At 58.7% G+C, this 55,169-nt stretch carries 55 protein-coding genes, 1 tRNA gene, 2 pseudogenes and 1 riboswitch (2 of these 59 only partly in view); of the genes and pseudogenes, 30 read left to right on the forward strand and 28 right to left on the reverse strand.

Features of this window, described 5'->3' with window-relative positions:
- Together emhB and emhA are read right to left on the reverse strand one after the other, a co-directional pair.
- Nucleotides 1–182 carry the start of an efflux RND transporter permease subunit EmhB gene (gene emhB, locus RHM68_RS06170; RefSeq protein WP_322221026.1) on the reverse strand. The gene continues 2,968 nt to the left of window position 1, outside the view, so only the first 182 of its 3,150 coding nucleotides appear in the window; the start codon lies at nt 180–182; the stop codon falls past the left edge of the window.
- Nucleotides 183–185: 3 nt separating this feature from the next.
- Nucleotides 186–1,343: an efflux RND transporter periplasmic adaptor subunit EmhA gene (gene emhA / locus RHM68_RS06175; RefSeq protein WP_322221027.1), complete on the reverse strand. Its 1,158-nt coding sequence runs from the start codon at nt 1,341–1,343 to the stop codon at nt 186–188.
- Nucleotides 1,344–1,609: 266 nt separating this feature from the next.
- On the opposite strand from emhA, the gene emhR reads away from it, so the two are divergent.
- Nucleotides 1,610–2,242 (forward strand): efflux system transcriptional repressor EmhR, encoded by a 633-nt coding sequence (gene emhR, locus RHM68_RS06180; RefSeq protein WP_322221028.1) that lies wholly within the window; start codon nt 1,610–1,612, stop codon nt 2,240–2,242.
- 258 nt (nt 2,243–2,500) lie between these two features.
- Here the strand turns inward: emhR and RHM68_RS06185 are convergent, their stop codons facing one another.
- The 4 genes from RHM68_RS06185 to RHM68_RS06200 all read right to left on the reverse strand — a co-directional run bounded on the left by RHM68_RS06185 (nt 2,501) and on the right by RHM68_RS06200 (nt 5,765).
- Nucleotides 2,501–2,989 (reverse strand): hypothetical protein, encoded by a 489-nt coding sequence (locus RHM68_RS06185; protein WP_322221029.1) that lies wholly within the window; start codon nt 2,987–2,989, stop codon nt 2,501–2,503.
- A 206-nt stretch (nt 2,990–3,195) separates the two neighbouring features.
- The gene (locus RHM68_RS06190) at nt 3,196–4,245 is read right to left on the reverse strand and encodes an alkene reductase (protein ID WP_322221030.1); all 1,050 of its coding nucleotides are present in this window, start codon (nt 4,243–4,245) and stop codon (nt 3,196–3,198) included.
- Between the two features lie 30 nt (nt 4,246–4,275).
- The gene (locus RHM68_RS06195) at nt 4,276–5,442 is read right to left on the reverse strand and encodes an MFS transporter (RefSeq protein WP_322221031.1); all 1,167 of its coding nucleotides are present in this window, start codon (nt 5,440–5,442) and stop codon (nt 4,276–4,278) included.
- Nucleotides 5,443–5,444: 2 nt separating this feature from the next.
- On the reverse strand, nt 5,445–5,765 hold the full coding sequence (locus RHM68_RS06200) for a helix-turn-helix transcriptional regulator (protein ID WP_322221032.1): 321 nt from the start codon (nt 5,763–5,765) through the stop codon (nt 5,445–5,447).
- A 155-nt stretch (nt 5,766–5,920) separates the two neighbouring features.
- Between RHM68_RS06200 and RHM68_RS06205 the strand changes: the two genes are divergently transcribed.
- Entirely contained in the window at nt 5,921–6,514 is a 594-nt protein-coding gene (locus tag RHM68_RS06205; RefSeq protein WP_322221033.1) for an ACP phosphodiesterase, read from the forward strand.
- 86 nt (nt 6,515–6,600) lie between these two features.
- Here RHM68_RS06205 and RHM68_RS06210 read toward each other — a convergent pair whose 3' ends face one another.
- Entirely contained in the window at nt 6,601–7,392 is a 792-nt protein-coding gene (locus tag RHM68_RS06210; RefSeq protein ID WP_322221034.1) for a lysophospholipid acyltransferase family protein, read from the reverse strand.
- Complete coding sequence (gene olsB / locus RHM68_RS06215; RefSeq protein ID WP_322221035.1) at nt 7,392–8,147, reverse strand: L-ornithine N(alpha)-acyltransferase; 756 nt, start codon at nt 8,145–8,147, stop codon at nt 7,392–7,394. The genes RHM68_RS06210 and olsB overlap by 1 nt, the downstream gene beginning before the upstream one ends.
- A 154-nt stretch (nt 8,148–8,301) precedes the next feature.
- Between olsB and RHM68_RS06220 the strand changes: the two genes are divergently transcribed.
- The 5 genes and pseudogenes from RHM68_RS06220 to RHM68_RS06240 all read left to right on the forward strand — a co-directional run bounded on the left by RHM68_RS06220 (nt 8,302) and on the right by RHM68_RS06240 (nt 12,593).
- The gene (locus RHM68_RS06220) at nt 8,302–9,189 is read left to right on the forward strand and encodes an acyl-CoA dehydrogenase family protein (protein WP_322221036.1); all 888 of its coding nucleotides are present in this window, start codon (nt 8,302–8,304) and stop codon (nt 9,187–9,189) included.
- A gap of 150 nt (nt 9,190–9,339) precedes the next feature.
- Complete coding sequence (locus RHM68_RS06225; RefSeq protein WP_322221037.1) at nt 9,340–10,434, forward strand: serine hydrolase; 1,095 nt, start codon at nt 9,340–9,342, stop codon at nt 10,432–10,434.
- On the forward strand, nt 10,431–10,760 hold the full coding sequence (locus tag RHM68_RS06230) for an amidase (protein WP_322221038.1): 330 nt from the start codon (nt 10,431–10,433) through the stop codon (nt 10,758–10,760). The genes RHM68_RS06225 and RHM68_RS06230 overlap by 4 nt, the downstream gene beginning before the upstream one ends.
- A gap of 82 nt (nt 10,761–10,842) precedes the next feature.
- A pseudogene (locus tag RHM68_RS06235) lies at nt 10,843–11,434 on the forward strand (YceI family protein).
- Between the two features lies 1 nt (nt 11,435).
- Nucleotides 11,436–12,593: a phosphatidylserine/phosphatidylglycerophosphate/cardiolipin synthase family protein gene (locus RHM68_RS06240; protein ID WP_322221039.1), complete on the forward strand. Its 1,158-nt coding sequence runs from the start codon at nt 11,436–11,438 to the stop codon at nt 12,591–12,593.
- 93 nt (nt 12,594–12,686) lie between these two features.
- Here the strand turns inward: RHM68_RS06240 and bglX are convergent, their stop codons facing one another.
- Complete coding sequence (gene bglX, locus RHM68_RS06245) at nt 12,687–14,978, reverse strand: beta-glucosidase BglX (protein WP_322221040.1); 2,292 nt, start codon at nt 14,976–14,978, stop codon at nt 12,687–12,689.
- 249 nt (nt 14,979–15,227) lie between these two features.
- Here bglX and RHM68_RS06250 point away from each other — a divergent pair, with 249 nt between their 5' ends.
- Genes RHM68_RS06250 through RHM68_RS06265 form a run of 4 tightly spaced genes read left to right on the forward strand, consistent with a single transcriptional unit; the run spans nt 15,228 to nt 18,572 of the window.
- Nucleotides 15,228–15,836: a LemA family protein gene (locus tag RHM68_RS06250; protein WP_322221041.1), complete on the forward strand. Its 609-nt coding sequence runs from the start codon at nt 15,228–15,230 to the stop codon at nt 15,834–15,836.
- Nucleotides 15,837–15,886: 50 nt separating this feature from the next.
- Nucleotides 15,887–16,636 (forward strand): TPM domain-containing protein, encoded by a 750-nt coding sequence (locus RHM68_RS06255; protein ID WP_322221042.1) that lies wholly within the window; start codon nt 15,887–15,889, stop codon nt 16,634–16,636.
- Between the two features lie 57 nt (nt 16,637–16,693).
- Complete coding sequence (locus RHM68_RS06260) at nt 16,694–17,311, forward strand: TPM domain-containing protein (RefSeq protein WP_322221043.1); 618 nt, start codon at nt 16,694–16,696, stop codon at nt 17,309–17,311.
- Nucleotides 17,312–17,357: 46 nt separating this feature from the next.
- The gene (locus RHM68_RS06265; protein WP_322221044.1) at nt 17,358–18,572 is read left to right on the forward strand and encodes an SAM-dependent methyltransferase; all 1,215 of its coding nucleotides are present in this window, start codon (nt 17,358–17,360) and stop codon (nt 18,570–18,572) included.
- Between the two features lie 59 nt (nt 18,573–18,631).
- Here RHM68_RS06265 and RHM68_RS06270 read toward each other — a convergent pair whose 3' ends face one another.
- The gene (locus RHM68_RS06270; protein ID WP_322221045.1) at nt 18,632–19,537 is read right to left on the reverse strand and encodes a DMT family transporter; all 906 of its coding nucleotides are present in this window, start codon (nt 19,535–19,537) and stop codon (nt 18,632–18,634) included.
- Nucleotides 19,538–19,765: 228 nt separating this feature from the next.
- Here RHM68_RS06270 and RHM68_RS06275 point away from each other — a divergent pair, with 228 nt between their 5' ends.
- A complete protein-coding gene (locus RHM68_RS06275; protein ID WP_322221046.1) occupies nt 19,766–20,347 on the forward strand; it encodes a DJ-1/PfpI family protein in 582 nt (193 codons plus the stop codon).
- A gap of 14 nt (nt 20,348–20,361) precedes the next feature.
- Complete coding sequence (locus RHM68_RS06280) at nt 20,362–20,664, forward strand: ribbon-helix-helix domain-containing protein (RefSeq protein WP_322221047.1); 303 nt, start codon at nt 20,362–20,364, stop codon at nt 20,662–20,664.
- Nucleotides 20,665–20,683: 19 nt separating this feature from the next.
- Here the strand turns inward: RHM68_RS06280 and RHM68_RS06285 are convergent, their stop codons facing one another.
- Nucleotides 20,684–21,703 carry a DUF4917 family protein gene (locus tag RHM68_RS06285; protein WP_322221048.1) on the reverse strand — a complete coding sequence of 340 codons (1,020 nt, stop codon included), beginning with the start codon at nt 21,701–21,703 and terminating at the stop codon, nt 20,684–20,686.
- A gap of 157 nt (nt 21,704–21,860) precedes the next feature.
- On the opposite strand from RHM68_RS06285, the gene yiaY reads away from it, so the two are divergent.
- Nucleotides 21,861–23,009 carry an L-threonine dehydrogenase gene (gene yiaY, locus RHM68_RS06290; RefSeq protein WP_322221049.1) on the forward strand — a complete coding sequence of 383 codons (1,149 nt, stop codon included), beginning with the start codon at nt 21,861–21,863 and terminating at the stop codon, nt 23,007–23,009.
- A gap of 48 nt (nt 23,010–23,057) precedes the next feature.
- Here yiaY and RHM68_RS06295 read toward each other — a convergent pair whose 3' ends face one another.
- On the reverse strand, nt 23,058–24,341 hold the full coding sequence (locus tag RHM68_RS06295; RefSeq protein WP_322221050.1) for an aminotransferase class I/II-fold pyridoxal phosphate-dependent enzyme: 1,284 nt from the start codon (nt 24,339–24,341) through the stop codon (nt 23,058–23,060).
- 239 nt (nt 24,342–24,580) lie between these two features.
- Between RHM68_RS06295 and RHM68_RS06300 the strand changes: the two genes are divergently transcribed.
- From RHM68_RS06300 to RHM68_RS06315, 4 genes are all read left to right on the forward strand, one after another.
- Nucleotides 24,581–25,489: a LysR family transcriptional regulator gene (locus RHM68_RS06300; protein ID WP_322221051.1), complete on the forward strand. Its 909-nt coding sequence runs from the start codon at nt 24,581–24,583 to the stop codon at nt 25,487–25,489.
- A gap of 104 nt (nt 25,490–25,593) precedes the next feature.
- The gene (locus RHM68_RS06305; RefSeq protein ID WP_322221052.1) at nt 25,594–26,787 is read left to right on the forward strand and encodes a CaiB/BaiF CoA-transferase family protein; all 1,194 of its coding nucleotides are present in this window, start codon (nt 25,594–25,596) and stop codon (nt 26,785–26,787) included.
- Nucleotides 26,784–27,713 (forward strand): hydroxymethylglutaryl-CoA lyase, encoded by a 930-nt coding sequence (locus RHM68_RS06310; RefSeq protein ID WP_322221053.1) that lies wholly within the window; start codon nt 26,784–26,786, stop codon nt 27,711–27,713. Before RHM68_RS06305 ends, RHM68_RS06310 begins: the two co-directional genes overlap by 4 nt.
- 153 nt (nt 27,714–27,866) lie before the next feature.
- Entirely contained in the window at nt 27,867–29,198 is a 1,332-nt protein-coding gene (locus RHM68_RS06315; protein WP_322221054.1) for an MFS transporter, read from the forward strand.
- A 30-nt stretch (nt 29,199–29,228) separates the two neighbouring features.
- On the opposite strand, the gene RHM68_RS06320 is transcribed toward RHM68_RS06315, so the two are convergent.
- Complete coding sequence (locus RHM68_RS06320; RefSeq protein ID WP_322221055.1) at nt 29,229–29,717, reverse strand: DMT family transporter; 489 nt, start codon at nt 29,715–29,717, stop codon at nt 29,229–29,231.
- Between the two features lie 77 nt (nt 29,718–29,794).
- On the opposite strand from RHM68_RS06320, the gene RHM68_RS06325 reads away from it, so the two are divergent.
- The 4 genes from RHM68_RS06325 (at nt 29,795) to RHM68_RS06340 (ending at nt 32,119) form a co-directional block, all read left to right on the forward strand.
- Nucleotides 29,795–30,706 (forward strand): LysR substrate-binding domain-containing protein, encoded by a 912-nt coding sequence (locus tag RHM68_RS06325; protein WP_322221056.1) that lies wholly within the window; start codon nt 29,795–29,797, stop codon nt 30,704–30,706.
- Nucleotides 30,707–30,832: 126 nt separating this feature from the next.
- On the forward strand, nt 30,833–31,243 hold the full coding sequence (gene fos, locus RHM68_RS06330; protein ID WP_322221057.1) for a fosfomycin resistance glutathione transferase: 411 nt from the start codon (nt 30,833–30,835) through the stop codon (nt 31,241–31,243).
- A 139-nt stretch (nt 31,244–31,382) separates the two neighbouring features.
- Nucleotides 31,383–31,541, forward strand: a complete 159-nt coding sequence (locus RHM68_RS06335; protein WP_322221058.1) for a general stress protein — start codon at nt 31,383–31,385, stop codon at nt 31,539–31,541.
- Nucleotides 31,542–31,615: 74 nt separating this feature from the next.
- On the forward strand, nt 31,616–32,119 hold the full coding sequence (locus RHM68_RS06340) for a DUF4142 domain-containing protein (RefSeq protein WP_322221059.1): 504 nt from the start codon (nt 31,616–31,618) through the stop codon (nt 32,117–32,119).
- A 48-nt stretch (nt 32,120–32,167) separates the two neighbouring features.
- Here the strand turns inward: RHM68_RS06340 and RHM68_RS06345 are convergent, their stop codons facing one another.
- Complete coding sequence (locus RHM68_RS06345; RefSeq protein WP_322221060.1) at nt 32,168–32,578, reverse strand: low affinity iron permease family protein; 411 nt, start codon at nt 32,576–32,578, stop codon at nt 32,168–32,170.
- A gap of 506 nt (nt 32,579–33,084) precedes the next feature.
- Complete coding sequence (locus tag RHM68_RS06350) at nt 33,085–33,588, reverse strand: inclusion body family protein (protein WP_322221061.1); 504 nt, start codon at nt 33,586–33,588, stop codon at nt 33,085–33,087.
- A 441-nt stretch (nt 33,589–34,029) separates the two neighbouring features.
- On the opposite strand from RHM68_RS06350, the gene RHM68_RS06355 reads away from it, so the two are divergent.
- The 5 genes and pseudogenes from RHM68_RS06355 to RHM68_RS06370 all read left to right on the forward strand — a co-directional run bounded on the left by RHM68_RS06355 (nt 34,030) and on the right by RHM68_RS06370 (nt 38,492).
- The gene (locus tag RHM68_RS06355; RefSeq protein WP_322221062.1) at nt 34,030–34,359 is read left to right on the forward strand and encodes a YXWGXW repeat-containing protein; all 330 of its coding nucleotides are present in this window, start codon (nt 34,030–34,032) and stop codon (nt 34,357–34,359) included.
- Between the two features lie 103 nt (nt 34,360–34,462).
- Nucleotides 34,463–35,233, forward strand: a complete 771-nt coding sequence (tam, locus tag RHM68_RS06360) for a trans-aconitate 2-methyltransferase (protein WP_322221063.1) — start codon at nt 34,463–34,465, stop codon at nt 35,231–35,233.
- Nucleotides 35,234–35,655: 422 nt separating this feature from the next.
- A pseudogene (locus tag RHM68_RS26645) lies at nt 35,656–36,732 on the forward strand (methyl-accepting chemotaxis protein); the annotation flags it as partial.
- Nucleotides 36,733–36,876: 144 nt separating this feature from the next.
- On the forward strand, nt 36,877–37,590 hold the full coding sequence (locus tag RHM68_RS26650) for a methyl-accepting chemotaxis protein (protein ID WP_416195241.1): 714 nt from the start codon (nt 36,877–36,879) through the stop codon (nt 37,588–37,590).
- Between the two features lie 209 nt (nt 37,591–37,799).
- On the forward strand, nt 37,800–38,492 hold the full coding sequence (locus tag RHM68_RS06370; protein WP_322221065.1) for a glutathione S-transferase family protein: 693 nt from the start codon (nt 37,800–37,802) through the stop codon (nt 38,490–38,492).
- 146 nt (nt 38,493–38,638) lie between these two features.
- Here RHM68_RS06370 and RHM68_RS06375 read toward each other — a convergent pair.
- From RHM68_RS06375 to RHM68_RS06430, 12 genes are all read right to left on the reverse strand, one after another.
- Nucleotides 38,639–38,712, reverse strand: a tRNA-Gly gene (locus RHM68_RS06375).
- Between the two features lie 254 nt (nt 38,713–38,966).
- Nucleotides 38,967–39,851 (reverse strand): alpha/beta hydrolase, encoded by an 885-nt coding sequence (locus RHM68_RS06380; protein ID WP_322221066.1) that lies wholly within the window; start codon nt 39,849–39,851, stop codon nt 38,967–38,969.
- Nucleotides 39,852–40,162: 311 nt separating this feature from the next.
- Nucleotides 40,163–40,855: a pseudouridine synthase gene (locus RHM68_RS06385; protein ID WP_322221067.1), complete on the reverse strand. Its 693-nt coding sequence runs from the start codon at nt 40,853–40,855 to the stop codon at nt 40,163–40,165.
- A 33-nt stretch (nt 40,856–40,888) separates the two neighbouring features.
- A complete protein-coding gene (locus RHM68_RS06390; protein ID WP_322221068.1) occupies nt 40,889–41,107 on the reverse strand; it encodes a cysteine-rich CWC family protein in 219 nt (72 codons plus the stop codon).
- Between the two features lie 6 nt (nt 41,108–41,113).
- Nucleotides 41,114–42,601, reverse strand: a complete 1,488-nt coding sequence (locus RHM68_RS06395) for a diguanylate cyclase (protein WP_322221069.1) — start codon at nt 42,599–42,601, stop codon at nt 41,114–41,116.
- A 180-nt stretch (nt 42,602–42,781) separates the two neighbouring features.
- Nucleotides 42,782–44,560, reverse strand: a complete 1,779-nt coding sequence (gene atzF / locus RHM68_RS06400; RefSeq protein ID WP_322221070.1) for an allophanate hydrolase — start codon at nt 44,558–44,560, stop codon at nt 42,782–42,784.
- A gap of 24 nt (nt 44,561–44,584) precedes the next feature.
- Complete coding sequence (gene uca / locus RHM68_RS06405) at nt 44,585–48,217, reverse strand: urea carboxylase (protein ID WP_322221071.1); 3,633 nt, start codon at nt 48,215–48,217, stop codon at nt 44,585–44,587.
- Nucleotides 48,218–48,436: 219 nt separating this feature from the next.
- Complete coding sequence (locus tag RHM68_RS06410) at nt 48,437–49,078, reverse strand: urea amidolyase associated protein UAAP2 (RefSeq protein WP_322221072.1); 642 nt, start codon at nt 49,076–49,078, stop codon at nt 48,437–48,439.
- 11 nt (nt 49,079–49,089) lie between these two features.
- Nucleotides 49,090–49,815, reverse strand: a complete 726-nt coding sequence (locus tag RHM68_RS06415; RefSeq protein WP_322221073.1) for an urea amidolyase associated protein UAAP1 — start codon at nt 49,813–49,815, stop codon at nt 49,090–49,092.
- A gap of 13 nt (nt 49,816–49,828) precedes the next feature.
- Entirely contained in the window at nt 49,829–50,617 is a 789-nt protein-coding gene (locus RHM68_RS06420; protein ID WP_322221074.1) for an ABC transporter ATP-binding protein, read from the reverse strand.
- Entirely contained in the window at nt 50,614–51,429 is an 816-nt protein-coding gene (locus RHM68_RS06425) for an ABC transporter permease (RefSeq protein WP_322221075.1), read from the reverse strand. Before RHM68_RS06425 ends, RHM68_RS06420 begins: the two co-directional genes overlap by 4 nt.
- Before the next feature lie 17 nt (nt 51,430–51,446).
- Nucleotides 51,447–52,514: a putative urea ABC transporter substrate-binding protein gene (locus tag RHM68_RS06430; RefSeq protein WP_322221076.1), complete on the reverse strand. Its 1,068-nt coding sequence runs from the start codon at nt 52,512–52,514 to the stop codon at nt 51,447–51,449.
- Nucleotides 52,515–52,575: 61 nt separating this feature from the next.
- A riboswitch (guanidine-I (ykkC/yxkD leader) is annotated at nt 52,576–52,676 on the reverse strand.
- A gap of 281 nt (nt 52,677–52,957) precedes the next feature.
- Between RHM68_RS06430 and RHM68_RS06435 the strand changes: the two genes are divergently transcribed.
- Both RHM68_RS06435 and RHM68_RS06440 read left to right on the forward strand, forming a co-directional pair.
- Nucleotides 52,958–53,224: a hypothetical protein gene (locus tag RHM68_RS06435; RefSeq protein ID WP_322221077.1), complete on the forward strand. Its 267-nt coding sequence runs from the start codon at nt 52,958–52,960 to the stop codon at nt 53,222–53,224.
- Nucleotides 53,225–53,433: 209 nt separating this feature from the next.
- Nucleotides 53,434–53,856 (forward strand): hypothetical protein, encoded by a 423-nt coding sequence (locus RHM68_RS06440; protein WP_322221078.1) that lies wholly within the window; start codon nt 53,434–53,436, stop codon nt 53,854–53,856.
- A 52-nt stretch (nt 53,857–53,908) separates the two neighbouring features.
- Here RHM68_RS06440 and RHM68_RS06445 read toward each other — a convergent pair whose 3' ends face one another.
- On the reverse strand, nt 53,909–55,021 hold the full coding sequence (locus RHM68_RS06445; RefSeq protein WP_322221079.1) for an enoyl-CoA hydratase/isomerase family protein: 1,113 nt from the start codon (nt 55,019–55,021) through the stop codon (nt 53,909–53,911).
- Nucleotides 55,022–55,163: 142 nt separating this feature from the next.
- Here RHM68_RS06445 and ung point away from each other — a divergent pair, with 142 nt between their 5' ends.
- Nucleotides 55,164–55,169 carry the start of a uracil-DNA glycosylase gene (gene ung, locus RHM68_RS06450; RefSeq protein ID WP_322221080.1) on the forward strand. 690 nt of this gene lie beyond the right edge of the window, so the window shows 6 of its 696 coding nt (coding positions 1–6); it begins with the start codon at nt 55,164–55,166; its stop codon lies beyond the right edge, outside the window.

Here is a 55,169-nt window from a genome sequence, read left to right on the forward strand (position 1 = left end):
ACGGTGTCCTGCACGGTTTGTGCAGAGGCGCCTGGGTAGGTTACGGAGATCGCAATGGCCGGTGGCGCAATGCTCGGGTACTGGTTGATCGGCAGTTTGAGGATCGATAAAGCACCGACCAGCATGATCACCAGAGCAATTACCCAGGCGAAAATCGGACGGTCGATAAAAAATTTCGACATGGTTTACTCCCCTTTGCCGCCTGCAGCTTTGTCTGTTGCCTGCGCCGGTGCCGGGTTTTTAGCCGCTACGTTGGTCGCTTCGGTCGGTTTCACTTCAACTCCCGGTTTGACGAATTGCAGCCCTTCGGTGATCAGGCGATCACCGGCCTTCAGGCCATCTTCGATCAGCCACTGGCTGCCGACGGTGCGGCTGGCCTTCAGCTGACGCAATTCAACCTTGTTGTCTGGGCCAACGACCAGCGCGGTTGGCATGCCTTTGAGGTCACGGGTCACACCTTGTTGCGGTGCCAGAATGGCGGCAGCGTTGATCCCGGACTGCAATTTGGCGTGAACGAACATGCCCGGCAACAGCGTGTGATCAGGGTTCGGGAACACGGCACGCAGGGTGACAGACCCAGTGGTCTGGTCGACCGAGACTTCGGAGAATTCCAGCTTGCCGTCCTGTTTGTACTCGCTGCCGTCTTCCATGGTCAGTTTGACCGTCGCCGAGTTGTCACCAGCCTTTTGCAGACGACCGCTTTCCAGCTCGCGGCGCAGCTCAAGCAGCTCCACTGAGGATTGGGTTACGTCGACGTAGATGGGGTCCAGTTGCTGGATGACAGCCATCGCGTCGGTCTGGCCGTTGCTGACCAGTGCGCCTTCTGTCACTGAAGAGCGGCCGATACGCCCAGTGATCGGTGCGTAGACCTTGGTGTAGCGCACGTTGATCTGTGCGCTTTGCAAGGTTGCTTCCGATTGCAAACGGTTCGCCACGGCGGTGTCGTATTCCTGACGGCTCACGGCTTGCTCGTTGACCAGTTGCTTGTAGCGATCAGAGATCGACTTGGTCTGTTGCAGGCTGGCCTCGGCGCTTTTCAGCGTTGCTTCATAGACCGACGGATCGATCTGATAGAGCTGTTGGCCGGCTTTGACATCGCTGCCTTCCTTGAACAGACGCTTAAGTATGATCCCGTTTACCTGTGGGCGAACTTCCGCGATGCGGTACGCGCTCGTGCGGCCCGGAAGCTCGGACGTCAGGGTGAAGGCTTGAGGTTGTAGGGTGACGACGCCGACCTGAGGGGCGGGAGCAGCAGGAGGTGCTTCTTCCTTTTTGCATCCGCTGAGCAGTGATGCCAAGGCGACGGCAGTGACCAGGGCTGTAACAGCTGGCTTGAATTGCATGAAAATCCTCGGGTCAGGCGCGCAAAATGCGCACAAGAAAGGTGGAAGGGTGAAAAGTGTGCGCTGGATGGATAAATAGCTTGCTAAGAAATATACTTACATTCATGGTTGTTTGTAAATACCTTGACTACGTACCCGGATTCTTACGAAAGCCGCTTAAAGATTTGAATTGTAGATCGCAGACGAGCCCCAAGAGCGCTCGCTCCACTTTTTATTCAGCAGAGATTCAGACATCGCTGAAGCATCCTGATTGAGGTTTTACTGCCATGGTTCGCCGTACCAAAGAGGAAGCTCAAGAAACCCGAAGCCAGATACTCGAAGCGGCAGAGAAAGCCTTTTACGAAAGGGGCGTGGCGCGCACGACACTGGCGGACATTGCCACGCTGGCGGGCGTCACTCGCGGAGCCATCTACTGGCATTTCAGCAACAAGGCCGATCTGGTGCAGGCCATGCTGGACACCTTGCACGAGCCGCTGGATGAAATGGCCAAGGCCAGTGAGAGCGCAGAGGAAGTCGATCCGCTGGGATGCATGCGCAAACTGTTGATTCATTTGTTTCATCAAGTTGCCTTGGACCCAAAAACCCGACGCATCAATGAGATTTTGTTTCATAAGTGCGAATTCACCGATGAAATGTGCGACCTGCGCCAGCAGCGCCGGGAGGTCAGCCTCGATTGCAACGTGCGCATCGCCCTGGCCCTAAGTAATGCAGTGAATCGTGGGCAGCTCCCGGAAAACCTGGACACGGCCCGTGCAGCCATCAGTCTGCATGCCTATATTGACGGGATTCTGTATCAGTGGCTCTTGGCACCCGATAGCTTTCAACTGCACATCGAAGCCGAGCGTTGGGTCGATACAGGATTGGACATGCTGCGCTTGAGTCCTAGCCTACGCAATTGAAAAAAAATGTGTAATCGGGTCGTGTGTGCCGACCCAACAAGGCGAGCGAAGATCATCTCTTCGCTCGCCTTGTTGTGATGGGGTGCTTTTATATACGTACTTCGATCCGGTTCATAGGTAGTGAGCTACGTATTTTGTAGGAATTTTGTGTCCAACGTGTGAACGCTTGTGAGTGATTCCGGTGTCTGTGCGCAAGCTCAGGTGATAAATCCGGCGCAATCGGTGGGTGAAAGCCTTTTGATGTTGATGCCGCAGTGTTTACTTGATTGTCAGATTGACGGTGTAGTTGAAAGGCAGACTGCCCATTTGCGCCGAAACGCGGGCTTGGCAAGTTGCTAGTTGAGTGCCCGTCGACACGGCTGAAGCAGTACGGGTTGCCTCATAGCTTGGGCTAAACACTCCCCATGTTTTTTTGACGCTGATCGTTGTACTGAATGTGCAGGCCTTGGTCCCAGAGGCGTAGGTGAATGTTTCAGTTACAACACTCGGCTTAGAGCGACTCATCGATAAAAAACCCAAGTTATAAGTGGCGTAAGTGTCCAGGGTATTTTGTGGCGGAATGGTAAATGTTGACAGAGCAAGCCCACTGTCGCGTTGGGCGGGGCTCGGTTGAGTGAGAACAATAGGCGCAGCAGTGGCATTGCGCGTGTTGTAGGTAATTTCGGTATGGTTGGGATTGGCTGCAAACAGCTGGGTTGAAAGAGGCAGTAGCGCCAGTGCCAGAACTGTCGAAATTTTTTTGTGCATGGGTGTTCATCCTTGAACAGTAATATTGATAGAAGTTTAAAAAGTGAGTTTCGTCTTGTTTGGTGTATTAGCCGTAGACGAGACTGAAGTTAACAGTCGGCTCCTGAAAGAGCGACTTTAAATTATTTGCGGTGTGTGTATGGTTTTATGATGTTGTGAACTAATAAAACCCCCGAATATGAATATTTGGGGGTTTTAAATCTAAGTTAAAGTGTCGGGTAGTCGATGTAACCTACCGGCCCTTTGGCATAGAACAGTTCAGGGCGAGCGTCATTGAGTGGCGCATCCGCCTTCAACCGAGCCGGCAGGTCAGGGTTGGCAATGAACGGCACACCGAAGGCGACCGCATCAGCCTTGCCACTGGCGAGCCATTCGTTGGCGCTGTCTTTAGTGAAGCGTTCGTTGGCGATGTAAGCGCCACCGAAGGCTTCTTTTAGACGAGGGCCCAGGCTGTCGCCGGCTTCTTTCTCGCGCGAGCAAATGAACGCGATACCGCGTTTACCCAGTTCGCGAGCGACGTAGGTGAAAGTCTCCGCCAGATTGTCGTCGCCCATGTCATGCGAGTCGGCGCGCGGTGCCAAATGCACACCAACACGGCCGGCGCCCCAGACTTCAATCGCGGCGTCGGTGACTTCGAGCAACAAGCGCGCACGATTCTCCAGTGATCCGCCGTAGCTATCAGTGCGTTGGTTGGTGCTGCTTTGCAGGAACTGGTCGAGCAGGTAACCGTTCGCGCCGTGGATTTCCACACCGTCGAAACCAGCCGCTTTGGCATTCTCGGCGCCGACGCGGTACGCATCGATAATGTCGCCGATTTCAGCCGCTTCAAGCGCGCGTGGGGTCGGGTAGTCGGACAATGGACGAACCAGGCTAACGTGACCTTTTGGCTGGATGGCGCTCGGCGCGACCGGTGTCTCACCGTTCAGGTAGGACTCGTGGGAGATCCGGCCGACGTGCCACAGTTGCAGAACAATTTTGCCGCCAGCACCATGCACCGCTTTGGTTACATTGCTCCAGCCACGCACTTGGTCGTTGGACCAGATGCCTGGGGTGTCCGGGTAGCCGACGCCCATCGGCGTCACGGAGGTGGCTTCGCTGAGGATCAGGCCGGCGGACGCGCGCTGCACGTAGTACTCGGCCATCAGCGCGTTCGGCACACGGCCTTCGTCGGCGCGGCAGCGGGTCAGCGGCGCCATGATGATGCGGTTGGCCAACTCGAGGTCGCCCAATTTGATTGGATCGAAAATAGTCGTCATGAAGTAAAAGCCTCGTCAGTAATCAATTAATCAGTGGATAGCAGGAGCCAGTTCGGCATCGCCGTTCTGACGGAAAGTAATCAGCGTCACCAACAGGGCAAGAACCGCCAATGCCGCTGCTGCGAGTGGCACGCTGTTCAGGCCGAAGCCATGGGCGATGACGCTGCCGCCGACCCACGCACCGAGGGCGTTGCCGACGTTGAAGGCGCCGATGTTCAGCGTCGACACCAGATTCGGTGCCGCCTTGCCGAAGGTCACCACGTTGACTTGCAGCGCTGGGACGGCGGCAAAGGAAACGGTGGCCCAGAGGAACAGAGTAATTTCGGTCGGGATGACGGCGACGCTGGTCCAGGTCAGGACGGTCGAAACCACCGCCATTGAGATAAAGACGCCAATCAGTGTGGCGGCCAGGCGTTTGTCCGCCAGTTTGCCGCCGATGATGTTACCCACGGTCAGGCCCAGGCCGATCAGCAGCAGGGTCCAGGTCACGCCTTTGGGCGAGACGCCGGTAACGTCGCCGAGCAGCGGCGCGACGTAAGTAAAGAGGGTGAACATTGAGGCGGCGAACAATGCGGTCATGCTTAGCGACAGCCAGATACCCGCACCTTTGAGGGCTCGAAGTTCGGCACGCATGTCGAGTTTTTCTTCATCACGCTTGGCAGGCAGGAAGCGGATCAAGCCGATCAGTGCAATGACACCGATGACGGTCACCGCCCAGAAGGTCGAACGCCAGCCAGCCTCCTGACCGAGGGCCGTACCCAGTGGCACGCCCAGGACATTGGCCAGGGTCAGGCCGGTGAACATCAATGCCACCGCCGACGCACGTTTGTTAGCCGGCACCAGGCCGGCGGCGACCACCGAACCGATGCCGAAAAATGCACCGTGGCACAGGGCAGTGACCACGCGGGCAAACATCAGCACGTTGTAATCACTGGCCAGGGCGCACAGCAGGTTGCCGACGATGAAAATCCCCATCAACGCTACCAGTGCGGCCTTGCGCGGCAGTTTGGCGGTGGCCAGTGCCATGAATGGGGCACCGATGGCCACGCCCAGGGCGTAACCGGTTACCAGCCAGCCAGCGCCCGGGATCGACACACCAAGGTCAGCCGCCACATCGGGCAGCAAGCCCATGATGACGAACTCGGTGGTGCCTATGGCGAACGCGCTCAAGGCCAGAATGAGTAGCGAGAGTGGCATTGTTAATTCCTTGCCGGAGCGCTGAGCTCCTTGACGATGGCGTCGAGGAACGCCTGAATCACGTCCTCGTTGCGTTTGAAGAAGTGCCATTGACCGGCCTTCTGACTGCTGATCAGACCTGCTCGTTGCAAGGTCGCCAAATGTGCCGACACGGTGGACTGGGACAGACCGCAACGCTGGTCGATCTGTCCGGCGCAGATACCGTACTCATGGTTGTGAGTCTGCTGCGGGAACTGGACTTTGGGATCTTTCAGCCAGATGAGGATGTCTCGGCGTACTGGGTGCGCCAGCGCTTTTATTATTTCGTCGAGGTCGAGGGTCATGGTGTGGACTCGTGATGAGTAAAACGCTGTATCGCGATGGGGCGAACTTTAAATCGGCACATTGCGATATACCAATATGTTTTTGATCTGAAGACCGCATAAATCGGTATATCGGGTTATAACGATATGTTGCGCGCAGTGCTAAGCTGCGCGGCATGAACTATCTCGCTCATCTGCACCTTGGCGGCCAGCGCCCCGGTCAATTGCTCGGCAGTCTGTATGGCGATTTCGTCAAAGGACAGTTGCAAGGGCAGTTTGATCCGGAAATCGAGGCCGCGATCCAACTGCACCGACGCATCGACGTATTTACCGACCGCCATCCGTTGGTGGACGCAGCGCTGTCACGGTTTTCCGTCACCCGTCGACGTTACGCCGGCATTGTGCTTGATGTGTTCTTCGATCACTGCCTGGCGCGGGACTGGACGCTCTACGCTGACCGGCCGCTGGTGCATTTCACATCGGATGTTTATCGGGTGCTGTCCAGCGCGCCGCAGTTGCCAGAACGCCTGGCGCAAATTGTGCCGCACATGGTGGCCAATGACTGGTTGGGCTCTTATCAAGAGTTTGCGGTGCTGGAACAGGTGTTGCGGGGGATTTCGCGGCGGTTGACCAGGCCGGAGGAACTGGCAGGGGCGATGCAGGACTTGCGGGTGTTGTATGAACCGTTAAGTGATGACTTTCGCGTGTTTTATCCGCAGCTCCAGGACTTCGCGCAGAACGCCCGCGACATGAACTTACCGTTGGCGTGAGCCTGCTCGCGAAGGCGGCGTTACCGCCGATACCCTTGCCGGACGCTAAGTAGCCTTCGCACAGTTTTTTGTCAGGGGCATCAGCATCAAGCGGCGATAGCGGGACGCATCGGGACGTGCTGCTTTTCAGGCATCGCCCCAAACAACGCCTTCTGCACGGCCTGCTGTGCTTCGAAGGCCAAGGCTGCCCGTTCGCGGCCTTCACAAGCAATAGGCTTCAACAAATGCACCTCCACATCCCCCCGATCATTGGCGAACAAACGCATCAGGTGCGAGAGCAAATCATCATCGCCAATGAACGGCGCCAACGCATCGATTTCACCGTCACGTAAATACCGAATCGCCACCGGTTGCAACGCCACGTCGGCATCGATGGCCGCTGACAGCAGTCGACCATGGAAGGTACGCAGCGAACGCCCATCGGTGGTGGTGCCCTCCGGGAACATCAGTAATGGGTGGTTTTGTTCCAGGTGACGGGTCATCTGCTTGCGAATCAACTGACTGTCGCCCGAACCGCGACGGATAAACAGGCTGCCGGCCTTGGCCGCCAACCAGCCCGCTACCGGCCAAGTGCGTACTTCGGCCTTGGACAGAAACGACAGGGGCGTGATCATGCCCAGCAAGGGAATATCGGTCCAGGACACGTGGTTGCTGACCCAGAGCATTGGCGCCTGGGGCAACTCGCCATGCACGGTGACGCGAAAGGGCAGGGCATTGCTCAAACGCGCCATAAAAAACCGTGACCAGCGCTGGCGACGAACCATCGAGTGAGCAATCCCTGCGCGCTCGAACAGCCCGAAAACACTGGCCATGCTCAACCCCAGCGCCACCACCACCAGCACCCGCGCAATTCGCGCGTACACCCGCAAACGGCTCATCACATGGCCGCCTTGAAGTGTTTGGCGTAACGCGGGCAGAGTTCATCGCGCTTGAGCAGGATGAACACATCGGCGACCTGAAAGTCCTCGTCCCAGCACGGCTCGCCGCAGATCTTCGCGCCCAGGCGCATGTAGGCTTTGAGCAGCGGAGGCATTTCAGCGATCACGTTCGATGGAATATCCAGCGTCGGCAATGGCTTCTTCGGCTCGGCTCGCAGGTGTTCGGTACACAGGTAGCGTTCGCGCAGGCGCTGCATGATCGCGTGGGCCTGTATTCCGCCGTCCTGCATCGGAATGCTCGCGCAACCCATCAAATAGCTGTAGCCACCCTGGTTCAGGACTTCGGCCAATTCGCCCCAGAGTACGGCGATAGTGCCGCCGTTGCGGTAGGCCGGATCGACGCACGTGCGACCAATTTCCAGAATCGGACCTTTGAGATGAACCAGGCCGTGCAAACTGAATTCTTCTTCGCTGTAAAACCGTCCCAGGCTGCTGGCCGCCGTGTGGTCAAGCAAGCGGGTGGTGGCCACCAGACGTCCGGTGTTCATGTCGCGCACGCCGATGTGGGCGCAGTGAACATCATAGTCATCCATGTCCAGACCCAGCTCCGCGCCTTTGAGCTTGGCGTTGAATTCGCCGCTGAACACGTTGAAGCGCAGCGCCTGGGCTTCCTGCAAGGCCTCGACACCGATCAGGCGTTCGGCTTGCAGGCGGCGTTCATTGCCGGTGTCGCTGATGCGGGCGATCTGAGTCATTGCGAATCTCCGTGCGGGCTGTTCATCCGTCGTGGGTGGCAGCCGATCGACTTTCTTTATGCAGCCGTGTTGTGCAAAGTCAGGCTATGTAGCCCCGGTGTCATCGCCATGAAGCTTTGGTGATGCTTATATGACAGCCCACGAGGAGCCTCTAATGCCTTGGCAAACCCTGCTCAACCGCGGTGAACGCCTTCCCGCTCACGATGATCTGGCGGAAGGCTTTGCGGCCTTGTTGCATCAGTTGGGCACGGTCACGCCGTTCGAGCTCGCAGTGGCCGGTGCGCGCTTGATGGCGACCCCTGGGCTGGCATTTTTGGTGGGGTATCAAGCGGCGTTGCGCGTGCTGTGGCCTAGTGCGCCGCTGAGCCTCGGCGCCTTGTGCGCGACCGAACAGCGCAGCCTGCGTCCGGCCGAGATGCAGACCCGGCTCCAGGATTTGCGCCTGAACGGGCGCAAGGATTTCGTTACCGCTGGCGATGCGGCTGACTGGCTGCTGATTGCCGCCCGCAGTGAAGCGCTCGGCGAAGACCCGCGACTGAGCCTGGCGGTGGTCTATCCCGGTGAACCGGGCGTGCGCCTGGAAAAACTCCCGTCCATCGCGTTGATGCCCGACATCAGTCACAGTCGGGTGTTTCTCGACAACGCCTTTTGCGAGTTGCTGGCCGGCGATGGGTGGGATGCTTACGTCAAACCGTTCCGCACCCTGGAAGACATCTACGTCTTGAGCGCCATGACCGCTTGGCTTTACGGCGTCGGTCAGGACAGCCACTGGCCGCAAAGCTTGCAACTGCGGTTGCTGGCGTTGTTGGCCGGGTGTGCGGAAGCCACTCGTCAGGCGCCGACTAACCCGGCCGGGCACGTGCTGTTGGGTGGGTTGTTTGCGCAGTTTGATGGACTCAAGGCTGAGATGGATCAGGCCCTGTCAACCGGGCTGCCACTGTGGGCGACAATGTGGCAGCGCGATCAAGCGGTGATGGAGTTGGCGGCGGGGGCTAGAGGTAAGCGATTGGCCAAGGCGTTGGCGGGATCTTCGCTGGTTTAAAAGGTCCTCTCGCGAGTCGGCTTGCACCACATTTGAAATACGTTCCCCTGTGGGAGCCTGCTCGCCAAGGCGATCTGTTGGGTAACGCACATTTCAAAACTGTCATCTACCTCGTCTAGGCTAAGCAGGTTGATTATCCGAGTGTTTGCTATGTTCAAAGGCTTGTCCCTGTTCTTTTTGCTGCTGATTAGCGCCACCGTTCGCGCCGAAAACTGGCCCGCCGAGCAGTGGTCGCAAGGCCCGACAGTCGGCGGTCCAGCGCTTGAAGCTCTGGAGCGCTATGCGTTCGCAACCCGCGATGACATCACTCGAAAAGGCATTCGCACTGATGCCTTGCTGGTGATCCGTGACGGTCAATTAATCTACGAACGCTATGGGGGCCCTACCACGGCCGACACCCCGCACCTGACGTGGTCCATCAGCAAAAGCCTGATGGCCACGGTGCTCGGTGTGGCCTATGGCGAGGGCTTGTTTTCGCTCCATGACCCGGTGGTGAAGTTCTATCCTGCGCTGGAAAATCACCCGGCGATCACCCTGGCCGACCTGTTGCATTGGGCTTCCGGCCTGGACTGGCAGGAAGACTATGAATATGCGCCGCTGAAATCCTCGGTGGTGGCGATGCTCTACACCCTGGGTCACTCGAATATGGCTGCGTTCACCGCCGCGCACGATGAATACGCTGCGCCGGGCCGCACGTTTCGTTATTCCAGTGGTGACAGCAATTTGCTGTCAGCGGCGCTGAAATCCATCGTCGGCGCGGACCGCTATGCGGATTATCCTTGGGCTGCATTGTTCGAACCGTTGGGGATTCACCATGCTGTTTGGGAAACCGACGCCAGCGGTACATTCGTCGCTTCGTCCTATGCCTACCTGACCGCCCGCGACCTGGCGCGCATTGGGCTGTTGATGGCTCGCGACGGGCGTTGGCAGGATCGCCAATTGCTGCCCAAGGACTGGGTCGCCTTCAACCGCGAGCCGTTCGCTGGTTATCGCGCCCACCAGGACGATGCTGTCCCCGGTGGCCAGTGGTGGCTCAATCGTGCGGTGGACGGCGCGGCGCCACCTTGGCCTGCGGCGCCGGTGGATACCTTTGCCGCGTTGGGCCATTGGGGGCAGGCGATGTATGTCATTCCCAGCGAAAACCTGGTGATCGTGCGTTACGGCGATGATCGGGACGGCAGCTACCGGCACAACGAATTGCTCAAGCTCGTGCTCAAAGCGTTTGCCGAGAAGGTGCAGCCATGAGTCGCGCACATTTTTTCCGTCGTCGCCCGTTCAGCAGTGTTCTGCTGTTGCTGCTGGTTTTTTTGATGGGCTGGATCTGGCAGGAGCGGGTGGCGTTGTGGGCGTTTGCGGACATCATCAGTGCCTATACCGCCAAAGAATATTGTTCGTGCCGGTACGTGATGAACAACGACGCCGACTATTGCCGAGGCTATGTGAAACAGTGGTTGCCCGTCAGTGGTTTTGTCGATGACATCGCCTCCCGGCGCGTGGTGGTCAGCGGTCTGGGGCGGAGCAATAGCGCCCAGTGGGTTGGCGAGCGCCAAGGATGTCAGTTGCAACCCTGATGATGCTTTTGTGACGAGGGAGCTTGCAACCTGCCTCAGGCCGGTTAAGGTTCCCTCAGGTTTATCTGCCCCATGAGTGTCTATGTTCAACCGCTCCTTCTCGCCAACCCTCGCCTTCCTCCTGCTGGTCGGTGCCACGCTGCCGGCACATGCCGATTGGTACCTGGACGGTGAATCCTCGCGGCTGTCGTTCATCAGTACCAAAAACGCCCACATCAGCGAAGTTCAGCGCTTTCTGGTGCTGCACGGCAAGGTCGATGCCAAGGGTCTGGCAAAACGTCGACGTTGAGCTGGACTCGGTCAACAGCGGCATTCCCCTGCGTGACGAGCGCATGCGCAAGGAGCTGTTCGACATCCAGACCTTCCCCGAGGCGCAGATCAGCGCACAGATCGATTTGCGTCCGATCAACGACCTGGCTCCCGGCGCACAGGTTGAATTACGTTTGCCGCTGACCGTCAGCCTCCATGGCAAGCAACACGACTACAACGCCGAGCTGTTGGCGACGCGTCTGGATGATCGGCGCTTTCAGGTGGTGACCCTGGAGCCGCTGGTGATTAATGCCGAAGATTTTGACCTCGTTCCGGGTCTGGAACGCTTGCGTAAGGTCGCCGGGTTGTCGGCCATCAGCCTGTCGGTGCCGGTGGGTGCGGTGCTGATTTTTACGGCGCGCTGATATGGCTCGCGGAGTGTTCCCCTGGCGTGAAGGCAATCGCTTCGAACTGATGATCGACGGGCCCCAGTTCTTTCCGCGCATGTTGATGGCCATTACCCAGGCCGAGGAACATATTGAGCTGGAGTTGTACCTGGTGGAAGCGGGTGCCTGCGCTGAGGCCATGGTCCACGCACTGGTCCAGGCTGCCGCGCGCGGTGTGCGGGTGCGCTGCTTGTTCGACGACTATGGCAGTCTCGCTTTTACAATGAACCTGCGTCGGCGCCTGATCGAGGCCGGAGTAGAGTTGCGCTTTTACAATCGCTTGAGCTGGCGGCGCTGGGTCGGCAACTTCTACCGCGATCACCGCAAGCTGTTGTTGGTGGATCAGCGTGTGGCGGTGGTGGGCGGCACGGGTGTCACCGACGAGTTCTGGACGCCCGGCGAAGAAACCAGCGAGTGGCACGAAGTAATGGTGGAAATCGTCGGCCCACTGGTGCTCGACTGGCAGTTATTGTTCGACCGCCAATGGGTCGCCAACCGCCATCGCCGCGCCTGGCGACCGGTCTCGCCATTCGGCCTGCCAAGGCTGCCCCGCGTGCCTTCTGTAGGCGAAGGTATGGGTCGGGTCGCTTACGCTGACGCGCGCCAGCACCGGGACATCCTGCAATCATTGGTGCGTGCATTGAACAGCGGCCAGCGGCGGATATGGCTGGCAACCCCCTATTTTCTGCCCACCTGGAAAGTTCGCCGCTCACTGCGTAAGGCCGCGAACCTCGGTGTGGATGTCCGCCTGCTTCTGACGGGGCCGCGTACTGATCACCCGTCGGTGCGCTATGCCGGGCATCGCTACTACCCGCGACTGCTTAAGGCCGGCGTCAAAATCTTTGAATATCAGCCCTGTTTCCTGCACCTGAAAATGGTCCTGATTGATGACTGGGTGAGCATTGGTTCGTGCAACTTCGATCACTGGAATCTGCGCTTTAACCTGGAAGCCAACCTCGAAGCGCTGGACCCCGGATTGACGGCCGCCGTGGTGAAGAGTTTCGAGACGGATTTTGCCCTGAGCCAGGAAGTCAGCCTGGAAGCATGGCGACGTCGGCCGCTATGGCGGCGGATCAAGCAGCGGGTGTGGGGATGGGTGGATCGGCTGGTGGTGAATCTATTGGATCGACGCGGTTAGAAGGGCAGCGTCGAGCACACAATCAGGCCAGGCCTTCAATCAATTGTGGGAGCGGGCAAGCCCGCTCCCATGGGTTTTTTGGCGATTGAGGGGTTACAGCAATTCAAAACTCTGCTGGGTCACGTCCTGGGAATCGAGGCCGATCTGCACGTTGAACTTGCCAGGCTCTGCCGCGTACTTGAGCTGAGTGTTGTAGAACTTCAAATCATCTTCGGTGATGGTGAAATGCACGACTTTCTGTTCACCAGCCTTGAGCATGATTTTCTGGAAATTCTTCAGTTCCTTGATCGGGCGGATCATCGAACCGGTCACGTCCTGGATGTACAACTGCACCACGGTTTCGCCGTCACGCTTGCCGGTGTTCTTGACCAAAACGCTGGCATCAAGTTTTCCGGTTTTGTTCAGCGTCGTCGAAGACAGTGCCATGTCGGTCAGGCTGAAATCGGTATAGCTCAGACCGAAACCGAACGGGAACAGCGGCCCGGTGGTGTCATCGAAATACTGCGAGGTGTAGTTACCCGGTTTACCCGGTGTGAACGGACGGCCAATGCTCAGGTGGTTGTAGTAGGTCGGAATCTGACCCACGGAACGTGGAACAGTGATGGGCAGTTTGCCTGACGGGTTGTAGTCGCCGAACAGCACGTCAGCGATGGCGTTGCCGCCCTCGGTGCCGCTGAACCAAGTTTCCAGAATCGCGTCTGCCTGCTCTTTCTCGTCGAGAATCGACAGCGGACGGCCGTTCATCAACACCAGCACCAGCGGTTTACCGGTGGCTTTCAACGCCTTGATCAGCTCGCGCTGGTTGGCCGGGATGTTCAGGTCGGTGCGGCTCGACGATTCGTGGGACATGCCACGGGATTCGCCGACCGCTGCCACAACCACGTCAGCGTCTTGGGCGGCTTTCACCGCTTCATCGATCATCACCTGAGCCGGACGGGGATCGTCCACCACTTCCGGCGCATCGAAGTTAAGGAAGTTGAGGTAGTCGAGGACTTTCTTGTCGCTGGTGATGTTGGCTCCGCGCGCATAGATCAGCGTGGCTTTGTCGGCCACGGCGGCGTTCATGCCATCGAACAGGGTCACCGATTGCGCCGGTTTACCGGCGGCGGCCCAACTGCCCATCATGTCGATTGGCGCTTTGGCCAACGGACCGACCAGGGCGATTTTCGCGGTTTTCTTCAGTGGCAGGGTTTCGTTCTGGTTTTTCAGCAACACCAGGCTTCGGCGGGCAACGTCACGGGCTTCCGGACGGTGCAAACGGCTTTCAGCGTAGGTGTCGGCCGGGTCATCCTCGGCCTTGCCGATACGCAGGTACGGGTCTTTGAACAAGCCCATGTCGTACTTGGCGCCGAGCACTTCACGCACGGCGTTATCGATGTCCTTCTGTTCGATTTCACCGGCCTTCAACAACCCCGGCAGCTCTTTGCCGTACAGGGTGTCGTTCATGCTCATGTCGATGCCGGCCTTGATTGCCAGCTTCGCCGCTTCTCGACCGTCGCGAGCGACGCCGTGCTTGATCAGCTCGAAAATCGCCCCGTGGTCGCTGACGGCCAGACCTTTGAAGCCCCATTCCTTGCGCAACAGGTCGTTCATCAGCCACGTGTTGGCGGTGGCAGGCACGCCGTTGATCGAGTTCAGCGCAACCATTACGCCGCCCGCACCGGCGTCGATGGCGGCGCGGTACGGTGGCAGGTAGTCCTGATACATCTTGACCGGGCTCATGTCGACGACGTTGTAGTCGCGACCGCCCTCGACCGCACCGTACAACGCAAAGTGCTTGACGCTGGCCATGATGCTGTCGGCTGCGTTTGCGCCCTGGCCCTGGAAGGCCTTGACCATCACCCCGGCAATTCGCGACACCAGGTAGGTGTCCTCGCCGAAACCTTCAGAGGTCCGGCCCCAGCGTGGGTCGCGGGAAATATCGACCATTGGCGCGAAGGTGATGTCGAGGCTGTCGGCGGCGGCTTCCTTGGCAGCGATGCGCCCGGACAAGCTGATAGCGTCCATGTCCCAGCTCGACGCGAGGGCCAGGCTGATCGGAAAAATAGTGCGGTGGCCGTGGATGACGTCATAGGCGAAAAACATCGGGATTTTCAACCGACTGCGCATGGCGGCATCCTGCATCGGACGATTTTCCGGGCGGGTGATCGAGTTGAACGTGCCGCCGATGTTGCCCGCGGCTATTTCCTTACGGATCAGTTCCCGAGGCATTTCCGGGCCGATGCTGATCAGGCGCAACTGGCCGATTTTTTCATCAAGGGTCATTTGTTTCATCAGGTTACTGATGAAAGCGTCCTTGTTTTCCAGGGGTGCGGGGGTCGTGGCGGCCAGTACGGTATGACTGGCCAGACTGACGAATAGGCCCAGCAAACACAGCTTCTTCATGAATGGTTTTCTCAAAAAGCCTAAACGGCTATGGATACGCGCCGGTCAGCCAAAATTTAGGGAGCGACTATTGTTGTTTGGGCGATGTTCAGGAAAATGCACCACACTTCTGAACTCTTGCTCGCGCTGGGCATCTTTTAGCCCATTGACCCAGCGCAATCCAGTAGCGGCGGCAGATTATGCCTCAACCGCCGGGTTTGAAGGTCGCTGGTTGTTTTTCAACTGAATGTGTAAGGGAGCATCACCTGCATGAATGTACGACTCAACTATCGTTCGAGCCTGCGAGTCGCGGCAATGGTGGTGGTGACCACACTGCTAGCCGGCTGCGGCATCAACAATATTCCGACGCTCGACGAGCAGGTCAAGGCAGACTGGGCCCAGGTACAGAATCAGTACCAGCGCCGCGCCGACCTGATTCCCAACCTGGTGGAAACCGTCAAGGGCTACGCCAGGCACGAAGAGGACACCCTGACGGCGGTGGTTGAAGCCCGAGCCAAGGCGACGTCGATCCAGGTGGACGCCAAGACGCTGGATAATCCGGAAAAACTCAAACAGTTCCAGCAGGCCCAGGATCAGTTGACCGGCGCGCTGAGTCGTTTGATGGTGGTGTCCGAGCGTTACCCGGACCTCAAGGCCAACCAAAACTTCCTGGCACTGCAATCGCAGCTTGAGGGCACTGAAAACCGTATCGCCGTGGCGCGCAGAGATTTCATTCTGGCGGTGCAGCAATACAACACCGAAATTCGCACGTTCCCCGGTCGCTTGTGGCACAGCCTGATGTACAGCGATCTGCCTGTGCGTGAAACGTTCGAGGCCACGAGTCCTGACGCCGAAAAAGCGCCACAGGTTAAATTTTGATCGGCTGAAAGGCAGGTCGGCATGAAGCGTCACCCTGGATGAGGTTGCTAATGCGCTTTTTGAGAATGGGCCTGCTGCTGTTGCTTTGGGGGGTTGCCGTCACGGCGCAGGCCGAGTTGAAGTTTCCGACACTCACCGGGCGGGTAGTGGACAGCGCCCAGATGATCGAGCCCGCGGTGCGCGAGCAGTTAACCCAGCAACTCCAGGCCCACGAAGCCGCTACCGGTGAACAACTGGTCGTGGTGACGTTGGCGGACTTGCAAGGCACTGACATCGCGGACTTCGGTTATCAACTCGGACGCGCCTGGGGTATTGGCCAAAAGAGCAAGAACAACGGCGCGCTGCTGATCGTCGCTCGGGACGAGCGTAAGCTGCGAATTGAAGTCGGGTATGGCCTGGAAGATCGCCTGACCGATGCGCAGAGTTCGGTGATCATCAATCAAGTGATCACCCCGGCGTTCAAGACCGGTAATTTCAGCAAAGGCATCAGCGACGGGGTCGCGGCGATGCTGGTGGTCTTGGGCGGCAGCCCACTGGACGAACCGTCGACGGTGTATGACACCGGGGGCGATCAACAGAGTGACTTCGTCTCTCGGCATCCGTTGTTGTTCATCATTGTGGTGATGCTGTTCATTCTTACGATTTTCATCTGCCAGATGCTTGGCATACTGCCAACCGGCCGGGGTGGCTCTGGTGGTGGTTTTGGCGGAGGAGGCTTTGGCGGCGGCGGCGGTGGAGGCGGGGGCTTCAGCGGCGGCGGTGGCAGTTTCGGTGGCGGTGGATCGTCGGGCGGCTGGTGATCACACGCAGGTCACACCACTGCGATTAAAAATAATAGCGAGCAGGCACTCATAACCATGGCACTACTGACTGAACACGAACAACGCAAAGTCGCCGAAGCGATTGCCCGGGTCGAGCGCGACACCGACGCCGAACTGGTGACAGTGTTGGCAGCTCGCGCCGACGACTATGCGTACATCCCGTTGCTGTGGGCCAGCTTGTTGGCGTTGGTGGTGCCGGGAGTCGTGCATTACCTGACCGGCGCACTGACCCTGCACAGCCTGTTGCTGGTGCAATGGGCGAGCTTCATCGTGTTGTGCCTGGTGTTTCGCATTCCCCAAGTCACTACGCGACTGATCCCGCGTTCCGTGCGCCACTGGCGCGCGTCAAACCTGGCGCGGCGGCAGTTTCTGGAGCAGAACCTGCACCACACCGTCGGCGGCACTGGACTGCTGATTTTCGTCTGCGAGGCCGAGCGCTATGTGGAAATCCTGGTGGACGAAGGTATTTCCAGACGGCTGCCCGACAAGAGTTGGGACGTGATTGTGGCGACCTTCACCCAGCAGGTGAAGCAGGGGCAGACGTTGCAGGGGTTTATGACCTGCATCGAGGCGTGCGGCGAGTTGCTGAAGGTGCATGTGCCGGTGACGCAGGTGAGGAACGAGTTACCGAATCGGTTGGTGGTGTTGGGGTAGAATACCCGCCATTCCCGATTCGCATTGCCCGAGGCTGTTTTTACCCATGTCTGTCACCACCACTCCCGCCAGCCTCGTGCCGGATCATCACGCGCAGTTCATCGACCTGTTGCAAACCAGTCTCGACCACAACGCCTTCATTAAACTGGTGCTGGCCAAGTACGTCGGCACCGAGGTAGATCTGCAGCGGCTGATCATCAAGCAACTCACGGTCAAGGATCAACCTTGCCTGTCCTTCGTCTATCGCTACAAGACCCGCGATATCACCAAGAATTTTGCGGTGGCTGAAGGGGTGTTGGCCATCGCTGCGTTGCTGCCGGACGCGTTTAAAAATGCGCATTTATTGTCCCTGACTGACGAAGCTCAGCTGGAATACAGTAAAAAGGGCAAATCTTCGCTGTTCAAGAGCAAACCTCAGCAATTGCGCGAGGTGCCGTCCGCCGAGCACAATCGCGAGAAAAACCGCTTCCTCGACCTCAGCCGGCCATTCCTCAAGGACCTGGGCGTGACCAATGCGCAGCAGGAGCTGATCCCGTCGATGTCGCGCAAGTGGAAGCAGATCAACAAGTTCATCGAAGTCTTCAGCCATGCGTTGACCACCTCGCCCCTGGCACTGGATAAACCAGTGCGCGTCGCGGACTTCGGGTCGGGCAAGGGTTACCTGACGTTCGCGATTCACGACTATCTGCGTAATACCTTGAAGGCGGAAGGCGAAGTCACCGGCGTTGAGCTGCGCGAAGAGATGGTGCAGTTGTGCAATACCGCCGCCGCGAAACTGGAGCATCCGGGGCTGGTGTTTAAGTGCGGCGATGTGCGCAGCGTCGCGCCGAGCGAACTGGACGTGATGATTGCCTTGCATGCCTGCGACATCGCGACCGATTACGCGATTCACAGCGGTATCCGCTCCGGCGCTGCAATCATCATGTGCTCGCCGTGCTGTCACAAACAGATCCGTCTGCAAATCCAGAGCCCAGCGCTGCTCAAGCCGATGCTGCAATATGGCCTGCACCTTGGCCAGCAAGCGGAAATGGTCACCGACAGCTTGCGTGCATTGTTCCTTGAAGCCTGTGGTTACGAGACCAAGGTGTTTGAGTTCATCTCGCTGGACCACACCAACAAGAACAAGATGATCCTGGCGGTCAAACGCGCAGAACCGGTGGACCCGACTCAGCTGTTGGTGAAAATCGAAGAACTGAAGGCCTTTTACCAAATCACCGAACATTGCCTCGAAACCCTGTTGCGGGCTGACAGCTACCTCTGACCCGGTGGGCGTGAGCCGGCTCGCGAAGGCGCAGTGTTAGTCAGTGCAAATGTGCGATGTTATGCCCCCTTCGCGAGGTGGCTCGCTCGCACATTGGGTTTGATTGCGGTCTTGCGCCCCACCATCACCGTCGCAATTACGCCGACCGCAAACAGCCAGGTGATCGGCTCAATGTGTTCGCCAAAGAACAACGCGGAAAACGCGATCGTGAAGAATATTTGCAGTAACTGGATCTGACTGACCCGCGCAATACCGCCCATCGCCAGCCCGGCGTACCAGGCAAAGAAGCCGAAGAACTGCGAAAACAGCGAGACGTAGCCAAAGGCCCACCAGGTCTTGGCAGAAATCGCCCCCTCATGTTGCAAGGCTAAATACATCACTGGCCCGATCAACAAAGGCGTCGAGAGCACCAGCGCCCAGCAGATCACTTGCCAGCCGCCCATCTCCTTGGCCAGCCGGCCCCCCTCAGCGTAGCCCAGCCCGCCGATGGCAATCGCTCCAAGCATCAGCAAGTCACCGGCCTGAATACTGCCGGCACCGCTGATCAGTGCATAAACGAGTACGAGCGCACTGCCGAGTGCGGCGCAGGCCCAGAAGGCTTTTGAGGGGCGCTCATGGGACAGCCACGCGGCATACAGCGCGACGCACAGCGGCTGTAAACCGTTGACCAATGCGCCGTGGGACGCCGGCAAGGTTTGCATGGCCCAGGCCGAGAGCACCGGAAAGCCCAAGATTACCCCAGCGATCACCAGGCACAGGCCTTTGACCTGCGTCCACGTTGGCCATTTCTCGCGGCGCCACAACAGCAGCAGCCCCGCCGGAACCGCCGCGAACAACGCCCGACCCAGGCCGTTGAGCAACGGATGGAGTTCCTGCACGACGATGCGCGTGAAGGGTAGGGTGAGGCTGAAAATCACAACCCCGAGCAGGCCGAGGGCCATGCCGGTGTTTTCGCGTGAGGACATGAGCGGGGACCAGAATTCAGGGGGGGGAAGAGTCTTTATCTAGCCATAAAGCCTTGGGTTTGGCGCTTACAGCTAGGCACAGAAATATCCGTACAGTTTGAGAACGCCATCGCGAGCCTGTCCGCGATGAACCATAACGCCGTAGTAACTGGTTATTACCCGACCCGGTGGATAAGGACTACCTTGAGGACTCCGTAAGCCAATGTATTTCCCTGAGGAGTCCTGCCCATGGCCGCGAAAAAAATTCTGATGCTGGTCGGCGATTACGTCGAAGACTATGAAGTGATGGTGCCGTTCCAGGCGCTGTTGATGGTCGGTCACACGGTTCATGCCGTTTGCCCGGACAAATCCGCCGGCCAGACCGTGCGTACCGCGATCCACGACTTCGAAGGCGACCAGACCTACAGCGAAAAACCCGGCCATCTGTTTGCCCTGAATTTCGATTTCGCCCAGGTCGAGGCTGCTGACTATGACGCGCTGCTGGTGCCAGGCGGTCGTGCGCCGGAGTACCTGCGCCTGAACGAAAAAGTCCTGGAACTGGTGCGCGCCTTCGACCAGGCCGGCAAGCCGATTGCTGCCGTCTGTCATGGCGCGCAATTACTCGCGGCCGCGGGGATTCTCGACGGTCGTGAGTGCAGCGCCTACCCGGCCTGTGCGCCGGAGGTCCGTTTGGCCGGCGGTACGTTCATCGATATCCCGGTGACCGAAGGTCACGTTCAAGGCAATCTGGCGACTGCTCCGGCCTGGCCGGCACACCCACGCTGGCTCGCCGGTTTTCTAGGGTTGCTGGGCACCACCATCACGCTGTAACGGGGGACACCTGCATGTGCGAGCTCTACGTCAAAGCCGATCCTATCCTCTACGAGTCGCGCTCTCGTTCGCTGCGCATCTGCGGGGTAGTGACCACGCTGCGGCTGGAGAACCAGTTCTGGGACATCCTCAGCGAAATTGCTGAGGTGGACGGTATGACCACCAACCAGTTGATCGCCAAGCTGTATCAAGAGGTGATGGACTATCGCGGTGAAGCGGTCAATTTTGCTTCGTTTCTGCGGGTGAGTTGTACCCGTTATTTAAGCCAGCGCCGGGTACCGGTGCCAGAGCTGTCAGTGGTAAGGGCGGTGAAATAGCGTCGCCCCTATCGCAGGCTTAGGCTTCGACCGGCACCGATAATTTTGGGCTACCCAGCGCGTGGGTCTTGGCGTCAAAAAACCGCAACGCGACCCCCGTGCCCTCAAACACCTTCGCGTAATGCCGCTTCTGATGCTCAATGAACGCCTTGCTACGCGGGTTGACCGAGATCGCCACAACCTTCGGTTTCGCCTGGCGCAAGGCATCAATGATGTGGCTGTCCTGCTCGCCCAGTGCATGCCCGAACAGGCACAAATCATCGCCGTGCCCGAGTAACTGGTCGTAGCAAAAAGACAGGTAATCGGAGCTGCGAATAGTCTTGAGCTTGTCCTGCGCCGGCCCTTCGTTGACAAACAAGGGCACGTCATCCAGCGTTTTGATTGTGTTGTTGATGGCGAAACTGCCCAGCAGCGTGCCTTCTGTGGACATCAATTTACGCGCTGTGCCGTCCTGATTGCGCACCAGGTGTAGGCCTCCGTGCAGGTACAACAAACGGGTCTTGTCGGTCCCACTGGCGCTCAGTTCGAAGCGGGGCTCGTTGCCATGGAACAGGTCTGTGATGGTGTCAGCGCTGTGCTGAATCGCCCAGTAATTCAGCAAGTCGTAGTTGGTGGTGAACACGGTCCGGTAGCGGCCCAGCTCTTGACTGATCGTGGCCAATGTCGAAGGCACTACCAGGCGCCACGGAATATGCACCGCATGCACGGTGTTGATCAGCGCTTCCTTGATCGCGTAATAGCGATTGCGCGGAGCTGCGGAGCTGACGGCCAGGGCTTTGTTCACGCGGCTGGTGGTTTTCAGCGCGCTGAGCACTTGCTCGAAACTACGGGTTTGCAGGGCGTCGAAGACGCTCAGCTCGGACTGGCTCAGGGGCTTTTCTTCGACGGTGCGCGCGTTTTCGAACAGCGAATCGTAGCCAAAGTCGTCCCATACCACACGGCTGGCGCCATTGCCCACCAGTAGGCCGCTGAAAGACGCGCTGCTGCGCAAGGCGTTCCAGTCTTCAAGTTGGGCGTCGACATCCTGGAAATCGGTCATTGCGTTCGTCGTCTCAAAGCAAAAGGTCTGATGGGCGGCGACTTTATCACGACCCGCAGTTGAGCCAGATCAAGATACGTTGTGACTGATCGGTCGATCCTGTGGGCATCCGCTGGATCGGCGCTGTCGATTTGGCCCATCGCCAGGAGATTCGCTCATGAGCAGTACGTTTTTTATTCCCGCCGTGAACATCATGGGCACTGGTTGCCTGGATGAAGCCATGGAAGCCATTCGCAAGTACGGTTTTCGCAAGGCGCTGATCGTCACCGACGCCGGCTTGGCCAAGGCCGGCGTCGCCGCGATGATTGCCGATAAGCTGGCGATGCAGGACATCGATTCGGTAATTTTCGACGGCGTCAAACCTAACCCCAACATCAGCAACGTCGAAAAGGGCCTGGGCCTGCTCAAGGAAACCCAGTGTGATTTCGTGGTGTCCTTGGGCGGCGGTTCGCCCCACGACTGTGCCAAGGGCATTGCCCTGTGCGCGACCAACGGTGGGCAGATCCGCGACTATGAAGGCGTCGATCAATCCGAGACGCCGCAACTGCCGCTGATCGCCATTAACACCACGGCCGGCACCGCGAGCGAGATGACCCGCTTTTGCATCATTACCGACGAATCGCGCCACGTGAAAATGGCCATCGTCGACCGCAACGTGACGCCATTACTGTCGGTCAACGATCCGGCGTTGATGGTGGCCATGCCCAAGGGACTGACTGCTGCCACCGGGATGGATGCACTGACTCACGCTATCGAAGCCTATGTGTCGACTGCCGCCAACCCGATCACCGATGCCTGCGCGCTCAAGGCGATGACGCTGATCAGTAACAACCTGCGCTTGGCTGTGCGTGAGGGCAGCGACGTCGTTGCCCGCGAGAACATGGCCTACGCGCAGTTCCTTGCCGGCATGGCGTTCAACAATGCTTCCCTTGGCTACGTGCATGCCATGGCCCACCAGTTGGGCGGTTTCTACGACCTGCCTCACGGCGTGTGCAATGCCGTGTTGCTGCCCCATGTGCAAAGCTTCAATGCCTTGGTGTGTGCCGCTCGCCTGACTGATGTGGCCCACGCCATGGGCGCTGATGTGGTCGGTCTCAGCCCGGAAGAAGGCGCTCAGTTGGCCATCACGACGATCCGTTGCCTGGCGGCAGACGTGGACATTCCTGCCGGTTTGCGTGAACTCGGCGCCAGTCTCAACGACATCCCGATCCTCGCGACCAACGCGCTGAAAGATGCCTGTGGCCTGACTAACCCGCGGGCAGCTGATCAGCGCCAGATCGAGGAGATTTTCCGCAGCGCGTTCTAAGTAGCGTTACAGCTGGGCGTGTGCTCAGTTGCATGAGAAAACGCACCGCTATAAGTGATGCAATGGTGGCCGGGGCTCACTTGAGTCTTCTGGGCCGGGCGCCGTAACGTCACGGCCATGTGGGCGTAACAGCTCGGTCACGAGCGCACAAAAGTGGCGGATCAGGGGTGGCTCCATGTCGGCGCGCAGGGTGATCCTGAGCGCCGCGTTGCCGTGGGCTACGGCTGGAAAAAAGACTGCTGAGGTGAAAAACCCCTGGTTGGCCAATTCGATTGCAATGCGGTTGGCCAGTGCTGCTTCACCACAGTTGACCAGTCGAATCGGCAGATTGCTCTTTTGCTGGTCGGTGCTGATCAAACTGTCAAAGAGTCGGATATTGAGCTGAAGCTTTTGCTGCAATGCGGCAAATTCCGAGGTGCGGTGCAACTGAATCGATGCTCTACCTGCGCCGATGGCCGCGCTGTTGAGGTTTTGCGAACCGTAGCTGGGGCCTCCATAACGGGCCAAGAGTTTTCGCTGCCGTTCGCTGCCCAACATCACCAAGCCGCCGCTGGCGCCAAACGATTTGGCCAGCGAGGCGACGATCAGACAATCCTCTTCCAGCGCGTCCATCCTGGGACGCACCAGACCTGCGCCAAAGGCACCTACTGTGGAAAGTGCGTGGGATTCGTCGAGGTATAGAAAAAGCCCATAACGGTTCTTCAGGTACAACAGACTGTCCAGGTCGGCCACCCCGCCCATGCTATAGGCGCTGTCGGTGACATAGACCAGCGTGGTGTACCGCTGACAAAGTTTCTCCAGGAAATCCATGTCGTTATGCGGCGCTGTCAGTACCGAGGTTTCGTCCGCGCACGCTGCTTTGAGGTGGCTCATGGAGTCATGCGCCAGACGGTCGAAAACCATCACCGGAGGACGGTTTTGCGTGAAGACGCCGCTGGCCAGCAACGGCAGAATCGCAGTGCTGGCGGCGCTGCACGACAAGGTGCTCAGGCAGTGGGTTCCGAACAATTGCGACAGCTCTGTTTCGTACCGCTCAAGCAGTGCCAACTTGCACTGGTTCTTCGCGTTGGCGACGCCCAGGGTGCCGGTTTCCAGCAGACTGGCGATAGCGCCGTCGAGTATATGGGGATGGTGTTCCAGCCCCAGATAAGACGTTGTACTGAAATGATGAAACTCGCGTCCGTGTTGATCGAGCATGCGGTTAGGGCTTTTGATGTCAACGTTGAGTCCCGAAATCTTTCCGGCTTCGGCAGTTTCCCAATCGTGATCGGCCAACGAGATGAGGTGGCGGTAGTGGCTGAAAGTATGTGTCGCGTGTGGGGGCAGGTTCATGTGCAGGTAACAGTCCTTGAGTGAAGCGATCCGTGGATTTGTTGCAATTTGTGTGTGTTGCTGGACTTTATAGAGACTCCTGCCGAGCTTTGAATCAGCTGTTTCTGGTAGTGCTGAGAGTTACCGGATAATTTGCTGTAGGACGATGACCTTGGGCGGGCGGGCAATTGGATGGCGGCGGCACATTGAAACCGGGTTAACCTGCCGATTCAGCCGCCGCCTAACTGTCGAGTCCTTCCATGCTGCAAAAAAGCCTGATTCGCCGCCTCGATCTGCTGACCCTCCAACTGTTCGTCGCCGTCCACGAAGAGGGCACCCTGACCCGTGCGGCAGCCCGGGAATCGATTGCGGTATCGGCGGCCAGCAAGCGCCTGATGGAACTGGAGGAAGCGTTCGGGATCAGCCTGTTTGTGCGTCAAGCCAAAGGGATGAGCCTCACGCCGGCCGGTGAAACCCTGCTGCACCATGCCCGGCAGATGTTGTTCAACGTCGAAAAAATGGGACTTGAACTGGGCGAGCACAGCCATGGCATTCGCGGTTACGTGCGGATGCTCGCGAACCTGTCAGCAATCATCCAGTTTCTGCCTGAAGACTTGCGTGGCTTTTCCGAACGTCATCCTCAGGTCAAGACCGACCTCGAAGAGCGGCCCAGTTGCGGGGTGATTCAGGGCGTACTCGACGGTGTGGCGGACTTTGGGATCTGTTCCAGCGACTGTGATTTCAAAGGGCTGCACAGCGTGCTGTATCGCCAGGACAAACTGGTGGTATTGATGCCGACCGATCATCCGTTGGCGAGCCGTTCAGCGCTGGCTTTTGCCGATACGCTGGGCAGCGATTACGTGGGGTTGCACGCCGCCAGTTCGATCAATATGCGCACCCATGCTGCGGCTCGCAAGGCCGGTAAGGTGCTGCGTCTGCGGATCCATGTGCCGGGGTTCGATGCAATGTGCCGGATGGTCCAGGCCAACATGGGCATCGGTATTCTGCCGCACAGGGCTTATGAGTTGTTTGGCCGGGCGTTGGGGTTGCACGCGGTGCCATTGACGGATGACTGGTCGGATCGAGCCTTGATGCTCGTCGTGCGCGATGAAGCAGGGTTGTCGCCGGTGAGCCGGATGTTGTTTGAGGAGTTGCGCGAAGAGAGCTGAGCGTTCGTGCTTCACGAACGCCCGTTGCTAACTGAGGGTTGGATTCCTGAGCGCTGTGTCCTCTAGCCTTGGCCACATATTCCAAGAATAAGAGGTATCCCGCGATGACGGCCCCCCTGAGCGCAATCAAGGTGATCGAGATCGGTACGCTGATCGCTGCACCGTTCGCCGCCCGCATACTCGCCGAGTTCGGTGCCGAGGTGATCAAGATCGAAGCCATGGGCCAGGGCGACCCGCTGCGCAAATGGCGCAAGTTGCATGAAGGCACGTCGTTGTGGTGGTACCTGCAATCGCGAAACAAAAAATCCCTGGCGCTTAATCTCAAATCCGCCGAAGGCATTGAACTGGTCAAGCAACTGGCGACCAGCGCTGATGTGCTGATCGAAAATCTGCGCCCCGGCGCTCTGGAAAAACTGGGTTTGGGCTGGGACGTGCTGCATGCGCTGAACCCCAACCTGACGTTGGTGCGGATTTCCGGGTACGGCCAGACTGGCCCGTACCGCGATCGCCCCGGTTTCGGTGCCATTGGCGAGGCCATGGGGGGCATCCGCTACACCACCGGCAATCCTGATTCGCCACCGGCCCGGGTCGGCGTCAGTCTCGGCGACTCGCTGGCTTCGCTGCACGCGGTGATCGGTGCGTTGATGTCATTACTGCGGGTCAAGACCGGGCAGGGCCTAGGCCAGGTGGTAGACGTCTCGCTGGCCGAAAGTGTGTTCAACGTCATGGAAAGCCTGGTGCCGGAATACGACCTGCAAGGCCATATACGCGAGCGCAGCGGAGGCGCCCTGCCAGGCATTGCACCTTCCAATACGTATTTGACGGCCGACGGTGCTTACGTGGTGATCGCCGGCAACAGTGACCCCATCTACCAGCGTCTGATGAATGTGATCGGTCGCAACGACCTGGCCGCTGCGCCGGAATTTGCCCATAACGACGGGCGTGCCGCCAAGAGCAATGTGCTCGACGCGGCCATTACCCATTGGACCAGCAGCCTGCCCATCGACGAGGTCCTGTTGGCGCTGGAGGCCGCTGAAGTCCCGGCCGGGCGCATCTATTCGGTCGCCGATATCGTCGCCGATCCGCACTATCAGGCGCGCGGCATGCTGCTCGACGCGCAACTGCCTGGCGGTGCCACGGTGAAGATGCCGGGCATCGTGCCCAAACTCTCGCAAACCCCCGGCGGCGTGAACTGGTCCGGACCTCAACTCGGTCAGCACACCGATGGCATCCTGGCCGGGCTGGGCTTGACGGGCCTGGACATCGAACGCTTGAAAGCAGCAGGAGTGGTGCAATGATCACTGACTTTTCGCAGACCCTGATCGTTCAGGAAGTCTCGCCTCGCGACGGCTTGCAGATCGAGCCGACCTGGGTCGATACCGTCGACAAAATTGCACTGATCGATCAGTTGTCATTGGCCGGTTTCAGCCGCATTGAGGCCGGCTCATTTGTGTCGCCCAAGGCAATCCCGGCGTTGCGTGATGGCGAACAGGTGTTCAAGGGCATCACCCGCCAGCCAGGTGTCATTTACGTCGCATTGATCCCTAATCTCAAAGGCGCGCAACGCGCACTTGAGTCAGGCGCTGACGAGCTGAACCTGGTGATGTCCGCCAGCCAGACCCATAACCTGGCTAACCTGCGCATGCGCTGCGAGACATCATTGTTAGCGTTTGGCGAAATCGTTGCGTTTGTCCGCAGTACGCCGGTGCGCCTGAATGGCAGCATCGCCACCACCTTCGGTTGTCCGTTCGAAGGCAAGATCGACGAAGACCGGGTGCTACAGATTGTCGAGACGTATCAGGAACTGGGTCTTCAGGGCATCACCCTGGCGGACACCACCGGCATGGCCAATCCGCGACAAGTTGATCGCCTGGTGCGCCGCGTGTTGCAGCGGGTTTCACCGGCGGACTTGACCCTGCATTTTCACAACACGCGCGGCCTCGGTTTATGCAACGTGCTGGCCGCTTACGAGGCCGGAGCCCGCCGTTTCGACGCGGCACTCGGCGGGCTCGGCGGCTGCCCATTTGCACCGGGCGCCTCGGGCAATATCTGCACCGAGGACTTGGTGAACCTGTGCGACGAAATGGGTATTCACACGGGCATCGACTTACCACTGTTGCTCAGGCTGTCCCGAGGACTACCGGCGCTGCTTGGGCACGAAGTACCCGGCCAACTGGCCAAGGCCGGGCGCAATGTTGACCTGCACCCGATGCCCGTCCGATAGCTGAAGCAGGGTCTGTTTTGGCAAGCATCCAGCATCAATGCCAACGGATGCGTCGATAGTCCGGGCAAGTGCCCGACGAATTTTTAACTGAACACTTCAACCAGACAAAAAAAACAATCGGACACCCATGGGGAAGTCCACTGGAGAAATGCAATGAGCCAACACGCAATGGAGGCCGGCGCGAGCCCGGCCGTTAGTCTCGACGCCGAAAAAGCCCTGGTCAGTAAAGTCGCCTGGCGACTGATGCCGTTGATCATGGTCTGCTACCTGTTCGCGTTTTTCGATCGCATCAACATCAGCTTCGCCAAGTTCCAGTTGCAAACCGACCTGAGCCTCAGCGACACCGCCTACGGGCTCGGCGCCGGGCTGTTTGTGGTTGGTTATGTGATCTTCGAAGTGCCCAGCAACATGATGCTGTACAAGGTGGGCGCCCGACGCTGGATCGCCCGGATCATGATGTCGTGGGGCGTCGCCACCGCGCTGATGGTGTTCGTCACCAGCGAGTGGCAGTTCTACGCGCTGCGCTTTCTGATTGGCGCGATGGAGGCGGGCTTCGCGCCGGGCGTGCTGTATTACCTGACGCTGTGGTTCCCGCAGCATTACCGGGGGCGCATTACGTCGATGCTGTTTCTCGCATCGGCGTTTGCCGGTCTGGTGGGCGCTCCATTCTCCGGTCTGGTGCTGCAACACCTCGATGGTGTGCTGCAAATGCGCGGCTGGCACTGGTTGTTTCTGCTGGGCGGCTTGCCGTGTATTGGCCTCGGTTTTTTGGTGCTCAAGCTGCTCAAGGACCGTATTGAAGACGCGCATTGGCTGACAGCCGAAGAGAAGACTCTGCTGGCCAGTCGCATCGCGCACCATGAGCCGCACAAGAGTGGTGGCTCCCTGCTCGCGGCGTTGAAGATTCCAGGGTTTCTGACCTTGGGGCTGATTTACTTCCTGATTCAGGTGGCGTCCTACGGCTTGAATTTCTGGGCGCCACAACTAATCCGCAGCGCTGGCACTGAGAGCCCGGTGATGATCGGCTTGCTCACCGCTGTCCCTTACATTTGCGGCGCTATCAGCATGGTGGTGATCGGGCGTCTATCCGACTCGACCGGCGAGCGGCGCAAGTTTGTCGCCGGTTTGGTCGCGGTCGGCGCGGTGGGGTTCTTCTGCGCCGGGATCTTCGCCGACCACACGACCTTTCTGATTGTCGCCCTGGGTTTGCTCGGTGCCGGGATCATTGCCGCGATTCCCAGCTTCTGGACCCTGCCACCCAAATTACTGGCAGGTGCGGGGGCTGGCGCGGCGGGCGGGATTGCGGTCATTAATACCCTTGGCCAGTTCGGCGGGATCGTCAGCCCGGTCATGGTCGGACGAATCAAGGACCTCACCGGCAGCACCACTCCGGCGCTGTATGTCATTGGTGTCGCGGCGTTGATTGCTGTCGCGTTGTTGCTGTGGGGGTTGCCGCAGAAGTTGCGCACGCTGGACAAGTATTGACGGTCGCTCGCTAGCTCCCCGTTTGACGCCTCAACCTGCGGGCAGCAGGTTCTTCGCCGGCGTTGCACTGAACTGAATCAGTGCAACACCGGCTATCAACAACATCGCCCCAAACACGCGCGGCAATGTCATCTGCCTCTCCAACAACCCAAACAGCCCGAAGTGGTCGAGCACCAGCGACGCCACAATCTGCCCAGCCAGCGCCAAGGCAATAAATCCCGATGCGCCCAGTTTCGGCAGCAGCATCAACGCCAAGGAAATAAAGCACACACCGAACGCCCCGCCGGTCCACATCCACGCAGGCGCTTTGCTGATAAACGCCAGTGACGGCAACGGTAAGCGCAGTGCCAAAATCACGGGCAGCAGCACCACGATACTGACCAGCAACGACGCGAGGGTCGCCCACAACGGGTGACCCAGACCGCGCCCCAGATTGGCGTTGATCGCGCTCTGAAAGGGCACCACCGCACCGGCGATGACGGCCAGCAGTAACAGACCCGCCCAATGCAACGTACTCATGATGATTCTCCAACAGGTTTTTCTGGACTCTAGGCTATTCGGCGGGCAAATTTAAATTCCAAATAAATATCCGGAACATGCATCAGATGAATGATCTTCGGCGCATCGACCTTAATCTGTTAGTGATCCTCGATGCGTTGCTCAACGAGCAGCACGTGACCCGTGCCGCGGAGCGCTTGCACCTGAGTCAGCCGGCCGTTAGTCATGCCTTGGCACGGTTGCGCGATCTGCTTGGTGACCCTTTGCTGGTGCGGACGGGTGCCAGCCTGGTGGCCACACCTCGAGCCCTGGAGTTGATCGCGCCCCTCGCCGAAGCGTTGGCTCAGGTGCAGTCGTTGCTGACGCCCAACACCTTTGACCCGGCCACGACCCAGCGCAGGTTTCGCCTCGCGATGTCTGACTACGGCGCCGCCATCGTCCTGCCGGGGCTGAGCCGCACCCTGCGTCGGGAAGCACCGGGAATTGATCTGCAAATCAGCCACGCCAGCCGCGAAGGCATGCTCGACGGTGTGCTCAATGGCGACATCGATGTGGCGCTCGGGGTCTTTCCGGAGTTGCCGAACGAACTGCGCAGCACGCCCTTATTCGAGGAGCGCTACGCCTGCCTTTTGGACCGCAACAGCCTGCCCGCTGATGGCGTGCTCGACTTACCGACCTACCTGGCTCGCCCCCATGTTCTGTTGGAAATGCGCGGCAGCGGTACCCCGGAAATCGAACGAGCCCTGACGACCCTGCGCGAGCGTCGTCGGGTGGCGATCAGTTTGCCCCACTGGAGCGTCGCGCCGCAGCTCATCAGTGGCACCGATCTGATCCTGACAGTCGCCTCGCGGGGGCTGCGCAACTTGCATGAACAGTCATTGGTCGTCGTCCCACCGCCGTTTCCTATTCCATCATTTACGTTTGTGCTGGTGTGGCACAAACGGCGGGGTGGGGATCAAGCGTTGAACTGGTTGAATGGGCAGATTGAGCGGGGTTTAATCGACGTTTGAGCGTAAGGGCGTGGTGTGTCATACAACCTACCGCGCCAGAGTGCGGATCAGGCGGGACCGTTTGTCTGTCATTACCGGAGATTGAACGGCTACACAGATCAGAAATACTCGGAGGTTAACTCATTCATGCTCACCGGCTTCAACCACCTGACCCTCGCCGTCACTGACATGAACCGCAGCGTGGCGTTCTATAAGGATCTATTGCAACTGAGCCTTGACGCTACTTGGGACTCGGGTGCCTATCTCTCGTTGCCGGGCTTGTGGCTATGCCTTTCCCTCGACACGCAACGCACCTCCAGGCCTGACTATACGCATTACGCGTTCAGTATCAGCGCTGCAGATTTGCCGGGGTTCGTCGAGCGCCTGCAAGCGGCCAATGTTCGAGCATGGCGTGATAATCGCAGCGAAGGCGCTTCGTTTTATTTTCTCGACCCGGACGGTCACAAACTCGAAGCCCATGTCGGTGATCGGATCTCGCGCCTGGAGGCCTGCCGACAACGACCGTATGCGGGGATGAAGTTCTTCGATGCGGATTAACCCGAGGCATTTTTTGGCATCAAGCATTAGCCACCGTTCGTCGTGGCACGTCGAGGCTTACTAAACCTTTTGCGCCATCTGACTTCAAAACTGGTGCGGGCTATCGCTCGTCGCGATCACCACCAGGAGGAAGAGCCTCATGCCGACTGCAAAAAAATCGAATCCGGGAAATTTCGCTAACGATCGAATGAAGGCGTCTGAAGCCGGTCGCAAAGGTGGGAAAACGACCACCGCTACGGTAGAAAAAGACCCTGCGAAATCCGAGATCGGCCGCAAAGGTGGCCAGGCATCTCGGTGAGGGTGAAGTTGGTTTTGATTGAGAGGCGGAGGCACAGGCTCCCGCTTGAATTTTTTTTTGAGGAGGGCGCGACCATGAACCGGATGGCCACCCGATTGTGTAATGCCAGTTTTGTCGCGGTGTTGGGTTTGTGTGCCAGCAGTGCGTTTGCCCAGTCACCTGCTGACTTCATTAACGATGCGTCGGCCAAAGGCGTGGCCGACATCGAAGCCAGTCGTCTTGCGCACCAGAAAACCGAGTCCAAGGAAATCAAGGACTACACCATTGTGGTGATTAATGACCGCACCACGGCGAATCAGCACTTGGCGAAAATCGCCAAGCAATTGCATCTGCCGGTAGCGCCGAGGGAGGAAGTTGTCGATAAGGCCAAAGCCTTGATGCCGCACGTGAAGGACGGTGTGACCTTTGATCAGGCCTACGCTGCCAGCCAAGTGAAAACCAATCAGGAAGCCATCGATCAGCTTCAACAAGAAGCGCAGGCCACTGACGTGCCGGAAATCAAAGCGTTCGCGCAAGAAACGCTGCCAAAATTGCAAAACCATCTGCAAATGGCCAAGGCGCTGCAAGCCTCTTTGTAGGGTTTGCTCGCGCGTCGCGAGTGGCCGGCGCCACTCGCGAACGGCTGTTCAGCACTGATTCAAATCCTGCTTTTGTTGACCTGACTCAGGCGCCTCTTCCAGTGAAACTGTATGGTTTTCGCCCATTGCCCGGTACTGCTTTTTGAGCGCTTGCAGTTCTTTGAGGCTTTTGCCATCCAGCCCCAACATCGCGTTCTGGGCGTCGGCAGTGGCCCGCAGTAGTTCATCAATCTTCAGGTGCAAAATTTCGTTGTCACGGTTTTGCGTGTTCTGAATCAGGAACACCATCAGGAACGTGATGATCGTCGTTGACGTGTTAATGATCAGTTGCCAGGTATCGTTGTAGTGAAACGCTGGCCCGGTCATTGCCCAAACGATGATGAGCGCTACCGCGACCATAAATGTCTTCGGGCTGCCGGCCCACAGGGAAAGCGCTTGAGAGATGTTCGAGAATTTCATTGCCGTGTTCCTTATAGGGATGCGTCTGATTTTCAGACCGCGACGACTGCTTGAAATTTCTTTTTACAAATTAGAAGAGTGTCTGACCGTGTTAAGTAGGCGCCTGGTGTGTGATGGCGTGGTCGGCGATCAGGCTCACTGTGCGGGTGCGGATAGCAAAAGCTGAGCCGTTGCTGGCGGGTCGGCTGTCATTTGTAAGGCTTTTGTCGGTTTGCTTTCCGCTCACGAAAAAGATCATCCACGGTTCGATGTCCGTCGGGTTGCTCGCGTCCAGGCTCGGTGTCGGATAGCGCTAAAGTGGCGGTTCGGCGTTGACCACCAGCAGCACAGGGTTGGCTGTCGCGACGCTGGCGCAAGGGGGTTTAATCGGTTCGCACGTCATCCTTGATGCCTTTCATGATGGGGGCGCAAGACGGTAGCCGCTTCGGCTGCTGCGCGACATCCTGTTGCCGCCAAAACCCTGGCAAACACGGGCGGCGTCTGGTCCCCCACGGGCCGTCTTATCGTCAGTTATGGATCGAGATGAGCGGGCTCCATGAGCAGCAGCCTGCGATCTTGCAGTCGCGATCAACGATCAGGAAGTGGAATTGGTAGGTCACTTGGCCACTCGACAGGGTTTCCGAACACCAGTAATGGTTGTCGATTTTCTGGCAACTGGGCTCGGACGGGTTGCTGACGTTGGGCACTGCAATGCAGGCTGTGGCCCTGCGCGGCGAGGGTGGGGAGATCAGGTGATTCCCCTGGTGACCGACGAATTTGTAGAAAATCACTGCGGTTTCGAAGCTTTGGGACACGCTGGTTTCACGCCAGCGAATCAAGTCGCCGACGTCGGCCTTGAGGTCCAGTTCATCCCCGGCCTGGCCGCTGATCACATGGTTGTTATGGGTCACCATGTACACGTGCTTGAAGTCGATGAGTGTCGGCGCTGCGGGATTTTTACTGATGTCGGGGTAGTTTTTCAGAATGGTTTCGGTGTCGATAGAAACAAGCACATCCGTGACTTGGGACATAGTGGAGCTCCTTGTTGATCGTGAGTGCCAAGCGACTACCAAGGCACGACAACGCTTGTTTGCCTTGCGGCCGTTGCTGACACACGACTGGCAGGAACCCGTTGATAACGGACACTGGCGGGGCTGATCCCTGTGTGAAAACTGAGGTCGGGTTCCTTCCGACGGGCCGCGATTGGACTATAGATGCGAAATTTTGACTGTCAAAAATGCGCGTCTGTCCGTGAGACGGACGGTCGAAGCGTGGATGAGTTGTGCTGATCGGGCGATAAATGTGTGTGTTCGACGCGTCAGTGCCGTGCGGGTATCAACTGAGATCGGGTTCAGGCAACAGACAGATATGACCTGCTAAAAGATCAAATAGCCAGGCAGGAGCTTGGTTGTTACAGGGGGCATTTTTTTAGATTGACTTGTTTGGGCGTTCAAGCCCGAGGAGGCTGCATCATGTTGTTACGCTATATGGCGTTGCTGGCGCTGGTGGTTGCGGCTTCCGGTTGTGTGCAAGAGCGTGTTGTTCATGATCGCCGTCCGGTGCAGCGTGAATACGTCGAAGTTATTGCGCCGCAGCCACCACCGGAGCGAATAATCGAAGTCGAGCCTGCCGGTCGGCCAGGTTACGTTTGGTCTCGGGGCTACTGGCGTTGGGACGGCGGTCGATATGCCGCAGTTCACGGTCACTGGGTGCCGGAGCGCCAAGGTTATCGGTACGTGCATCCGCATTGGGAGCAACGTAACGATGGCTGGCATTGGCAGCAGGGAGGCTGGGCCAACTAACCTCGTTCGCCAAAAGTCGGGATAGGGCGCAGCACACCGGTCGCGGTATCGTAGCCAACCGCTGGGCTGCTCGCCCATGACAACGCACCGACAGGAGAACGCAATGAGTTGGTCCGCCAAACAGTACGTCGCTTTTGAAGATGAGCGCACGCGCCCTGCACGAGATCTGCTGGCCGCAATTGCCGCAACTGACGCGCGTTCGATCGTCGATATCGGTTGCGGTCCTGGCAATTCCACCGAGCTGTTGTTGGAGCGCTTCCCCGATGCGGTGGTCCGTGGGCTGGACAGTTCGATCGATATGATCGAAGCCGCCCGTAAACGCTTGCCGCACGTGCAGTTCGACACCGCCGACATCGACACCTGGAGCGAATCCGCTGCATTCGATGTGATTTTCGCCAATGCGGTGTTGCAGTGGCTTCCCGACCACGCCAGGTTATTGCCGTCATTGGTCGCCCGACTTTCAAAAGGTGGCAGCCTGGCGATTCAAATGCCCGATAACCTCAATGAGCCGTCGCACCGTTTGATGCGTGATGTCGCAGCCCAGGGCCCATGGGCAAGCAAACTGGCGGGCGCTGCGAGACTGCGCACGGCCATGGCAACGGCCAGCGCCTACTATTCGATACTGCGTCCACACTGCGCGCGCGTCGATGTGTGGCGCACCACCTACTATCATCCGTTGGCAGGCGGCGCGTCGGGCGTGGTCGAGTGGTTCAAGGGCAGCGGTTTGCGACCCTTCCTCGATCCATTGGACGAGGCGCAGCGAGCGCAGTACCTCAAGCACTACCAAGCGGCCATCGAACAGGCTTATCCGGCGTTGGAGGAGGGGGCGGTGTTACTGCCATTTCCGCGATTGTTCATTATCGCGACCCGCTAGGGCTTCCTGAAAAAGGGGCAGACCACGTGAATGTGGGCTGCCCCTTTTTTGTTGGCTGGGTGATAGCAAAGCGTCATCAATGACGCTGAAAAGTTCAACTGTTGTACATAAATAAAAAATTGTACAACTTTTTCTAAAGTTTATAGCATCCCCCGCCGAGACCTTTTACTGAAACGATAAACCTTGCGTCGAAACTATCCGTTTACGACGTGACGGGCACTGTCAGCCGATGTCCGCTCGGGAAGCATCCCCTTCCTGCCTCAAGCCAGCATCCGCACATTGATTTGCCGGGTAGATTGGACCTGCCCCTAAACCTGCGCCTTGGATGACGACACCGTGCTCTGGAACGTGATTGCGCTTCACTGAGCGAATATTTTTTTGTGCCTAGCGGATTGATAACGTAAGGGCGTTTGGGGCTGAAAATGGCAGAAACAGCGAATTTTTTCGACAACATAAAAGTTTCCCGAAAGCTGGGAATCGGTTTTGGCGTTCTTTTGCTGGCCGTACTGGCGGTGGCTTTCGTCGGTTACAGCAGCAACAACGTTCTCGTTGATCGCTTGGACACGACGCGTCTGATCGGCACGCTTAACGACGCGGCGCAGGACATGCGCCTTACCGAGAAGCAGTACGAAGCCGCGGCAGATCCGGCATTCGTCGAGACGTACCACACGCAGCTCAGTGTCCTACAAGACCTCACTTCAAAGGCGCAGCAGACGTTGATGCGTGCTGAAAACCGGCAAGCCTTGATGCAATTGCAAGCGAGCACCGTTGCCTACGATCAAAAGGTCAAACGCCTGATCGACACCGACAAATCGACGTCCGATGCCCTGAAACCATTGGGCGCGCTGTCCGATAAGTTCGTAGCGACTTTCTCCAGATTGCTTGAAACCACCACGGCCAGCGCCCTGGAAGTCCCCGATGCCGAACGTGTTCGTGAATTACGGACCGTGGCCGACTTGCGTAACGGTATGACGATGTTTCGCCTCATGCTGCGTCGTTACATAGCGGTCTCCAACGACGTCAACAAAAAGGTGCTGATGGAGACCACTGACGCATTCTTGAGCGATATCACTCAGTCCCGCGCCAGCCTGCCCGCCACGCTATCGAGTCAGCTTGAAGAAGCACACGCCGGTATGCGTCGCTATCGCGAGGTGCTGCTGGAAGTCTCCAGCCTGTTCGAGAAGAAGCAGAGCCTGCGCCAGCAAGTGGACCAGGAAAGTGAGGCGATGGATAAAATCCTGACGGGCTTGATGGACACCCAGCAGCGTTTGGCCCGTGAAGATCAGCGTGGCGCTTTTATTCAGGTGGCTGTTTTGACACTGGTGGCTCTATTGGTGGGCCTGTTTGCGTCGGTCATCATCTCGCGTCAGATCACCTCACCGCTCGCACTGACGGTAGAACTGGCCCGTCGTATCGCCAAGGGCGATCTGACGGTGCAGGCCAAATCGACACGCCGCGACGAATTGGGCGACCTGCAAAACGCGATGCAAGACATGGCGCAAAGCTTGAACACGCTTGTGCAAGGCATAGGTAGTGGTGTCACTCATATCTCCATGTCTGCCGAGAAGCTCTCGGCGATGAGTGAGCAGACCAGCGCCGGTGTTCGTCAGCAAAAAGTCGAAGTGGATCAAGTTGCCACGGCAATGCATGAAATGGCTTCTACCGTTCAGGAAGTTGCCCGCAATACCACCGACGCCTCAGCCGCTGCGACCCTGGCCGAAGAGCAGGCACGTCACGGAGGCGCGGTGGTCAAGCAGGCCACGATGCAGATCAGCGAACTTTCTCAGGCAATCGAAGCATTGGGCAGCGCCATGAGCGTCCTCGCTCAGGACAGTGAACAGATCGGTAAAGTTATTGACGTCATCAAAGCGGTCGCCGAACAAACCAATTTGCTGGCCCTGAACGCCGCCATCGAAGCCGCACGCGCGGGTGAGCAAGGCCGTGGATTCGCGGTGGTCGCAGACGAAGTGCGTTCACTCGCCCAGCGCACGCAAGATTCGACCAAGGAAATTGAAACCCTGATTCTCGCCTTGCAGCAAGGCACGCAAGCGGCCTCTGCGCTGATGCTCTCCAGCCGCGAGCGGACACTGGACACGGTTGTTTTGGCGCAAAAAGCCGAACAAGCCATCACCGAAATCAACGAGTCCATTGGCACGATCCAGGAAATGAGCCTGCAAATTTCTGCCGCCGCTGAACAACAGAGCGCCGTGGCCGATGAGATTAATCGCAGCATCCTGAGCGTGCGTGACGTGGCCGATCAGTCCGCGGTAGCGAGTGAAGAGAGTGCCGCTGCGACGATTGAATTAGCGTCGCTGGGGAACGATTTAAAGCAGATGACGGCGCATTTCAGGACTTGAGCCTTCGTTACGTTGGCCTTGGCGCGCGGGACTGTAACCGCGTGTCAAGGCCGGTCGTCGACCTGCGCGCTGTAAATGAATGTTGGTCAGACGCTGCCATCAGCCTCTCAATCAGTCTATAGCGCTGATTAAGAGGACTCATTGGCCGGCATCGAATGCGAAAGTTCATGCTCGGGGCTCTTTGAGTTCAATCCGAAAGTGGTGACCGCATGACTAATAAGCCGCGCATCTACACGTCCCCCTCTGCATTTCCTAATCCTCAGCGCCTGCGCCTGTTCCTGCATGAAAAGGGAATTGCGGATCAATTCGAGGAGTTCATCTATGACATGGCGCCGGGTGGTGATCAGCGCAAATGGCCGCATACGAAGATGAACCCGTGGGGCGAAACGCCAACGTTGGCGCTGGCTGAAAATACCTATCTCTCAGAAACCGGCGCGATCGTGCGCTATCTGGATACCCTGCATCCGGGTCGAAAAATCACCGGGGATACCGCGCTGAAACAGGGGCTGGACACGATGTGGGAAAACCGTATCTGGACCCACGTCCTGTACCGGATTGTCACGATGTTTCACGTGCAGCACCAAGGCTTGGGTTCAAAACTGGAGCTGACCCATAACCCGCAATGGGGGGAGCACTGCCGTAAAGAGGCGTTGATGCATTCGGCGCTGATTGACCGTCATCTTGCCGATGGCCGCCCTTGGATGCTCGGCGACGATGAGCCGACTTTTGCCGATATCACGCTGTGTACCGCGATTGCATTTTCGAAGTTTCCAGTCAACGCAACGCCTCTGGACGAACGATTCGAACACATCGATGCGTTTTGGAAACGTTGGCAGGCACGAAGCGCTTTCAAAGCAGCCTATGCCGATAAACGAAGCGGTATTCCAGAGCTTGATGCCTGAGAAGTCGATGCGCGGAGTCGGCGTTCTAATTCGCAGGCTGCAAGTCAGGACAGCATGGTGTTTTGAGGGTGATGTGAGAGGGGTGGTCCGGATTGGATGCGTGCAGCGCAAGAGGCGGGCGAAAGCCCTGTTTCAGAAGAGGAGAATGGAGCGGATGGTGGGAATCGAACCCACGTTAGCAGCTTGGGAAGCTGCAGTTCTACCATTAAACTACACCCGCTTGTATCGATCCTGCTTCGCGTCTGAGACAAGGACCTGTTACTGATCCTCGTTATCAGCCTGAGAGGCTGGAACAGTGTCATGAAATGACTCCCGCTCAGAACGGCTGACTTTGTACCAGATCTGTTCGGGGATTTGAAGTTTTTCTTTGCGCTTGATGCGTTTAGCGTCGATGGCGAGGCTGAATGTCGGTCTACCGTGGGCACGCCGCGTACTCGAAAGTGCAGGGCGGGTCGTGCTCACGGTGACTGGGTTTCAGATGGCCAGTGCATGCTGGTGCTGGACATATTGGTAGCGTGTTCGGCTGACCTGCGGCGTCGGCTTCAGAAAACCCAGCAGGGCGTTTTGGCTATCTCGGCAGGCGGTTTTGTGTTCCATGTCGAGGAAGTGCCCAGTGGCTTGCAGGGTACTGAAGGTGGCCTGTTGCACATGGTTGGCGAATAACCGGGCGCCCTCGGCGGCGGTGTATTCGTCCCATTCGCCATTGATGAACAGCACCGGTACGTTGATGTTCTCGGCAGCCTTGAGAAAACACTGACGGTCACTGTGCAACAGGTCGTTGATGTGGAAGTGCATCTGCCCGTACTCATGCTCGGCCAGGTTGCTTACGTGACGATAGTTGAAGCGTTTAAACAGCGACGGCAGGTGTTTGCCGATGGTGCTGTTGACCAGGTTGCCGACCCGGTCGCCGTCTCGGCAGCCCAGGTAGTCGACGCCGCGCTCAAGGTAATCGAGCATGTGCGCGTTGATCTCCGGGGAGAACGAACTGATCACGGCTTTTTCGATGCGCCGTGGCCGTTGGGCGAGGGCGACCAAGGTGGCTGCGCCCCCCCAGGAAAAAGACAGCACGTGTTCAGCGGCGAAGTGGTCGATCAGCTCCAGCAATATCTGCCCTTCGACTTCCTTGGTGAGCAATTTCTCATGCCGGTTGTGGGCTTTTGACTTGCCCGCATAGGGCTGGTCGTAGCAAACAACGTTGAACTGCGGATGAAGGTTTTTCACGGTCTGTGCAAACGACGCTGTCGTGGCCATCGAGCCGTTAACCAGAATAATGGTCTTCTCTGCGGCGTCTGCGCGATAGAACTCCGTGTAAACCCGATACTGACCCTGTATATCCAGCACAGCGATTTCTGGCCTCATGTCATAAGACTCCTGGCGAGCGGGTATGCGCGCAAATAACATTGCACGAGCTATGTGACAGGTAGGCATACGCCTGGAATGTGGAGGCCCATGTCGATCCGGTAAGGCAGGTCGACGGGTATTGTTATAGGCGGGCAGTCTGCCGGGGTAATACGGAACCTGAGGGTTCGCTGCCGGCAAAAAGTTTCTTAGAAGTAGGGTGTGACCAGTCGGTCACATTCTGGCCGACGTCCTGATTCAAGCAGGGGGAAGGGCATCGCGCAAGTGTCATGGGCGAATTGTTCGGCAACTTCTGCTGAGTGGTCATGCGCTTAGATCAATTGGATCTCTTCGGTGCGCAGCATGCGGTATTCGCCCGGTTTCAGCGCGCTGTCGAGCACCAGCGGGCCCATGCTTTCACGGTGCAGACGCAGCACTTTATTGTCGAAGTGGCCGAACATCCGCTTCACTTGGTGATAACGACCTTCAACAATGCTCAGTCGCGCTGATTTTGCTCCCAGCAGCAACAGTTCGGCAGGTTGAGTCGTCAGGTCTTCAAAGGCGAAGTACAGCCCTTCGCTGAACTTGATCGCATACTCTGGGCCAATGTCCTGTTCGGTCTCGACGTAATAAACCTTGGGCAGTTTGGTTTGCGGCTGGGTCAGGCGCCGCGACCAACTGCCGTCGTTGGTGAGTAGCATGAGCCCCGTGGTGTTGAAGTCCAGGCGCCCGGCAATGTGCAGATCATCCTTGTCCGGCTCATCAATCAAGTCGAGAACCGTCGGGTGTTGCGGGTCGCGGGTCGCGCTGACGCAGCCTGGCGGCTTGTGCAGCATGAAGTAGCGCGCGGGTTTACCGGCTTGCAGCACCTCATCGTCGACTTCCACACGGCTGAACTCCAGCACCTCTGCGTGTGGGTCGCTGACGACTTTGGCGTCGATGCGCACGCGCTTTTCCGCCAGCAACAGACGCACTTGCTGGCGGTTGAAACGCGGCAGGTTGCTGAGGAAACGGTCAACGCGCATGGCTACAGGTCGGTGGGAAGAGGACCGCGCATCTTACGGGATCCGTCGACCGGCCGCTTGCAACTGTACCTCGACCTGCGCGCAACGAGGGCATAGGCAGGCGATGTCCCGCAGCTCGACCGGCAGGGCTTCGAGCACCGCCGGGTCAATGTTGACGCCGAAGCACCAACAGGCACGGTCGGCGGTTCGCGGGTCGGCCAGACTACAGTCGTTGGGTGCGCCGCAGGCCGGGCAGAGGTCGGGCTTTTTCATCCACGGTTATTCATAAATGGAGTGGGGCATTTCCACGCAGGTACGGTTACGGCCGGCTTGCTTCGCCCGGTACATTGCATGATCTGCCCGAGACAGCAGCGTGTGCAAGGTTTCATGCGGTTGCAGGGTGGTCAGGCCGATACTCACGGTCAGATGCAGTTCGTTACCGTGGTAGGCATAACGTTGCTTTTCTACATGCTGACGAATTTTTTCGGCGATCATCAGGCCGGTCTCACCGTCGGTGTCCTTAAGCAGCACGATAAATTCCTCACCGCCCCACCGGCAGACGATGTCGCAGTGGCGCAGGCAACTCTCCAGGTCCCTGGCGAAACCGATCAGCACCTGATCACCCGCCAAGTGGCCGAAGGTATCGTTCAACGCCTTGAAATGGTCCAGGTCGAGCAGCAATGCTGTCAGCGGTTTCGGTTCGCGCTGAGCCTCATGCATCGCTTGCGCGGCCAATAGATCAAAGCCGCGACGGTTGGGCAGTTCGGTCAGGCTGTCGAGGGTGGCCTGGGCCTGAATCTTACGCTGGTAGCGTTTGATCACCCGATTGAGCAAGGCCAGTACAGCCAACGTGATCACTAGGCAGATCAGCAGATTGAGGTACAGCGACTGGCGAATGTCACTGAGCGCGCCGTCTTCGCGCTTATCGACGAACAGGTACCAGTTCAGCTCTGGAATGAACCGCACATTGAGGAAATGTGCCTGGCCCTGGGCGGAATATTCGAAGCTGCCGCTGTGGGGTTTGGGCAACTGGCTGGTCAGGGTTTTCATGCTGTCGAGTTCCCCCAGCGTCAGGCCGGCCCTGGCGCCTTGGGGACCGCCCTCGGCACCGGTGAGTACCAGACGGCCAAAAGTGTCGACGAAATACACGCTGCGTTGGTAGCGCTGTTGGTACTTGTCGATGAGTTTGATCACCGCATCGACCGTCAGACCGACACCGGCGGCGCCGATGAAACGATTGTTGTAGTCGTAGACCTTGTAGTTGATGAAGACGGTCAGGTTGTCTTTGTTGGCCATGTCCGGATCGACGTTGATCTCGTAGGGTTTTTTCATGTCGCGAACGCGGAAGTACCAGGCATCCCGAGGCTCGTCGGCCTTGATTTGCTTGAGCACGCCTTTGGCGTGGTAGTAGGTCAGGCTGCTGTTGGAGATGAAAAACGCGGTGTAGGCGCCGTAGTGCGTCATCACCTCGTTGAGGTAGCGAGTCATCTGGTCAGGGTTGTGTTCGCCGTTGACCACCCAATCGCGCATAAACGTGTCGCGGGACATCATCGACGAAATCAGGATCGGTCTGACGAGGTCTTTCTGGATTTCCGAGTAGACCGTGTCGGACGTCAGTGGCAATTCGGTGTTGACGATGTTGTCGCGGATCGAGGCTCGAGAAGCGTAGTAACTGAGAAAAGATGTCGCGAGGAAACCGGCGCCCAGTAACGCTATCAGCGTGAGGACCAACGAACGTTGGGAATAGAGCGGCGAGCGAAGCGGCATGGTGGTTCCGTTGGCAGTGACCCGATGAAAGCATTCTAGTGGCACGGCGCAGAAATAACCGCTGCATTTGTGCGGGTGCCTGCCATCAATCTCTGTCGCCTGGAGGGGCCTCTTCGCGGGCAAGCCTGCACACAGGTTATGCGCAGGCCCGGTGGGCGGGCTCGCCCGCGAATCGTGGGATCACCGCTGATCTGTCAGGTACGCACGCCACCCGCCGAAATGGCTGATATGGGTTGCCCCTTCTAACCCATAGCCTTCACAAATAAAGCCGCTCTCCCAGCGTCCGTCCGCCAGTTGCACCTTGCCCAACCCCAGCGGTGCTGGAATTCCGGTCAAAAACGACCCCAGCTCACGGCTCGGCAGTTCCCACACTTCCACCGCAATCGCCACGCCACCGTCCTTCACTCGCACCATGCCCGGCCGCAACGGCGGGCCACCGGCCAACGCATACAGTTGATAGTCCGGTGAACTGAACGTCGTCTCGATCAGTCGGGCCCCACGCTGCTTGAGTTGACCATTCAACGCCAGCCCGTCCAGGTGCGCGCCACACACCACCAACCGTGCGCGATCATGGCGGGCGGCTGTCGTCGGCGCCGTTACCGCCAAGCCTTGCAGGCGCTGCAACCCGTGCGCGACGCTCAGCAGGAACTGATCGGTAAACGCTCGGCCAAACAGCGTCACCCCCCATGGCAGCCCGTTGCCCATGAAACCGCTGGGGACGGCGACGGCGGCGTAATCGAGCAGGTTCATGAAATTGGTGTAATAGCCCAGCTCCGAATTACGCAGTACGGGCTCAGCCGCCAGTTCGGCCAATGTAACGGCACGGCCAATGGTGGGTGTGACGACGCAGTCGAGGCCTTCCAGCGCCTGGTCGCACAGCGCTTTCAAGACTTGCAGTCGATACTGCGCACGGAAGGTCTGCACGCCCGTTACTGCTGGGGCTTTGGCCAGTACCGCGCGTATTACCGGCAGCACCGCCTCCGGGTGTTGCTCCATCAACTCGCCGGCGACGCTGTAGCGCTCGGCCACCCAAGGCCCTTCATAGAGCAGCTGCGCCGCTTCGAGGAACGGCGACAGATCCAGCTCGACCGCTTCACCGCCTATGGCTTTGAGGTGGTCGATGGCATCGCCGAACAACAACGGGCCTTCGGGGCAGCCGAAAAACTCGAGGTCCTGAGCTCGGGGCACGCCGAAACGAAACGCGCCAGCCGCGCCAAATGCACCGCCGTCGTTCCACGACGGATTGCTGCGACTGTAGGCATCCCGGGGGTCGAGGTGCGCGAGGAGTGCCAGCAATTGGCTGGCTTCTTGAGCGGTCGCGGTGAAGGTCGTTACACAATCCAGCGTGCGACAGGCCGGCAACACTCCCGCCGTGGAAATCAACCCTTTGGTCGCTTTCAAACCCACCAGATTGTTCAGCGCTGCCGGCACGCGACCCGAGCCCGCCGTGTCCGTACCGAGGGCGAAACTCGCCACGCCCAATGCCACGGCCAAGGAAGAACCCGCACTGGAACCGCCCGACGGATAGGTCGGCAAGACACTGTTGGGGCATGCCCCGTAAGGCGAGCGGCTGCCGTTAAGGCCAGTAGCGAATTGGTCGAGATTGGTTTTTCCTAGCGCAATCGCGCCCAGCGCCAGCAACTGCTCGACGACCGTCGCCGAATGCTGCGGCACAAACGCAAACGTCGGGCACGCAGCGGTGGTGGGAATGCCCGCCAGGTCGATGTTGTCCTTAATGGCGAAGGGCACGCCGTACAGCGGCAGACTGTCGAGGTCGCGCCCCTCGAGTGCGGCCAGATAGGGCTCCAATTCCTCGACGCTGAGCAAATGGATGAACAGGTGGTAGTCCGGATTCAGCGCCGCGGCTTTTTCCCGCAGGCTCAGTAGCAGTTCCCGAGGTGTGGTGTGGCCGTCGCGGTAGGCACTGCGCAGGGCGTCAAGTTGCAGATCGACGTTCATGATTTGATCCTTTTTGAAATGGGTTCAGTCGAGGTCCAGCACCACGACGCGCTGTCCGGCACGCACCGCCGAACCTGGTTGCACGCGAATCTCGCGGACCACGCCCGCCATCGGCGAGAGCAGTGGGATTTCCATTTTCATCGACTCCAGAATCACCAATACATCGCCGGCCGCCACGTGGCTGTTGAGCGCCACCTGAACCTGCCAGAGGTTGCCAGCGATGTGGCTGTCGATGCTGTGCTGTCCCGCGGCCAGCGGCGTTTCTTCGCCTGGCTCCGGGGCTGCTTCTTCACTGTCGAAGTGGGCTTGGCCACTCGCGATCCAGCGCTCGCGTTCGGCGTTAAATGCGCCTTGCTGCTGATCTCGAAACGCGGCAATGCTCTGGGCCTCTTTCGCCAGAAACGCTTGATAATCCGCCAGGTTCAATTGGCTATGCTCGATGTCCAGCTCGAAGCGTCCCAATGGGAAATCACGCCGAATACGCAGCAACTCGTCAGCGCTCACGGGATAAAAACGGATCTGATCGAAGAACCTTAGCAGCCACGGTTTACCGTCGAACGCGGCGACTTCGCGGTAGCGATTCCACATCTGCAAGGTGCGACCGACAAACTGATAACCGCCGGGGCCTTCCATGCCGTAGACGCACAGGTAGGCGCCGCCGATGCCCACCGAATTTTCGGCGGTCCAAGTGCGGGCCGGGTTGTATTTAGTGGTCACCAGCCGATGGCGCGGGTCGAGCGGGGTGGCGACCGGCGCGCCGAGGTAAACGTCGCCGAGGCCCATCACCAGGTAACTGGCGTCGAACACGGTGCGCTGCACCTCGTCGAGGTTGGGCAGGTCGTTGATGCGGCGGATGAACTCAAGATTGCTCGGGCACCACGGCGCGTCCTTGCGCACGGTCGTCATGTACTTTTCAATCGCCAACTGACAGGCCGGATCGTCCCAGGACAGCGGCAGATGGACAATGCGCGAGGGTACCTGCAGGTCCTCGGCGGCGCACACGGCGTCCCACTCCCCGGCGAGGATAGCCAATAGATCGGCGAGCGGTAGTTGTTCCGGTTGGTAGTGTACTTGCAGCGAACGGATGCCTGGCGTCACGTCGATAACGCCGTGCAAGGCTTTGCTTTGCAAGGCTTGCATCAATGCGTGGGCGCGAAAGCGCAGGACCAAATCCAGCTCTGGTGCGCCTATTTCAAGCAGCAGATGAGTATCCCCCGACAACCTGGCAACCAGCCGCGTATCTCCCTGAGCCAAATCCATCACCACCGGCGACTCCACCCCATGGGGCTGCTGGCTTGTCTGCGATGCAGTTGAAGGGGTGTCAGGCCTGGCCCCTTCGCAGGCAAGCCTGCTCCCACACTGACTCCAGCTCAAGGCCAGTGAGCGGGCGGTCTTGATATCGACTGCGAAGAACTGAACTTTGTCCCCCGCCTTGAGCTGCCCCAATTGCCAGAGGTCCGCCTCAATCACGGTTACCGGGCAGACAAAGCCGCCGAGGCTCGGGCCGTCGGGGCCGAGGATCACCGGCATGTCTCCGGTGAAATCCACTGCTCCGATGGCGTAAGGATTGTCGTGAATGTTCGACGGGTGCAGTCCCGCCTCGCCGCCGTCGGCACGTACCCATTCGGGCTTCGGTCCGATCAGCCGCACACCGGTGCGGCTGGAGTTGAAATGCACTTCCCATTGCGTGGCGAAGAAGGTGCCGATGTAGCGTTCGGTGAAATATTCAGGTGCGCCATGTGGACCGTAAATCACCCGGATTTGCCGCACGTCACGCAGTTCGGCGACCTCGGTTACCGGCAGTTGTGCGCCGACGCTGCGTTGACTCAGCTCGGGCACGTGCAACACATCCCCTGCGCGTAATGCCCGGCCGCCATGCCCGCCAAACTGACCGAGGGTAAAGGTGCTTTTACTCCCCAGATAGTCCGGCACTTGCAGACCACCACGCAGGCAAAGGTAGCTGCGGGCACCGGCCCCGGCTATCGTGCCGAGACTCAGCGTCGCGCCCGCCGGGATCAGCAACGCGGTGTTCATTGGCACCGCTTCACCGTTCAATGTCAGTGGGATCACCGCCCCTGTGACCGCCACCACCGCGTCGCAATTGAAACGCAGCAACGGCCCGCTCATGGTGATTTCCAGCGCCGCAAAGCCTTCATCATTACCCAGCAGACGGTTGCCCAGACGCAACGCTCGACTGTCCATCGGCCCTGACGGTGGCACGCCCACTGCCCAGTAGCCGAGGCGACCGGGGTAATCCTGAACGCTGGTTTGGGTGCCGGCGCTGAGCACTTCAAAGGTGTTGGCTTTATACGTCAGGCTGTCCAGGCAGCGGGTCCAAGGCTGGCCGCTGGCGAAAGGCACATCGAGCAAAATCTGACGCAAGTAGTCGCGGTTGGTTTCGACCCCATACAACAGGCTGTCGCCCAATGCCCGATGCAAATCGGCGCGAGCTTGCTCACGGTCCGCTGCCCAACAGATGACTTTGGCGATCATCGGGTCAAAGTACGGCGGGATCTCGCAACCGGCCTCGACCCAGGTGTCGATGCGCAGGTGCTTACCGTCAGTGACGGGGAACTGCACGGCAGTCAGAAGGCCGGGGCTTGGCTGGAAATCCCGGCCTGGATCTTCGGCATACAGCCGTGCCTGGATTGCATGTCCCTCGGCTTTTAAGCCTTGGCTTAACTTGCTCAGCGGCGGCAAATCACCGGCCGCCAGTTCGACCATCCAGCGCACCAGGTCAACGCCCCATACCTGTTCGGTGACGCCGTGTTCCACCTGCAAGCGGGTGTTCACTTCCAGAAAATAGAAGCGCTGGTCCGCGCTGTCGAAGACAAACTCCACGGTGCCGGCGCTGCGATAGTTCACCGCTTTCGCCAATTTAATCGCCGCAGCGCACAGCTCCTCAGCCATGCCTTCGGGAAGGTTCGGCGCCGGGGTTTCTTCGAGGACTTTTTGGTTGCGCCGCTGCACCGAGCAATCACGCACGCCGAGGGCAATCACCTCGCCTTGACCATCGCCGAACACCTGCACTTCGAGGTGCCGGGCGCGCTGGATGTACTTTTCGATGAACACCCCGGCATCGCTGAAATTGTTCTGACCGAGGCGTTTGACCGCTTCAAAGGATTCGCTCAACTCCGCAGCGCTACGGCACACGCGCATGCCGATGCCGCCGCCTCCCGCCGTGCTTTTAAGCATCACTGGATAGCCAACCTGTTCACCCGCGAGCAACGCGGCGTCGATGCTGTCGAGCAATTCGGTGCCCTCAAGCATCGGTACGCCGTGTTGCTTGGCCAACGCGCGCGCCGTGTGCTTGAGGCCGAAGACGCGCAGTTGTTCCGGCGTCGGGCCGATGAAGGCGATGTCGGCGGCTTCGCAGGCTTCGGCAAACGCGGCGTTTTCCGAGAGAAAACCGTAGCCGGGATGGATCGCTGTGGCGCCGTTGGACTGGGCGATAGCGAGTATTTTTTCGACGGCCAGGTAGGTGCCGGCAGCAGCGCCTTCGCCGAGGCTGTGGGCTTCGTCGGCGTGAAGAATGTGCAAACTGGCGGCGTCGGCTTCGGAGTAAACGGCGACGCCCTTGACCTGCAGTTCACTCAAGGTGCGCAGGATGCGGCAGGCGATTGCGCCACGGTTGGCGATAAGGACTTTTTCAAACATGGCAAAACCCCTGGAGGCGATAACGCATCAGCCTCGACCTGGGATGCGGGCCGTCCCGCAGTTTTTCGATAGGCGCCGAGGTCGTCCTCGACAGCACAACCAATGGCTATACCCACACTGAAGATCCCACGTGGGGTTACTGGTGTTTTTGAGGGGGCAGGCACTGGCCAGACCGGGCTTGGCACAGGGCAAACAACCATTTACGCAACCGCACCATTTTCAGTTCCATACCAGTAGCTCCGCAGGCGTCGGGTTGTAGGCGTTGCACGGATTGTTCAATTGCGGGCAGTTCGAAATCAGCACAATCACGTCCATTTCGGCGCGCAAATCAACGTACTTGCCCGGCGCCGAAATGCCGTCTTCAAAGGTCAGCCCGCCGTCCGCCGTGACCGGTACATTCATGAAGAAGTTGATGTTCGGCCCGATGTCACCCTTGCCCAGGCGTCCGTCGTGAACACAGGCCCGCAAGTAGTTGTCGCGGCAGCTGTGCATGTAGCGTTTTTCCAAGGCGTAACGCACGGTGTTGCTCTCTTGGGCGCAAGCGCCGCCGAGGGTGTCGTGGCGCCCACAGGTGTCGGCGACGAGGGTCAGCATCGGTTTGCCGAGGTTGGAATACAGCACGCTGCCTGTGCTCAGGTAGACACTGTTTTGCCGGCGCAGCGTGCGCTGCACGTCGTAGCGCTCCTTGGGATTGGCGACGCTGTAAAACAAGGTGTCGACGGCTTGATTGCCTTCGAGGTCGAGGATGCGCAGGGTCTGTCCGGCCTTGATCTCCATCAGCCAGGGTTCGCCGGCAGGGATCGTTGCGCGGTAGATCGCGGTTTCAGGCTGTTTGTGGGCAGTGGCGATAGCGAGTGACATGGCAGCGATCCTCAGGCGAACAAACGGTCGGTGTTGATGAAACCGCGCTGGTTTTCCGGACGCGACGTGCGGCAGTGTTCGGCGACGCTGGGGTCGGCGTTCATCCAGCTCAGCCTCAGCGGTTTTGGTGCGTAGTCCGGCGAGGGGTCCATGGGATGTTGCAGTGCAGTGAGCACCACCAGGGTGTTCATTGGCGCGTACAACTCGATGTAGTCGCCCGCTTTGGAATTGCCCTCGATGAAGTGGAAGCGTCCGGCCTCATCGACGTTCACGCGGCTGAACAGGTTGAGGGTCATCAGCAAATCCGACAGGCCCAGGCCCCACTTGCCGAGTTCTACCAACAGGTTGTCGGTGCCGTTACGGAAGAAACCGTTGCGCAGTTCCTGATAGCGGCCGGCGCCGTATTTTTCCGCGACTTCTTCAGCGCAAAGCACACCGGCGAGGCTGTCGCTCCAGCCGCAGGTGTCGGCAGTGATCGCCGCCAACACCCGCCCCATGTCGGAGTACAAACAATGGCCGCTGGTGAGCTTGGCGGTGTGTTGGCATTTGAGGCTGTCGGGCAGGTTCAGGCGTTCAGTTTTTTCATTGGCGTTGAGCAGTGTCAGGCTAACGTTGGCGCCACCGTGCAGGTCGGTCAGACGCAGCAGTTGGCCGCGCTTCAAGACGAAGGAACGATGACCGCCGCCTGGCAGCATTTCCTCGGCGAAGGGCGGGAACAGTTGGGTCGAATCAGTCATGTGAAAAATCCTCTTAAGCGGTACGAAGCGTGCCCGCCAGGTGCGCTGGCAAAGCATCGACGGCTTTGCTGTTGGCGCGGCGGTCGCTGTTCAAAGGGATGTCGTAGGTGATGCGAGCGCCATAGGCGCCGGGGGCGTGCGGGTCGACGCGGACCTTGTCGAATACCAGCAGCCGAGTGCCGAGAGTGAAACCTTCGGACAGGTCATGGGTGACCATGAACACCGTCAGTCGCGTCTCGCGCCACAGCTCCAGCAACAACTGATGCATGTCTTTGCGGATGCCCGGATCGAGGGCGCCAAACGGTTCGTCGAGCAGTAACACGCGCGGTTTCATAATCAACGCTTGAGCGATGGCCAGTCGTTGCTGCATACCGCCGGAGAGCTGCGCCGGGTACTTGTCCCGCGAGTGGCCGAGGCCGACTTTGTGCAGTAACAGTGAAGCCTGTTCGCGGGCGTCTTTTTTAGCGCTGCCGAACAAGCGTCCAAGCAACGGCGAGCGCGGCAGTTCGAGGCCGAGGGCGACGTTGTCCAGCACCGTCAGATGCGGGAACACCGAGTAGCGCTGGAACACCACGCCACGGCTTGAGTCCGGTTCGCCAGCGAGGGCTTGGCCGTCGAGCAGAATCTCGCCGCGACTGGCTTTTTCCTGACCTAGCAACAGCCGCAGGAAGGTCGATTTACCGCAACCCGAAGCGCCGACCAAGGTGCAAAACTCGCCTTCGTTGACGTTCAGGTTCAGCCCTTCAAGCACCACTTGATCGGCGTACTGCTGCCAGACGTTTTTTACCGTGATGAAGCTCATGCCCGCGCCCCTTCATACCAAGGGAAAGCACGCCGAGTCAGGCGCTTCAGGCCCCAGTCCATTAGCCAGGCGAGCAGGGTGATCCAGACCACATAAGGCAGGATCACGTCCATCGCCAGGTAGCGACGCACGAGGAAGATGCGGTAACCGAGGCCATCGGTGGAGGCGATGGCTTCGGCAGCGATCAGGAACAACCATGCCGAGCCGAGCATCAGCCGCAGTGAGATCAGGAGTCGAGGCAACAATTGCGGCAACACTATCCGCAACATCAGCGTCCAGGTCGAAGCCCCCAGCGTTTGAGCCTTGATCAGCAACTCGACCGGGATCTCCCGCGCGCGCTGCTCCAGATCACGGGCCAGGCAGGGGGTGATGCCAATCACGATCAGCATCACTTTCGACAGCTCTCCGAGCCCGAACACGATGAACAGAATCGGCAGAATCGCCAGCGGTGGCACCATCGACAGCACCGTCAGCAACGGCGACAACGGTGCGCCGAACAACGGCAAGGTGCCGGCGGCGATGCCCAGGCACAGACCGGCCAATGCGCTGATGCCGAGGCCGATGGCCAGCCGTCGCAAACTGGAGGCGGTGTCTTGCCAGAGCACGTACTCACCGGTGCGCGTGTCGGCAACGAACGCCAGGCGTTTCACCGCATCGCTCATTTGCACGGCACTGGGCAGCAGTTTGTCGTTGGGGTTTTCCGTCAGTCGCTCAGCCGAGCCCATGAAGTAGGCGAACAGCACCAGAGCGAACGGCAGGATCACCAACAGCAGGCGACTCGGACGATCCGGGTGACGATTGATCAGGCGCATGGCCTCGTCCTCCGTTATTACAACTTGGCGTCGGCAGCCATCTGCACGTAGGTCGGATCGAAGCGCAGCTTGAGGTTGCCCTTGTCACCACGGGTTACGCCATTGGCGAAGGCCATGCCGACGGCGCTGGTGTCCTTGGCGCCTTCACCCAGCAAGCCATGCTGAAACGAGAACTCGGCGACTTTACGCATGGTGTCTGGCAGTTGTTTGCTGTTGGCAAAGGTCAGTGCTTCTTGTGGCGTGGCGAACAATTTGGTGGTGTCCAGTTGCGACTGGAAACCTGCCAGGTCGGTACCCGAGGCTTTGGCCATATGTTCCAGTGCGACCTTGCTCGCGGCGTTTTTGGCATTCATCAACGACACGACCTCAAACCAGGCACCGGTCAGTGCTTTGCCCAGGGCCGGGTTGTCTTTAAGGGTGGCGCTGTTAACGACCATCATGTCCATGATCTCGCCGGGGATCTGGCTGGAGTTGAACACTTCGGTGACGCCGGGTTTGGCTTTGATGTCCGAGAGCATCGGGTTCCAAGTGGTGACCGCTTTGACTTGGTCGGTGTTGAAGGCGGCCGATATATCGGCATCGGAGGTGTTGACCACTTTCAGGTCTTTCTCGGTGAGGTCCACCGAGTCCAGAGCCCGGGCGAGCAAGTAGTGGGAGACCGACAGTTCCACCAGATTGACGTTCATGCCCTTGAGGTCGGCGACTTTCTTGCCGTCGCCCTTGAGCACAATGCCGTCGTTGCCGTTGGAGAAGTCGCTGACGATCAACGCGGTGCTATCGACGCCACCCGCCGCCGGAATGGTCAGTGCATCCATGTTGGTCATGGTGCAGCCGTCGAATTGGCCTGCGGTGTATTGATTGATCGATTCGACATAGTCGTTGAGCTGAACCACATCGATTTTGATGCCGTACTTTTTCGCCCATTTATCGACGATGCCTTGGCTGCCGGCATATTCCCAGGGCATCCACCCGGCATAAATCGTCCAGCAGACGCTGAAGTGGTCTTTCGGTGCGGCTTGGGATGAGACGCTGACGAAGGCTGCGAAAGCAGCGGCGAGCAGGGCGGGGAAACGAAGTGCGGTCATGGGGAGTTCTCCAGTTGATCAAGGGCGGACAGGAAGGCAGCGGCACCGTAAACGGTGGCTTGTCTCCCGGGCTTTTGTCCCGCCGTGTAACCTCAACTGGAGGTCGCCAACTCTCGGACCAGCCACTCGCCTAAGCGAGCCGGAACCCTAGTCAGCCATTGCAAATTGTGGTGCCGCGAACCTGTTATGACTCCTGCACAGGTTTGCTAAAGCGAGAGCCGTGCCAACTCGACTGCAAGGCTCTGGTTCAGGGTGATGGCGCGATAGCGGCGGTTACAGATGTGCGCGCGCTGCTTCGTCGTGGTGCGCAGGCGCACCGCTATGGCACGTGCTCGCCGCTGATCCGAAGGTTGTGGCCACTGCGCACTTGAAGCCGGTTTCGGAGTCAAGTGGGTTATCCGTCGCCCTGCCGACGGATGTCGCTGGTCTTTCAGGAGGCCGCCATGTTCCGTCGAATATTACGCTGTGGTTTTTTCGGTCTTGGCCTGTCCGGGTGCTACTACTCTCCGGGCCCGGTCGATGTGTACACAGCACCGTATTACCCTCCCGGTTACTACTACCCTTACTCGTATGGCGGCTACTACCCCGGGTTTTACGGGGGCTATCGCTACTACAACGATGGTGGCTATGGGGACTACGGCGGCCACGGTTATTACGGCGGTCACGGCGCCCGTTATTACCGCGGTGGAAACCATTACGGGCATCATTGATCATCGTATGAGTGCGGCGGCGCATCTGTTTACGGCGCGCCGCTTTTTTGTGAACGCGATGAAAAACCTTTCGCTGTGGACTTGTTTAAATTTGTTGCAGAAACGCACCAGATTCCGAAATCGATGTCTGATCTTTCGACAGTCGCTCACAAACGACCGTCGCCTGCCAGCGTCGCTGGTGTGGTTCACTCGCGGTCCAGGAGGCCGCCATGTATCGCCGAATTCTTCTGATTGCTTTGTTAGGTTTGTCCCTTGGTGCGTGCGTACCTTATTCCTACGGAGAGGGAGGATCCAGCTACTACAGTTCCCAGGTTTACACGTCGCCGGCGCCGGTTTACTACTCGGGCGGTGGCTCCTATTATTCGGCTCCACGCTATTACCAGCCGGCCCCGCGTTACTATCAGCCGGCGCCCCGTTACTACTCGGCCCCCCGCTACTATCAGCCGGAGCCACGCTACTACCAGTCCCAGAACCGTGGCTGGCAGGGGCATGATCGCGGTGGTTGGGATGGCGGAAATCGCGGAAATCGCGGCGGTTGGGGTGATGACTACCATGGTGGTCATGGCGGACGTGGTGATCATGACGGTCGTGGTGGTCGAGGCGATCATGGTGAGCGAGGCGGCAATCGTTAAAACAGTGGTAAAAAAAGCGGCGCATCCAGCGTCGCTTTTTTATCCCCGGATTTCAGTACTCCGTCAGGTCGGCCAATGGATGCCGTCCTTCCCATGCCTTGTGAAAGTGCGCGTCAACCACCGCTTGCGGCACGTTGTTGATGTCTGACCAGTGCCAATGCGGTTTTTGATCCTTATCGATCAATCGTGCCCGCACGCCTTCAGTGAATTCCGGGTGGCGACAGCAGTTGAGGCTCAGGGTGTACTCCATCTGAAAGACTTGAGCCAACGATAGGTGGCGCGCGCGCGTGATTTGTTCCCATACCAGGTGCGCAGTCAGTGGCGAGCCTTCGGTCATTGTTTTCGCGGCGCGGTTGAGCAGCAGGTCGGTGTGATCACGTTGCAAACTGATGGCTTTCCAGGCGCAACGCACATCGCTGACATCCAGCAGTTCGTCGATCTGCTGACGTCTGGGTAACCATTGCGGTTCGGGCATCTGCCCCAGTGCTTCCTGTTGCAACGCCTTGAGTAGACTGTTGAGCTGCATCGGGGTTTGTTCCTGCCAGTTCAGTTGCAGGAGGCCTTCAATTAATTGCTCTTGCTGCTCGTCGAGCAGGAAACGGTCAGCCAGGTCCAGATCGATCGCATCACGCCCATTTATGTGGGCGCCGGTCAGACCTAAAAACAATCCCAGTTTCCCTGGCAGTCGCGACAGGAACCAACTGGCGCCGACGTCCGGGTACAAACCGATGCTGATCTCCGGCATCGCCAAGCGGCTGCTTGGCGTGACTATTCGGATGCTCGCCCCCTGCAACAACCCCATGCCGCCGCCGAGTACGTAGCCGTGACCCCAGCAGATCAGTGGCTTCGGGTAGGTGTGCAGGTTGAAGTCCAGGCGGTACTCCGCGGCAAAAAACTGTGCAGCCAGCGGTGGAACTTCCCCCGGATGGGCACGGCAGGCCTCCACCAGGCTGCGCACCTCGCCTCCGGCGCAAAAAGCCTTGGCGCCGTTGCCGCGCAATAGAACACAAACGATTTGCGGTTCTTTGGCCCAGATATCCAGCTGGTCGCGCAGGGCGTTGATCATCGGCAGGGACAATGCGTTAAGCGACTTTTCGGCGTCCAGGCTGGCGATGCCGATACGCGCGCCGTCGGTGCCGGTGAGTTCTTCGAAGTGCAGATTCATCGTGACCTCGATGGGGAATTTGAACGTTCAGTATGATCGCAATGCTGGAAAGTGCTGGAAAGTGCTGGATCTGCGTCAGATCAATTGACAAGCATGGCCAGCTTTCCTAGGGTTCGCCTCATTGTTTTTGCCGGGTGTAACCATGACT

Source organism: Pseudomonas sp. DC1.2 (assembly GCF_034351645.1).
Taxonomy (GTDB): domain Bacteria; phylum Pseudomonadota; class Gammaproteobacteria; order Pseudomonadales; family Pseudomonadaceae; genus Aquipseudomonas.

Bases quoted from the DNA above. Each gene is read 5' to 3' on its own strand.
- emhA (WP_322221027.1), bottom strand. From the start codon at position 1,343: ATGCAATTCAAGCCAGCTGTTACAGCCCTGGTCACTGCCGTCGCCTTG.
- emhR (WP_322221028.1), top strand. From the start codon at position 1,610: ATGGTTCGCCGTACCAAAGAGGAAGCTCAAGAAACCCGAAGCCAGATA.
- RHM68_RS06185 (WP_322221029.1), bottom strand. From the start codon at position 2,989: ATGCACAAAAAAATTTCGACAGTTCTGGCACTGGCGCTACTGCCTCTT.
- RHM68_RS06190 (WP_322221030.1), bottom strand. From the start codon at position 4,245: ATGACGACTATTTTCGATCCAATCAAATTGGGCGACCTCGAGTTGGCC.
- RHM68_RS06195 (WP_322221031.1), bottom strand. From the start codon at position 5,442: ATGCCACTCTCGCTACTCATTCTGGCCTTGAGCGCGTTCGCCATAGGC.
- RHM68_RS06200 (WP_322221032.1), bottom strand. From the start codon at position 5,765: ATGACCCTCGACCTCGACGAAATAATAAAAGCGCTGGCGCACCCAGTA.
- RHM68_RS06205 (WP_322221033.1), top strand. From the start codon at position 5,921: ATGAACTATCTCGCTCATCTGCACCTTGGCGGCCAGCGCCCCGGTCAA.
- RHM68_RS06210 (WP_322221034.1), bottom strand. From the start codon at position 7,392: ATGAGCCGTTTGCGGGTGTACGCGCGAATTGCGCGGGTGCTGGTGGTG.
- olsB (WP_322221035.1), bottom strand. From the start codon at position 8,147: ATGACTCAGATCGCCCGCATCAGCGACACCGGCAATGAACGCCGCCTG.
- RHM68_RS06220 (WP_322221036.1), top strand. From the start codon at position 8,302: ATGCCTTGGCAAACCCTGCTCAACCGCGGTGAACGCCTTCCCGCTCAC.
- RHM68_RS06225 (WP_322221037.1), top strand. From the start codon at position 9,340: ATGTTCAAAGGCTTGTCCCTGTTCTTTTTGCTGCTGATTAGCGCCACC.
- RHM68_RS06230 (WP_322221038.1), top strand. From the start codon at position 10,431: ATGAGTCGCGCACATTTTTTCCGTCGTCGCCCGTTCAGCAGTGTTCTG.
- RHM68_RS06240 (WP_322221039.1), top strand. From the start codon at position 11,436: ATGGCTCGCGGAGTGTTCCCCTGGCGTGAAGGCAATCGCTTCGAACTG.
- bglX (WP_322221040.1), bottom strand. From the start codon at position 14,978: ATGAAGAAGCTGTGTTTGCTGGGCCTATTCGTCAGTCTGGCCAGTCAT.
- RHM68_RS06250 (WP_322221041.1), top strand. From the start codon at position 15,228: ATGAATGTACGACTCAACTATCGTTCGAGCCTGCGAGTCGCGGCAATG.
- RHM68_RS06255 (WP_322221042.1), top strand. From the start codon at position 15,887: ATGCGCTTTTTGAGAATGGGCCTGCTGCTGTTGCTTTGGGGGGTTGCC.
- RHM68_RS06260 (WP_322221043.1), top strand. From the start codon at position 16,694: ATGGCACTACTGACTGAACACGAACAACGCAAAGTCGCCGAAGCGATT.
- RHM68_RS06265 (WP_322221044.1), top strand. From the start codon at position 17,358: ATGTCTGTCACCACCACTCCCGCCAGCCTCGTGCCGGATCATCACGCG.
- RHM68_RS06270 (WP_322221045.1), bottom strand. From the start codon at position 19,537: ATGTCCTCACGCGAAAACACCGGCATGGCCCTCGGCCTGCTCGGGGTT.
- RHM68_RS06275 (WP_322221046.1), top strand. From the start codon at position 19,766: ATGGCCGCGAAAAAAATTCTGATGCTGGTCGGCGATTACGTCGAAGAC.
- RHM68_RS06280 (WP_322221047.1), top strand. From the start codon at position 20,362: ATGTGCGAGCTCTACGTCAAAGCCGATCCTATCCTCTACGAGTCGCGC.
- RHM68_RS06285 (WP_322221048.1), bottom strand. From the start codon at position 21,703: ATGACCGATTTCCAGGATGTCGACGCCCAACTTGAAGACTGGAACGCC.
- yiaY (WP_322221049.1), top strand. From the start codon at position 21,861: ATGAGCAGTACGTTTTTTATTCCCGCCGTGAACATCATGGGCACTGGT.
- RHM68_RS06295 (WP_322221050.1), bottom strand. From the start codon at position 24,341: ATGAACCTGCCCCCACACGCGACACATACTTTCAGCCACTACCGCCAC.
- RHM68_RS06300 (WP_322221051.1), top strand. From the start codon at position 24,581: ATGCTGCAAAAAAGCCTGATTCGCCGCCTCGATCTGCTGACCCTCCAA.
- RHM68_RS06305 (WP_322221052.1), top strand. From the start codon at position 25,594: ATGACGGCCCCCCTGAGCGCAATCAAGGTGATCGAGATCGGTACGCTG.
- RHM68_RS06310 (WP_322221053.1), top strand. From the start codon at position 26,784: ATGATCACTGACTTTTCGCAGACCCTGATCGTTCAGGAAGTCTCGCCT.
- RHM68_RS06315 (WP_322221054.1), top strand. From the start codon at position 27,867: ATGAGCCAACACGCAATGGAGGCCGGCGCGAGCCCGGCCGTTAGTCTC.
- RHM68_RS06320 (WP_322221055.1), bottom strand. From the start codon at position 29,717: ATGAGTACGTTGCATTGGGCGGGTCTGTTACTGCTGGCCGTCATCGCC.
- RHM68_RS06325 (WP_322221056.1), top strand. From the start codon at position 29,795: ATGCATCAGATGAATGATCTTCGGCGCATCGACCTTAATCTGTTAGTG.
- fos (WP_322221057.1), top strand. From the start codon at position 30,833: ATGCTCACCGGCTTCAACCACCTGACCCTCGCCGTCACTGACATGAAC.
- RHM68_RS06335 (WP_322221058.1), top strand. From the start codon at position 31,383: ATGCCGACTGCAAAAAAATCGAATCCGGGAAATTTCGCTAACGATCGA.
- RHM68_RS06340 (WP_322221059.1), top strand. From the start codon at position 31,616: ATGAACCGGATGGCCACCCGATTGTGTAATGCCAGTTTTGTCGCGGTG.
- RHM68_RS06345 (WP_322221060.1), bottom strand. From the start codon at position 32,578: ATGAAATTCTCGAACATCTCTCAAGCGCTTTCCCTGTGGGCCGGCAGC.
- RHM68_RS06350 (WP_322221061.1), bottom strand. From the start codon at position 33,588: ATGTCCCAAGTCACGGATGTGCTTGTTTCTATCGACACCGAAACCATT.
- RHM68_RS06355 (WP_322221062.1), top strand. From the start codon at position 34,030: ATGTTGTTACGCTATATGGCGTTGCTGGCGCTGGTGGTTGCGGCTTCC.
- tam (WP_322221063.1), top strand. From the start codon at position 34,463: ATGAGTTGGTCCGCCAAACAGTACGTCGCTTTTGAAGATGAGCGCACG.
- RHM68_RS26650 (WP_416195241.1), top strand. From the start codon at position 36,877: ATGCATGAAATGGCTTCTACCGTTCAGGAAGTTGCCCGCAATACCACC.
- RHM68_RS06370 (WP_322221065.1), top strand. From the start codon at position 37,800: ATGACTAATAAGCCGCGCATCTACACGTCCCCCTCTGCATTTCCTAAT.
- RHM68_RS06380 (WP_322221066.1), bottom strand. From the start codon at position 39,851: ATGAGGCCAGAAATCGCTGTGCTGGATATACAGGGTCAGTATCGGGTT.
- RHM68_RS06385 (WP_322221067.1), bottom strand. From the start codon at position 40,855: ATGCGCGTTGACCGTTTCCTCAGCAACCTGCCGCGTTTCAACCGCCAG.
- RHM68_RS06390 (WP_322221068.1), bottom strand. From the start codon at position 41,107: ATGAAAAAGCCCGACCTCTGCCCGGCCTGCGGCGCACCCAACGACTGT.
- RHM68_RS06395 (WP_322221069.1), bottom strand. From the start codon at position 42,601: ATGCCGCTTCGCTCGCCGCTCTATTCCCAACGTTCGTTGGTCCTCACG.
- atzF (WP_322221070.1), bottom strand. From the start codon at position 44,560: ATGAACGTCGATCTGCAACTTGACGCCCTGCGCAGTGCCTACCGCGAC.
- uca (WP_322221071.1), bottom strand. From the start codon at position 48,217: ATGTTTGAAAAAGTCCTTATCGCCAACCGTGGCGCAATCGCCTGCCGC.
- RHM68_RS06410 (WP_322221072.1), bottom strand. From the start codon at position 49,078: ATGTCACTCGCTATCGCCACTGCCCACAAACAGCCTGAAACCGCGATC.
- RHM68_RS06415 (WP_322221073.1), bottom strand. From the start codon at position 49,815: ATGACTGATTCGACCCAACTGTTCCCGCCCTTCGCCGAGGAAATGCTG.
- RHM68_RS06420 (WP_322221074.1), bottom strand. From the start codon at position 50,617: ATGAGCTTCATCACGGTAAAAAACGTCTGGCAGCAGTACGCCGATCAA.
- RHM68_RS06425 (WP_322221075.1), bottom strand. From the start codon at position 51,429: ATGCGCCTGATCAATCGTCACCCGGATCGTCCGAGTCGCCTGCTGTTG.
- RHM68_RS06430 (WP_322221076.1), bottom strand. From the start codon at position 52,514: ATGACCGCACTTCGTTTCCCCGCCCTGCTCGCCGCTGCTTTCGCAGCC.
- RHM68_RS06435 (WP_322221077.1), top strand. From the start codon at position 52,958: ATGTTCCGTCGAATATTACGCTGTGGTTTTTTCGGTCTTGGCCTGTCC.
- RHM68_RS06440 (WP_322221078.1), top strand. From the start codon at position 53,434: ATGTATCGCCGAATTCTTCTGATTGCTTTGTTAGGTTTGTCCCTTGGT.
- RHM68_RS06445 (WP_322221079.1), bottom strand. From the start codon at position 55,021: ATGAATCTGCACTTCGAAGAACTCACCGGCACCGACGGCGCGCGTATC.